At 35.5% G+C, this 57,671-nt stretch carries 58 protein-coding genes (2 of these 58 only partly in view); 24 read left to right on the top strand and 34 right to left on the bottom strand.

The annotated features are described in order from the left end of the window. The 9 genes from ACM6F9_RS08430 to ACM6F9_RS08390 form a co-directional block, all read left to right on the top strand. Positions 1 to 21, top strand: partial view of a DinB family protein gene (locus tag ACM6F9_RS08430; protein WP_414845298.1) — the 3' end only. Its footprint begins 477 nt before the window's first position; only the last 21 of its 498 coding nucleotides appear in the window; its start codon lies beyond the left edge, outside the window; the stop codon is at positions 19 to 21. Between the two features lie 204 nt (positions 22 to 225). Continuing rightward, a complete protein-coding gene (locus ACM6F9_RS08425) occupies positions 226 to 3,156 on the top strand; it encodes a reprolysin-like metallopeptidase (RefSeq protein ID WP_414845297.1) in 2,931 nt (976 codons plus the stop codon). Positions 3,157 to 3,345: 189 nt separating this feature from the next. Continuing rightward, positions 3,346 to 5,574, top strand: a complete 2,229-nt coding sequence (locus tag ACM6F9_RS08420) for a reprolysin-like metallopeptidase (protein ID WP_414845296.1) — start codon at positions 3,346 to 3,348, stop codon at positions 5,572 to 5,574. 465 nt (positions 5,575 to 6,039) lie between these two features. Beyond that, a complete protein-coding gene (locus ACM6F9_RS08415; protein ID WP_414845295.1) occupies positions 6,040 to 6,753 on the top strand; it encodes a hypothetical protein in 714 nt (237 codons plus the stop codon). Between the two features lie 10 nt (positions 6,754 to 6,763). Next, the gene (locus ACM6F9_RS08410) at positions 6,764 to 7,174 is read left to right on the top strand and encodes a hypothetical protein (protein WP_414845294.1); all 411 of its coding nucleotides are present in this window, start codon (positions 6,764 to 6,766) and stop codon (positions 7,172 to 7,174) included. Positions 7,175 to 7,364: 190 nt separating this feature from the next. Beyond that, positions 7,365 to 7,832 (top strand): nucleoside triphosphate pyrophosphohydrolase family protein, encoded by a 468-nt coding sequence (locus ACM6F9_RS08405; RefSeq protein ID WP_047374946.1) that lies wholly within the window; start codon positions 7,365 to 7,367, stop codon positions 7,830 to 7,832. A gap of 3 nt (positions 7,833 to 7,835) precedes the next feature. Further along, positions 7,836 to 8,399 (top strand): TlpA family protein disulfide reductase, encoded by a 564-nt coding sequence (locus ACM6F9_RS08400; RefSeq protein WP_414845293.1) that lies wholly within the window; start codon positions 7,836 to 7,838, stop codon positions 8,397 to 8,399. Positions 8,400 to 8,402: 3 nt separating this feature from the next. Beyond that, positions 8,403 to 9,008, top strand: coding sequence for a DUF4230 domain-containing protein (locus ACM6F9_RS08395; protein ID WP_414845292.1), 606 nt, complete (start codon positions 8,403 to 8,405; stop codon positions 9,006 to 9,008). 80 nt (positions 9,009 to 9,088) lie between these two features. After that, positions 9,089 to 9,274 (top strand): hypothetical protein, encoded by a 186-nt coding sequence (locus tag ACM6F9_RS08390; RefSeq protein WP_414845291.1) that lies wholly within the window; start codon positions 9,089 to 9,091, stop codon positions 9,272 to 9,274. Positions 9,275 to 9,369: 95 nt separating this feature from the next. On the opposite strand, the gene leuB is transcribed toward ACM6F9_RS08390, so the two are convergent. Genes leuB through ACM6F9_RS08370 form a run of 4 tightly spaced genes read right to left on the bottom strand, consistent with a single transcriptional unit; the run spans position 9,370 to position 13,679 of the window. Beyond that, positions 9,370 to 10,494, bottom strand: a complete 1,125-nt coding sequence (leuB, locus tag ACM6F9_RS08385) for a 3-isopropylmalate dehydrogenase (protein ID WP_414845290.1) — start codon at positions 10,492 to 10,494, stop codon at positions 9,370 to 9,372. Beyond that, a complete protein-coding gene (gene leuD, locus ACM6F9_RS08380; RefSeq protein WP_414845289.1) occupies positions 10,475 to 11,083 on the bottom strand; it encodes a 3-isopropylmalate dehydratase small subunit in 609 nt (202 codons plus the stop codon). Before leuD ends, leuB begins: the two co-directional genes overlap by 20 nt. Positions 11,084 to 11,097: 14 nt before the next feature. Continuing rightward, entirely contained in the window at positions 11,098 to 12,486 is a 1,389-nt protein-coding gene (gene leuC / locus ACM6F9_RS08375) for a 3-isopropylmalate dehydratase large subunit (RefSeq protein WP_414845288.1), read from the bottom strand. Between the two features lie 29 nt (positions 12,487 to 12,515). After that, positions 12,516 to 13,679: a 2-isopropylmalate synthase gene (locus tag ACM6F9_RS08370; protein ID WP_414845287.1), complete on the bottom strand. Its 1,164-nt coding sequence runs from the start codon at positions 13,677 to 13,679 to the stop codon at positions 12,516 to 12,518. 148 nt (positions 13,680 to 13,827) lie between these two features. Between ACM6F9_RS08370 and ACM6F9_RS08365 the strand changes: the two genes are divergently transcribed. Continuing rightward, a complete protein-coding gene (locus ACM6F9_RS08365) occupies positions 13,828 to 15,372 on the top strand; it encodes a hypothetical protein (protein ID WP_414845286.1) in 1,545 nt (514 codons plus the stop codon). Positions 15,373 to 15,673: 301 nt separating this feature from the next. Here the strand turns inward: ACM6F9_RS08365 and ACM6F9_RS08360 are convergent, their stop codons facing one another. Together ACM6F9_RS08360 and ACM6F9_RS08355 are read right to left on the bottom strand one after the other, a co-directional pair. Next, complete coding sequence (locus ACM6F9_RS08360; RefSeq protein WP_414845285.1) at positions 15,674 to 16,648, bottom strand: dipeptidase; 975 nt, start codon at positions 16,646 to 16,648, stop codon at positions 15,674 to 15,676. Further along, the gene (locus tag ACM6F9_RS08355) at positions 16,645 to 17,856 is read right to left on the bottom strand and encodes a DUF4932 domain-containing protein (protein ID WP_414845284.1); all 1,212 of its coding nucleotides are present in this window, start codon (positions 17,854 to 17,856) and stop codon (positions 16,645 to 16,647) included. Before ACM6F9_RS08355 ends, ACM6F9_RS08360 begins: the two co-directional genes overlap by 4 nt. Positions 17,857 to 17,947: 91 nt before the next feature. Between ACM6F9_RS08355 and thrS the strand changes: the two genes are divergently transcribed. Continuing rightward, on the top strand, positions 17,948 to 19,867 hold the full coding sequence (thrS, locus tag ACM6F9_RS08350) for a threonine--tRNA ligase (RefSeq protein ID WP_414845283.1): 1,920 nt from the start codon (positions 17,948 to 17,950) through the stop codon (positions 19,865 to 19,867). Between the two features lie 171 nt (positions 19,868 to 20,038). Beyond that, complete coding sequence (gene infC / locus ACM6F9_RS08345) at positions 20,039 to 20,539, top strand: translation initiation factor IF-3 (protein ID WP_185097810.1); 501 nt, start codon at positions 20,039 to 20,041, stop codon at positions 20,537 to 20,539. A 130-nt stretch (positions 20,540 to 20,669) separates the two neighbouring features. On the opposite strand, the gene ACM6F9_RS08340 is transcribed toward infC, so the two are convergent. Continuing rightward, the gene (locus ACM6F9_RS08340; RefSeq protein ID WP_414845282.1) at positions 20,670 to 21,323 is read right to left on the bottom strand and encodes a hypothetical protein; all 654 of its coding nucleotides are present in this window, start codon (positions 21,321 to 21,323) and stop codon (positions 20,670 to 20,672) included. Positions 21,324 to 21,394: 71 nt separating this feature from the next. On the opposite strand from ACM6F9_RS08340, the gene ACM6F9_RS08335 reads away from it, so the two are divergent. Next, positions 21,395 to 22,468 (top strand): resolvase, encoded by a 1,074-nt coding sequence (locus ACM6F9_RS08335; RefSeq protein WP_414845281.1) that lies wholly within the window; start codon positions 21,395 to 21,397, stop codon positions 22,466 to 22,468. Positions 22,469 to 22,558: 90 nt separating this feature from the next. Continuing rightward, positions 22,559 to 23,128, top strand: coding sequence for a hypothetical protein (locus ACM6F9_RS08330; protein WP_414845280.1), 570 nt, complete (start codon positions 22,559 to 22,561; stop codon positions 23,126 to 23,128). Between the two features lie 78 nt (positions 23,129 to 23,206). Here ACM6F9_RS08330 and ACM6F9_RS08325 read toward each other — a convergent pair whose 3' ends face one another. From ACM6F9_RS08325 to ACM6F9_RS08315, 3 genes are all read right to left on the bottom strand, one after another. Next, on the bottom strand, positions 23,207 to 23,836 hold the full coding sequence (locus ACM6F9_RS08325) for a response regulator (protein WP_414845279.1): 630 nt from the start codon (positions 23,834 to 23,836) through the stop codon (positions 23,207 to 23,209). 2 nt (positions 23,837 to 23,838) lie between these two features. After that, positions 23,839 to 26,046, bottom strand: coding sequence for an ATP-binding protein (locus ACM6F9_RS08320; protein ID WP_414845278.1), 2,208 nt, complete (start codon positions 26,044 to 26,046; stop codon positions 23,839 to 23,841). 429 nt (positions 26,047 to 26,475) lie between these two features. Further along, positions 26,476 to 26,694: a hypothetical protein gene (locus ACM6F9_RS08315; RefSeq protein WP_414845277.1), complete on the bottom strand. Its 219-nt coding sequence runs from the start codon at positions 26,692 to 26,694 to the stop codon at positions 26,476 to 26,478. Between the two features lie 390 nt (positions 26,695 to 27,084). Between ACM6F9_RS08315 and ACM6F9_RS08310 the strand changes: the two genes are divergently transcribed. From ACM6F9_RS08310 to ACM6F9_RS08280, 7 genes are all read left to right on the top strand, one after another. Continuing rightward, complete coding sequence (locus tag ACM6F9_RS08310; protein ID WP_414845276.1) at positions 27,085 to 27,906, top strand: alpha/beta fold hydrolase; 822 nt, start codon at positions 27,085 to 27,087, stop codon at positions 27,904 to 27,906. 187 nt (positions 27,907 to 28,093) lie between these two features. Further along, a complete protein-coding gene (locus ACM6F9_RS08305) occupies positions 28,094 to 28,663 on the top strand; it encodes a hypothetical protein (RefSeq protein ID WP_414845275.1) in 570 nt (189 codons plus the stop codon). 184 nt (positions 28,664 to 28,847) lie between these two features. Beyond that, positions 28,848 to 29,045, top strand: a complete 198-nt coding sequence (gene rpmI, locus ACM6F9_RS08300) for a 50S ribosomal protein L35 (protein WP_002979658.1) — start codon at positions 28,848 to 28,850, stop codon at positions 29,043 to 29,045. 119 nt (positions 29,046 to 29,164) lie between these two features. Next, positions 29,165 to 29,509 carry a 50S ribosomal protein L20 gene (gene rplT / locus ACM6F9_RS08295; RefSeq protein WP_034694451.1) on the top strand — a complete coding sequence of 115 codons (345 nt, stop codon included), beginning with the start codon at positions 29,165 to 29,167 and terminating at the stop codon, positions 29,507 to 29,509. Positions 29,510 to 29,883: 374 nt separating this feature from the next. After that, positions 29,884 to 31,062, top strand: coding sequence for a M28 family peptidase (locus ACM6F9_RS08290; protein ID WP_414845274.1), 1,179 nt, complete (start codon positions 29,884 to 29,886; stop codon positions 31,060 to 31,062). A 63-nt stretch (positions 31,063 to 31,125) separates the two neighbouring features. Further along, positions 31,126 to 32,301 carry a M28 family peptidase gene (locus ACM6F9_RS08285; RefSeq protein WP_414845273.1) on the top strand — a complete coding sequence of 392 codons (1,176 nt, stop codon included), beginning with the start codon at positions 31,126 to 31,128 and terminating at the stop codon, positions 32,299 to 32,301. Positions 32,302 to 32,507: 206 nt separating this feature from the next. After that, a complete protein-coding gene (locus tag ACM6F9_RS08280) occupies positions 32,508 to 33,677 on the top strand; it encodes a M28 family peptidase (RefSeq protein ID WP_414845272.1) in 1,170 nt (389 codons plus the stop codon). Between the two features lie 75 nt (positions 33,678 to 33,752). Here the strand turns inward: ACM6F9_RS08280 and ACM6F9_RS08275 are convergent, their stop codons facing one another. The 18 genes from ACM6F9_RS08275 to ACM6F9_RS08190 form a co-directional block, all read right to left on the bottom strand. After that, positions 33,753 to 35,876 (bottom strand): TonB-dependent receptor, encoded by a 2,124-nt coding sequence (locus ACM6F9_RS08275; RefSeq protein WP_414845271.1) that lies wholly within the window; start codon positions 35,874 to 35,876, stop codon positions 33,753 to 33,755. 399 nt (positions 35,877 to 36,275) lie between these two features. Further along, entirely contained in the window at positions 36,276 to 36,863 is a 588-nt protein-coding gene (gene hisIE, locus ACM6F9_RS08270; RefSeq protein WP_414845270.1) for a bifunctional phosphoribosyl-AMP cyclohydrolase/phosphoribosyl-ATP diphosphatase HisIE, read from the bottom strand. Then, complete coding sequence (gene hisF / locus ACM6F9_RS08265; protein ID WP_414845269.1) at positions 36,860 to 37,612, bottom strand: imidazole glycerol phosphate synthase subunit HisF; 753 nt, start codon at positions 37,610 to 37,612, stop codon at positions 36,860 to 36,862. The genes hisIE and hisF overlap by 4 nt, the downstream gene beginning before the upstream one ends. After that, positions 37,605 to 38,327 (bottom strand): 1-(5-phosphoribosyl)-5-[(5-phosphoribosylamino)methylideneamino]imidazole-4-carboxamide isomerase, encoded by a 723-nt coding sequence (hisA, locus tag ACM6F9_RS08260; protein WP_414845268.1) that lies wholly within the window; start codon positions 38,325 to 38,327, stop codon positions 37,605 to 37,607. Before hisA ends, hisF begins: the two co-directional genes overlap by 8 nt. Positions 38,328 to 38,329: 2 nt before the next feature. Then, the gene (gene hisH, locus ACM6F9_RS08255) at positions 38,330 to 38,908 is read right to left on the bottom strand and encodes an imidazole glycerol phosphate synthase subunit HisH (RefSeq protein ID WP_414845267.1); all 579 of its coding nucleotides are present in this window, start codon (positions 38,906 to 38,908) and stop codon (positions 38,330 to 38,332) included. A gap of 2 nt (positions 38,909 to 38,910) precedes the next feature. After that, complete coding sequence (gene hisB, locus ACM6F9_RS08250) at positions 38,911 to 40,005, bottom strand: bifunctional histidinol-phosphatase/imidazoleglycerol-phosphate dehydratase HisB (protein ID WP_414845266.1); 1,095 nt, start codon at positions 40,003 to 40,005, stop codon at positions 38,911 to 38,913. A 54-nt stretch (positions 40,006 to 40,059) separates the two neighbouring features. Beyond that, the gene (gene hisC, locus ACM6F9_RS08245; protein WP_414845265.1) at positions 40,060 to 41,085 is read right to left on the bottom strand and encodes a histidinol-phosphate transaminase; all 1,026 of its coding nucleotides are present in this window, start codon (positions 41,083 to 41,085) and stop codon (positions 40,060 to 40,062) included. Between the two features lie 383 nt (positions 41,086 to 41,468). Then, positions 41,469 to 42,743, bottom strand: coding sequence for a histidinol dehydrogenase (gene hisD, locus ACM6F9_RS08240; RefSeq protein WP_414845264.1), 1,275 nt, complete (start codon positions 42,741 to 42,743; stop codon positions 41,469 to 41,471). A gap of 258 nt (positions 42,744 to 43,001) precedes the next feature. Then, positions 43,002 to 43,859 carry an ATP phosphoribosyltransferase gene (gene hisG / locus ACM6F9_RS08235; protein ID WP_414845263.1) on the bottom strand — a complete coding sequence of 286 codons (858 nt, stop codon included), beginning with the start codon at positions 43,857 to 43,859 and terminating at the stop codon, positions 43,002 to 43,004. Between the two features lie 247 nt (positions 43,860 to 44,106). Then, on the bottom strand, positions 44,107 to 45,204 hold the full coding sequence (locus ACM6F9_RS08230) for a glycosyltransferase family 4 protein (protein WP_414845262.1): 1,098 nt from the start codon (positions 45,202 to 45,204) through the stop codon (positions 44,107 to 44,109). Beyond that, positions 45,201 to 45,977, bottom strand: coding sequence for a polysaccharide deacetylase family protein (locus ACM6F9_RS08225; RefSeq protein ID WP_414845261.1), 777 nt, complete (start codon positions 45,975 to 45,977; stop codon positions 45,201 to 45,203). The genes ACM6F9_RS08230 and ACM6F9_RS08225 overlap by 4 nt, the downstream gene beginning before the upstream one ends. 1 nt (position 45,978) lies before the next feature. Beyond that, positions 45,979 to 46,908: a glycosyltransferase family 2 protein gene (locus tag ACM6F9_RS08220; protein ID WP_414845260.1), complete on the bottom strand. Its 930-nt coding sequence runs from the start codon at positions 46,906 to 46,908 to the stop codon at positions 45,979 to 45,981. Between the two features lie 5 nt (positions 46,909 to 46,913). Beyond that, a complete protein-coding gene (locus ACM6F9_RS08215; protein WP_414845259.1) occupies positions 46,914 to 48,083 on the bottom strand; it encodes a glycosyltransferase family 87 protein in 1,170 nt (389 codons plus the stop codon). A 29-nt stretch (positions 48,084 to 48,112) separates the two neighbouring features. After that, complete coding sequence (locus tag ACM6F9_RS08210) at positions 48,113 to 48,925, bottom strand: 2,3,4,5-tetrahydropyridine-2,6-dicarboxylate N-succinyltransferase (RefSeq protein WP_034694413.1); 813 nt, start codon at positions 48,923 to 48,925, stop codon at positions 48,113 to 48,115. A gap of 84 nt (positions 48,926 to 49,009) precedes the next feature. Next, positions 49,010 to 49,621, bottom strand: a complete 612-nt coding sequence (locus tag ACM6F9_RS08205; RefSeq protein ID WP_414845258.1) for a methyltransferase family protein — start codon at positions 49,619 to 49,621, stop codon at positions 49,010 to 49,012. Positions 49,622 to 49,910: 289 nt separating this feature from the next. Further along, entirely contained in the window at positions 49,911 to 50,282 is a 372-nt protein-coding gene (locus ACM6F9_RS08200; RefSeq protein ID WP_414845257.1) for a DUF2255 family protein, read from the bottom strand. Positions 50,283 to 50,391: 109 nt separating this feature from the next. Further along, positions 50,392 to 50,721: a LytR/AlgR family response regulator transcription factor gene (locus tag ACM6F9_RS08195; RefSeq protein WP_414845256.1), complete on the bottom strand. Its 330-nt coding sequence runs from the start codon at positions 50,719 to 50,721 to the stop codon at positions 50,392 to 50,394. 16 nt (positions 50,722 to 50,737) lie between these two features. Further along, positions 50,738 to 51,310, bottom strand: coding sequence for a C40 family peptidase (locus tag ACM6F9_RS08190; protein ID WP_414845255.1), 573 nt, complete (start codon positions 51,308 to 51,310; stop codon positions 50,738 to 50,740). Between the two features lie 154 nt (positions 51,311 to 51,464). On the opposite strand from ACM6F9_RS08190, the gene ACM6F9_RS08185 reads away from it, so the two are divergent. After that, positions 51,465 to 52,103, top strand: coding sequence for a hypothetical protein (locus ACM6F9_RS08185; protein ID WP_414845254.1), 639 nt, complete (start codon positions 51,465 to 51,467; stop codon positions 52,101 to 52,103). 38 nt (positions 52,104 to 52,141) lie between these two features. Here the strand turns inward: ACM6F9_RS08185 and ACM6F9_RS08180 are convergent, their stop codons facing one another. Continuing rightward, positions 52,142 to 52,513 carry a hypothetical protein gene (locus ACM6F9_RS08180; RefSeq protein ID WP_414845253.1) on the bottom strand — a complete coding sequence of 124 codons (372 nt, stop codon included), beginning with the start codon at positions 52,511 to 52,513 and terminating at the stop codon, positions 52,142 to 52,144. 384 nt (positions 52,514 to 52,897) lie between these two features. On the opposite strand from ACM6F9_RS08180, the gene ACM6F9_RS08175 reads away from it, so the two are divergent. After that, entirely contained in the window at positions 52,898 to 53,581 is a 684-nt protein-coding gene (locus ACM6F9_RS08175; protein ID WP_414845252.1) for a hypothetical protein, read from the top strand. A gap of 97 nt (positions 53,582 to 53,678) precedes the next feature. Here the strand turns inward: ACM6F9_RS08175 and ACM6F9_RS08170 are convergent, their stop codons facing one another. Next, positions 53,679 to 53,852, bottom strand: coding sequence for a bacteriocin-like protein (locus tag ACM6F9_RS08170; RefSeq protein WP_414845251.1), 174 nt, complete (start codon positions 53,850 to 53,852; stop codon positions 53,679 to 53,681). 148 nt (positions 53,853 to 54,000) lie between these two features. On the opposite strand from ACM6F9_RS08170, the gene ACM6F9_RS08165 reads away from it, so the two are divergent. After that, on the top strand, positions 54,001 to 54,258 hold the full coding sequence (locus ACM6F9_RS08165; protein WP_414845250.1) for a hypothetical protein: 258 nt from the start codon (positions 54,001 to 54,003) through the stop codon (positions 54,256 to 54,258). A 43-nt stretch (positions 54,259 to 54,301) separates the two neighbouring features. On the opposite strand, the gene ACM6F9_RS08160 is transcribed toward ACM6F9_RS08165, so the two are convergent. The 4 genes in view from ACM6F9_RS08160 to ACM6F9_RS08145 are tightly spaced (at most 60 nt apart) and all read right to left on the bottom strand, a layout consistent with a single transcriptional unit that may run on beyond the window. Then, positions 54,302 to 55,693, bottom strand: coding sequence for an MFS transporter (locus tag ACM6F9_RS08160; RefSeq protein WP_414845249.1), 1,392 nt, complete (start codon positions 55,691 to 55,693; stop codon positions 54,302 to 54,304). Then, positions 55,690 to 56,334 carry a uridine kinase family protein gene (locus ACM6F9_RS08155; RefSeq protein ID WP_414845248.1) on the bottom strand — a complete coding sequence of 215 codons (645 nt, stop codon included), beginning with the start codon at positions 56,332 to 56,334 and terminating at the stop codon, positions 55,690 to 55,692. The genes ACM6F9_RS08160 and ACM6F9_RS08155 overlap by 4 nt, the downstream gene beginning before the upstream one ends. A gap of 50 nt (positions 56,335 to 56,384) precedes the next feature. Further along, positions 56,385 to 57,506 (bottom strand): glycoside hydrolase 100 family protein, encoded by a 1,122-nt coding sequence (locus ACM6F9_RS08150; protein ID WP_414845247.1) that lies wholly within the window; start codon positions 57,504 to 57,506, stop codon positions 56,385 to 56,387. A gap of 60 nt (positions 57,507 to 57,566) precedes the next feature. After that, positions 57,567 to 57,671, bottom strand: the 3' portion of a protein-coding gene (locus ACM6F9_RS08145) for a TonB-dependent receptor (RefSeq protein WP_414845246.1). Its footprint extends 2,313 nt past the window's final position; 105 of the gene's 2,418 nt are visible here — the last part of the coding sequence; its start codon lies off the right edge, out of view; its stop codon occupies positions 57,567 to 57,569.

Here is a 57,671-nt window from a genome sequence, read left to right as displayed (position 1 = left end):
ACTGCTGATGATAATATGTAATAGAATAAATATTATATCAAACCATAAGAATGACATATACTTCGGTATGTGTCATTTTTCTTTTAATAAAAGGCTTTTTCAATTATATTTAATGCATCGCATAATACACTGAACACATATTCTAAAATAATCTTAAAAAATTTTGTTTTTCGTAACATATTTTTTATTAGCTTTGATATTCCACAATCAAATTTAATATTTAATATGAAAAAACAATTAACGCTGATTGGAATGCTCCTGATTTCGGGTATTTCTTTCGCACAGACTGACCGTCTTTGGTCTGAAGGTTCCAGAAAAACTTCATCAGAGATTTTTGAAAACAAAACCGGCATCAGCAATCCAAAGGTATACAACCTGGATATCAACGGATTGAAAAATGTCCTGGCAAAAGCTCCCAAAAGACTGGCTGCAGGCGAAAAATCAGAACTCATCATTTCTTTTCCGAATTCTGAAGGCAGAATGGAAAATTTTAAAGTGAGGGAGAATTCCAATTTTGCCCCTGAGTTGGCAGCAAAATATCCGGATATCAAATCCTATGTAGGACAAGGTCTGGATGATCCTAATTCCACAGTCTACTTCAGTGTTTCTCCACTAGGACTGTCATCTATGGAAATTTACGGTGATAAATCTGCAGTTTTCATCGAGCCCTACGCTAAAGATCTTTCTTCTTATGTAGTGTACAGAAAATCCGACAAAAAAGATGATCTTAACAAGTTTGAATGTACAGTAGTAGACGCTGCACAGAAAGGAGTTTCCAACTCTGCTCTTGCTGCAAGACCTAACGCTGATGACGCTAAATTAAGAACATTCAGACTGGCATTATCTTGTACCGGAGAATACACCACTTATTTCGGAGGTACAAAAGCTCAGGCTTTAGCTGCAATGAATACCACAATGACTCGTGTAAACGGTGTTTTTGAAAAAGATTTCGCAGCAAGAATGGTTTTGATCGCCAACAATGATGCTGTTATCTACACCAATGCTTCTACAGACCCTTATTCCGCAGCTTCAGGAATGAGCAGCTGGAATTCTCAATTACAAAGTACTTTAACTTCTGTAATTGGTGAAGCTAATTATGACATCGGACACCTGTTCGGAGCTTCAGGAGGTGGCGGAAATGCAGGATGTATAGGCTGTATCTGTACCAACGGATCCAAAGGAAGCGGATATACTTCTCCGGCAGACGCTATTCCATCAGGAGATAATTTCGACATCGACTATGTGGCTCACGAAATGGGACACCAGTTCGGTGGAAATCACACTTTCTCTATGAACAATGAAGGAACCGGCGCCAATATGGAACCTGGATCAGGATCAACCATTATGGGATACGCAGGAATTACCAGCCAGGACATCCAGCCTCACTCTGATGCATTCTTCCACGCGATTAGCATTCAGCAGATCACAAATAATATTAAAGCTAAAACCTGCTCTGTAAACACCAACACAGGAAATTCAATTCCTACAGCCAGTGCAGGCTTAGACTACACCATTCCAAAAGGAACTCCATTTGTTCTGACTGGTACCGGAACAGACGCTGACGGAGATTCTTTAACCTACATCTGGGAGCAAATGGACAACGCTTCTTCTTCTCAGACAGGAGCAAGCTCAGCAGCTAGCGCAACTAAAGCTTCTGGACCTAACTTCAGATCATGGACTCCTACCACTGCTCCTGTAAGATATTTCCCAAGAATGGCTTCTGTTTTAACAGGTGCAACCACTACAGCTGGTTCTGAAATTACAGTAGAAGCGCTTTCTTCAGTGGCAAGAACATTAAACTTCAGATTTACCGTTCGTGATAACAAAGCAGGAGGCTCAGGAAACAATTCCGACGATGCAGTAATTACCGTTAATGGAACTGCCGGGCCATTCAATATAACTTCTCAGAATTCAACAACAACATACGCAGGAGGAAGCTCTCAAACCGTTACATGGAACGTAGCAGGAACTACTGCAAATGGTGTAAACGCTGCAAATGTAGACATCCTTTGGTCAACAGACAGCGGAAATACATGGACTACTCTATTAGCAGGAACTCCAAATGACGGTTCACAAGCTGTTACCATTCCAAATTCTACTACCACCACAGGAAGAATTATGGTAAAAGGATCGAATCACATTTTCTTTGATGTTAACAATGCCAACATCTCTGTAAATGCTGGTTCAGGAACTCCTGATACAGTGGCCCCAACAGCTCCTACCCTTGCTGCTTCAGGAACTACTGCTACAACAACAAATCTTTCATGGTCTGGTGCTACAGACAATGTAGGAGTTACCGGATACGATGTATATCAGGGAGCTTCATTAATTGGTTCTACAGCTTCTACTACTTATACTGTAACCGGACTTTCTCCAGCAACTACGTATACTTTCTCTGTTAAAGCAAAAGATGCGGCAGGAAATGCTTCTGTTTCCAGCAATACAGTAAGTGTTACTACTCTTTCAGGAGGAACTGTTTCCTACTGTTCTTCTTCAGCATCCAATACCGCTGATGAAAGAATAGGAAACGTAACATTCGGTTCTATTAATAATACCTCTACAGGAACTGCAGGTTATGAAAACTTCACTTCAGTTTCTACTAATGTTACAAGAGGAAGCGCTTACACAATTTCCATTACTCCGGTTTGGACTTCTACAAAATACAGCGAAGCATATGCTGTTTATATTGATTACAACGGAGACGGAGACTTTACAGACAGCGGAGAGCTAGCATGGACAAAAGCGGGTTCTACAACCAGCCCGGTTACCGGATCTATCACAATCCCATCTACAGCAACTGTTGGGTCTACAAGAATGAGAGTAATGATGAAGTATAGTTCAATCCCTACTTCTTCATGTGAAGCATTTACTTACGGACAGGTCGAAGATTATACCCTTAACATTGTTTCTTCAGGAAAAGGAGATCTTCAGAATACGAAAGACCTGATCACAGATGTGAAGCTTTATCCAAACCCAGTGAGAGATCAACTTTTCATTTCAAATACGACATCAGAAGATTATAAGATCTTCGATATGGGTGGAAAACTAATTGACTCAGGAAAACTTCAAAGAGGTTCTGTGAACGTAAGCAATCTTGTAAAAGGGGCTTATATGATTCAAATCGGAGAATCAGCTAAGAGGTTCATTAAAAATTAGTAACTAATAGACTTTTTAAAATTAAACGATGTGAAAACCTGTTCTACATAGAACAGGTTTTTTGTTTTATGTAATTTTATGAAATATTTTTCATCAAATTCAATATTTAAGGGGAGTACTGACAAAAAACATGTAAATAACATCTCTATTCAGGGATTTTTTTATTATTTTTGACGAAAATACATTTGCGTGAAAAAACAATTATTGATGACGGGAATGCTCGCATTGTCGGGTATTCTATTCGCACAGACAGATCGTTTATGGACCTCCGGTTCTTCAAAAATATCCTCTCCGATTTTAGAAAACATGTCACGTTTTGAAAATCCACAGCTTTATCACCTGAATATAAGCGGATTAAAAAATGTATTGATGAAAGCTCCTAAAAGGTCAACAGGGAAATCTGAAACAATTATCTCTTTCCCCAATTCAGCCGGGAAAATGGAAAATTTCAAGATAACAGAAAATTCTAATTTTGAACCTGAGCTGGATGCTAAATATCCAGATATCAAGTCTTATATTGGTGTAGGCGTGGAAGATCCTGCATCAAAGGTTTATTTCAGCATTTCTTCCCTGGGACTTTCTTCTATGGAAATTTATGGCGACAAATCTGCCGTTTTTATCCAACCATATACTAAAGATCTTTCCACCTATATCATCTACAAAAAATCCGACAGCAAAGACAATCTGAATAAACTCGAATGTAAAGTTTTAGATATAGCCCCAAAAGGAAATCTCAACGACATATCGAATAAAAATGCAGATGATGCTATATTAAGAACGTTCAAACTTGCTCTTTCATGTACAGGAGAATACACCTCTTATTTTGGAGGGACAAAAGCTCAAGCTTTGGCAGCTATGAACAATACAATGACCCGCGTAAACGGCATTTTTGAAAATGATTTTGCAGCAAGAATGATACTGATCGCCAATAATGACGATCTTATATATACCGATGCATCCACAGATCCTTACTCTCCATCTTCACAAATGAAGAATTGGAATCTGGAGCTCATGAACAATTTAAACACTTCTATCGGAAATAATAATTTTGATATAGGCCACCTTTTCGGAAGAGATGGCGGCGGCGGTAATGCAGGTTGTATCGGATGTATTTGTGACAATAATATGTCTACTTATCAAGATCAGGGCATAACCTATCCAAGCAGCTATAAAGGAAGCGGATACACTTCACCAGCAAACGGTATTCCTTCCGGAGATACTTTTGATATTGATTTTGTAGCTCATGAAATGGGACATCAGTTCGGCGGAAATCACACATCTTCTTATCGCGTTGAAGCGGGGCTAAAACCTGTAGAACCAGGTTCAGGATCAACCATTATGGGATATGCCGGTGTTACCAATTATGATGTTCAAACTAACTCTGATCCGTTTTTTCATGCTCTAAATATTGAACAAATTACTGATAATATCAAAACAAAAACCTGTTCCCTTAATACTCTTACAGGAAATTCTATTCCTACAGCAAATGCAGGCCTAGATTATATTATTCCCAAAAGCACTCCTTTCATGCTTACCGGATCCGGAACTGATGCAGACGGAGATCCACTCACCTATATCTGGGAACAAATGGACAAAGGAACTTCTTCTGAAACAGGAGCTGATTCTGCAGCAAAAGAAACAAAAATTCCAGGACCTACATTCAGATCATGGACTCCTTCAAGTTCTCCTGTAAGATATTTTCCAATAATGTCTTCTATTTTAGCAGGCTCTCTTAAGACAACAGGAAAGGAAATAGATGTTGAAGCTCTTCCCGCTGTTGCCAGAACTTTAAATTTCAGACTCACTGTTCGCGACAATAAAGCCGGAGGTGGTGGAAATAATTCGGATGACACCAAGATCACTGTTAATTCAGCAGCAGGGCCATTTGTCATAACATCGCAAAACACAGCCGTTTCCTACGTAAAAGGGAGCTCACAAATAGTGACATGGGATGTAGCAGGCACCACAGCCAACGGAGTGAATACTGCTAACGTAGATATCCTATGGTCAACAGATAATGGAATTACATGGACCACGTTATTAACAGCAACTCCTAATGATGGGTCGGAAACCATTACAATCCCTGATACTTTAACCAATTCTGGTAGAATAATGATTAAAGGAAGCAATCATATTTTCTTTGATATCAATAATGCCAATATTTCTGTAAAAACTTCTGACGATAAATCTACAGACAGCAATTCATCATCCACAGAAATCAAGCTATATCCGAATCCTGTAAAAGACATCCTTACCCTTACCAACACCAGCAATGAAGAATATAAAATCTATGACATGGCCGGAAGACTTGCCAGTGCAGGAAATCTGGAAAGCGGAACAGTGAATGTCAATAAACTAACCAATGGCACCTATGTAATCCAGGTTGGAGGATTTGCAAAACAATTCATTAAAAAGTAACAAGAATATAATTCAATCAGAAAGCTGCTCATTAGGGCAGCTTTTTTTATTCAAAAAAAAATAAAAAATATAAATTCAAACACGTTTATTATTTGATTAAATTTTACAATAATGTTTTATTTAAAACAAAATAACTAATATTCAAGTTTTTTAATTTAAATTTATCACATAGCAATATTTCATTGTGCCGTTTACCCAGATTGTATTTAAGGGAGCTCCAAGCCGTTTTTTGACGTCTGATGAAGCTGCTTCTTTTGCCCTTATCTTGACATGAATTGATAATTTCAGCAATTTACTGTCAGAAAAGTGCATGATTACACCTGATTCCAATCCTGAAAACGCTCTTTTTTAGCCTGGAAAACGGTAAAAATATTTCACTTAAGAATTTTGTAAAGAAAATGATGTTTCAAAAAAGGTAACCCCTCTAATACCTCAATAATTTTAAAATAATTTAAAATTTTTTATATGAAACATTTATTTAAGTACTTCTTTTTTTTAACAATTACTACGCTCTCGGTAGCCTGTAGCTCAGACAATGAGGATGTAATAGACATTAATCCCGACGTTACCTCTGTATTCTACAAAACGGCAGATGAATTGGCTGCAACTTATGACAGTAACAATTCGGTAAGCCAGGCCATCAGAAATCAAGCTTACGATCTGTACAGAAGAGGTAAATGGAGTGAACTGGAATCGCTTTTTAAGGCTAATAATTTAAATGGTGGATGGCCGCCTGCAAACGGAGGCTACAATATTGTTGACGATGTTCCATTACAGGTTGGACAGAAGTTTGACCGATATAGCGGAGCTGTTGGCAGCTATAACGGAACGGGCGTTCCTACTTTGGGCGGAAGCTTTACAAGTCCGATCATCAACGGATATGTGTATACTTTCACACAAAGAGCTCTAAACCAAGCAGAAGACAAATATGATTTCTATTACGAAATTGATGTATTGAATAATTCCATGCAGTTTAAAACCCAGACAGCAGATATTATTCCTTGGTTTAGCCAGGCAGGAAAAGGGAAACAAACCATGTGGAAAATCCCTCTCGATATCAACACTGGATATCAGAAAACATGGAATAAGCTGGCAGAAGAAGGTTATATAAAAATCACCATTAAGAAAAGTCCAAGCGGAAAATATCCTAACTTAGTAGGCACAGTTATTCAGCCATAAATTAACCCAGATGCATTCAATATCAGAAAAAATAAAAATTACAGGAAAAGCTTCTGTTGAAAAAAGTACTTTTATCAATGATGAAGCTCTTCCATCTGCAACAACAACTTTCACTTGCTGTGATTGCGGTCACAAAAACACATTTGAAATAGCTCCCTATTCATCTGGATTCCCTATCCTTCAACTGTATCATGAAGATAAAGTGATATCCAAAGATGAATTGTTACAACACAGAATCGCCAACGGAACCTCTCAGAGCATGTTTCATTTCGGAGAATTGACCGTTAATAATATGCCCACTTTGTATTTTGGAACAGATTGTTCTTCTTGTCATTCAAAATATCTTTGTGTATTCAGCTACGGTGAAAAACAACCAGGGTTGATGATATTGAGTATTTCAGGGATCTGGAAATATGAGTAGTTACAATAATTGAATAGAATTAAAATATTTCAAACTAAAACCACAATTTTTATAGTTGTGGTTTTATTGATTTTTGCAGATTAAATTTTGTTTTGAAAAATTTTCCATCAATTCTTTATTCACACATTTAGTCTTGTACATTTCACATTTTACAAATCCTTTTCTATCTTTGTGGGAAATAAAAAAATTCATGGATAAAATTGATAGTTTGAACCAAGTAGCAGAATTCCATACTACTTTCAAAGCCCCTATTTTAGATACACCACAAATTCCTTCTCCTGAAAGATGTAACCTGAGAGTGGAACTTTTACAGGAAGAATTAAACGAACTGAAACAAGCCATTGCAGATAACAATATTGTAGAAATTGCTGACGCATTGTGTGATCTTCAGTATGTTTTGAGTGGTGCTGTTCTGGAATTCGGACTTGGCAGCAAATTTGTAGAGCTATTCAACGAAGTTCAACGCTCCAATATGTCGAAAGCATGTGATAATGAAGAACAGGCAAAGGAAACTGTTGAATTCTACAAAGAGAAGGAAGTAGAATCTTTTTATGAAAAGTCTGGAGAAAAATTCAATGTTTACAGACAGGCGGATCATAAAGTATTAAAAAACAAATACTACTCTCCTGCTGATTTAAAATCAATTATCGAAAAATAAAATATGAAAAAATTTATTACCAATATTGTTGCATTTTCAAGCTTATTTTTAGCTACACAACAGCTTAGCGCTCAAAAAGTAGTGGTTAACCGTGAGGTTGATACTCAGAAAGATGGGAAAATGCTTCTAGGAAACCAACTGAAAGAGCAGTTTTTGAAAGCTCCTTATGCAGATTGGTATGTAAAAGAACATGATGAATATGCTATTGACGAAAAAGCAGTCAGCGAATTAAGAAAAGGTAAAATAGGCACTTATGAAGTTGTTGTTTTCTTGGGAACATGGTGTGAGGACAGCCACAGAGATTTTCCAAGGCTGATGAAAATACTGGAAGCTGCCAACTATCCTGAAAACAAATTAAATATTATAGCGGTAAACCGTAAGAAAGAATCTCCTACAGGAGACGAAAGTCTTTATAATATTCAGAAAGTTCCTACCATTATCCTGAAAAGATACGGAAAAGAGGTTGGCAGAATCATAGAAATGCCCACTACAGGATATATTGAAAGAGATTTAGTTCAAATTCTTAAAAAGAACGATTCATCTGTCATCAAAGAAATTTTTAAATAGATTTTGAGAAATTATAGAACCATATTATCCTTTGCTGCAGGTGCCGGAGCCATGGTGCTTCTGTTTTTTGGCCTGAAATCCTGTCTTAACCTTGGAAATAAAACTGAAAAGTCGGATTATTACATTCTGACCAATCAGATTTCCAAGATGAATAAGATGGTGGTCATGGAGCAGAATACTTCCAGTATGCAGAAAACCAAAATGGGTTATGAAGTTTTTGGGAAAGAAATTTCCAGCAACAGCATTATTACCTATACCAAGACTAATGCGCAGGTTTCTTATGACCTTAACAAAATGAAGATTGAAGTAGATTCCATCAATAAAAAATTGATCATTACTGAGCTTCCTGATGCTGAAATAAGAATTACACCGAGTGTTGAAATTCAATCTTTGGATGATTCTTTTATTAACAGAATTTCGGAAAAAGATATTAAAAATGTCACTCAGAAAGCTAAAGAAACAGCAGAAAAATCAATTGATCAGAATCAATTGAGAACAGAAGGTCGTAAACAGCTGATGGAAAATCTGAATAATGTTTTCGTTTTGGCCAAGGCTTTAAATTATGAAATAGAGGATAAAACCGGAAAAATTGGTATCTTAGGTCTTTAAGAAGAATAAAGCTTTACCCGTTTCCCATTTTGGCAAACACTTTGAATGATATTATGATATAATATTGAAAATTTAAAGTCATGGATAAAAAAGGAAACACCCACAAGAAAGAATCTGCTAATGCAGCAGAGACCCAAAAGCAGAATCAGGATTTCCAGAACATTCCTGCAGCGTCAAAAAAGACAAACCCACCTGATATTGATAAGGAAGACATTCAAAAAGCTTCAAAAAACAAATCGGGAAAAACAGATAATACAAAAAAATAAATGAGCTCTCAAGGCTTTATTTGATAACAAAAAACGAAAAGTTCCGTCTCATACGAGGCGGAACTTTTCTTTCTAACTATCTAAATGAACTTTTTTTATACGATGGTTGATTTTCCGATCTTAATATTTTCAAAATTGTAATATGATTTTTCGGAATATCTGATATGGTCAGCAATAAAGCTTCCCACTTCACTTGTTGAGTAATATTGTTTGGTATTAAGATCAATGGTAACATACTTGTTTTCAATAGCATGTTCCACAGATTGTCTCAATTTATCAGCTGCAACCTTTAAATTAAGATGATCCAGCATCATCGCCACACTTAAAATAGAAGCAATGGGATTAGCAATTCCTTTTCCTTTTGCCTGTGGATAAGACCCATGAATAGGCTCAAATAAAGCATTCTTCTCTCCCACCGACGCAGATGGCAGCAATCCGATAGAACCTCCGATCACACTTGCTTCATCTGAAATAATATCTCCAAACATATTTTCAGTCAAAATAACATCAAAATGCTTAGGATTAAGAATAAGCTGCATGGCCGCATTGTCTACAAACATATAATCAAGCTGTACATCAGGATATTCAGGAGCTATTTCCTGACACGTTTTTCTCCACAATCTTGAGGTATCCAAAACATTGGCTTTATCGATAAGCGTAAGTTTTTTCTTTCTTTTCTGAGCTTCCTGAAATGCCATATGAGCAATCGGAATAATATCTTCACGACTGTATTTGCAGACATCATAAGCATAAGCTCCTTCGGGATCTGTAAATTTTTCACCAAAATAAATTCCACTTACCAGTTCTCTGAAAATCTGGATATCTGCTCCTTCAATAATTTCTCTTTTCAAAGGACTTTTATCAATCAGAGATGCATATGTTTTCAAAGGACGGATATTGGCAAACAGTCCCAGTTCTTTACGAAGTTTCAATAAACCCTGTTCAGGTCTTACTTTTGCTTCCGGATTGTTATCAAAAACCGGATCACCAATAGCTCCGAAAAGCACAGCATCAGATTCTTTACAGATCTTTAAAGTTTCTTCAGGCAAAGGATTTCCTGTTTTAAAAATAGCTTCTGCACCAATTAATCCATAATCAAAATGGAATTTGCATTGAAAAGCTTCAGCAATAACATCTAATATTTTAATGCTTTCACTGATGATTTCCGGGCCAATCCCATCTCCGGGAAGAACCGCGATTTTAAAATAACTGTCGCTCATTTGCTTTTTGTGTTTTTAATTCAAATTCTGTGATCGTCTGCTTTCTGCTTATTAAAAAATCAATATCGTCATAGCCGTTTAGCAGGCATATTTTTTTGTAAGAATCAATTTCAAAGGTTTCCGTGGTATCTTTGAAGCTGATTGATTGTAATTCTACATCAATGGCAATTTCATTGTCAGGATTTTCGTTGATTCCTTCTAAAATTTCTTTTAAAAATTCTTCGGAAACCTTTACAGGAAGAAGTCCATTATTCAGGGCATTTCCTTTGAAAATATCAGCGAAATAGCTGGAAACAATCACTTTAAAACCATAATCTGTCAAAGACCAGGCTGCATGTTCACGACTGCTACCACAACCGAAGTTATTTCCTGCCACCAGAATCTCACCATCAAATTTAGGATTGTTTAAAACAAAGTCAGGATTTGGCTCTCCTGTATGCATATTGAATCTCCAGTCTCTAAACAGATTTTCTCCAAAACCTTTTCGGTCTATACTTTTCAGGAATCTTGCCGGAATAATCTGGTCTGTATCTATATTTTCTGCCGGCAATGGAACTGCGCGGGATTTTAAAACAACTAATTTTTGCATGTACTTTTATCTGTTTAGTTTACACTTTCAAAAGCTGAGATTTTACCTTCTATTGCTGCTTTTGCTGCGGTAAGCGGGCTGGCAAGAATCGTTCTTGAACCTTGTCCCTGTCTGCCTTCAAAGTTTCTGTTGGAAGTGGAAACACAATATTCTCCTTCCGGAATTTTATCATCATTCATCGCCAGACATGCTGAACATCCCGGCTGGCGAATCTGAAATCCTGCATCACTGAATATTTTATCCAAACCTTCTTCATAAATCTGTTTCACCACTTGCTGAGATCCCGGAACAATCAGTGCTTTTACAGCTTCTGACTTGCTTTTCCCTTTAATATACTGGGCTGCAGAACGGAAATCTTCTATTCTGGCATTGGTACAGCTTCCTATGAAAACATAATTAACTTTGATGCTGTTAACAGCCTGGCCAGCTGCCAGTCCCATATATTTCAAAGCTTTCTCTTCAGATTCATTTTGTGGTGCCGGAATAACTTCGCGGATTGAAATCCCCATTCCCGGGTTGGTTCCATAAGTAATCATTGGATAAATATCTGAAGCATCAAAGCTTAATTCTTCATCAAAAATGGCTCCTTCATCGGTTTTCAAAGTTTTCCAATAAGCTACTTTTTCAGTCCATTCATCTCCTTCCGGAGCGAATTTTCTTCCCTGTACGTATTCAAAAGTGGTTTCATCAGGGGCAATCATTCCGCCTCTGGCACCCATTTCAATACTCATGTTGCAGACCGTCATTCTTCCTTCCATTGACATTTCCTCAAATACATTACCTGCATATTCACAGAAATATCCTGTTCCTCCGTCCGTTCCTATTTTTGAAATGATATAAAGAATAACATCTTTAGGCTGAACATTTTCGTTCAGTTTTCCATTAACTGTAATTCTCATTGATTTTGGTTTGTTCAGCAGCAAACATTGGCTTGCAAATACCTGAGCAACCTGGCTGGTTCCAATTCCGAAAGCTATAGATCCAAATGCTCCATGGGTAGAAGTATGGCTGTCACCACACACAATACTCATTCCCGGCTGGGTAATCCCTAATTCCGGAGCGATGATATGAACAATTCCCTGATATTGATGTCCTAATCCGAAAAGCTCAATATTGTTTTTCTGACAGTTTTCTGTAAGCTGCTCTACCTGATTTCTTGAAAGTTCATCTCTGATAGGCTGTTCCTGATTCAAAGTAGGAACATTGTGATCCGCAGTGGCTACAATCTGTTCCGGTCTGAATATTTCCAGGTTTCTGGATTCAAGTTCTGCAAAGGCCTGAGGACTGGTTACCTCATGAATAAGATGTTTGTCTATATAAATGATCTGAGGTCCGTCAGGAATAGTTTCTACCACATGAGCGTCCCAAACTTTATCAAAAAGTGTCTTTTTATTGTTGTTCATTGTTTACTTTATCTTGATTTAAATCAAACCTATCCAATTTTTCTGTTGAAAGAATCCATCATCAGGCTCAGATCATCATTACATATTTCTTTTTTAAGGTCAGCGATTTTCAAAAACTCCTGATATAGATAATCAAGTTCATTTTTGGTCACTTCATAACCGATATGCTTGAAGCGGTAAGCCAATGCTGAACGTCCGCTTCTGGCAGTAAGAATAATCGAAGAAGCATTCACACCTACTTCTGCAGGATCAATAATCTCATAAGTTTCTCTGTTTTTAATCACACCATCCTGATGAATTCCTGAGCTGTGAGCAAAGGCGTTCGCACCTACAATAGCTTTGTTAGGCTGTACAGACATTCCCATAAGATCAGACACCATTGTACTCATTTCATTCAACATTCTGGAATTCACATCGGTATGCAGATTCAAATCTCTATGCTGCTTCAAAATCATGACAACTTCCTCCAAAGCCGTATTCCCTGCTCTTTCTCCCAATCCATTGATGGTACATTCAATCTGACGCGCACCATTGATCGCTCCGGCAATAGAATTGGCAGTAGCCAACCCAAGGTCATTATGACAATGGCATGAAAGCACCGCTTTTTCGATTCCTTTTACATTTTCTCTCAGGTATTTTATTTTCTGACCATATTCTTCCGGAAGGCAATATCCTGTGGTATCAGGAATATTCAGTACAGTTGCTCCCGCTTTGATAACGGCTTCGCAAACCCTTGCCAGATATTCATTATCCGTTCTCCCGGCATCTTCAGCATAAAATTCTACGTCTTCCACATATGTTTTAGCATACCTTACAGCATCTGCTGCCCTTTCAATAATATCTTCTCTTGTTGAGTTGAATTTATATTTAATATGAGAATCAGAAGTTCCGATTCCAGTGTGAATTCTTGGTTTCTTTGCAAACTTCAGAGCTTCAGCTGCTACATCAATATCTTTTTTGTTTGCTCTCGTCAGTCCGCATACCTTTGCATTTTTTACCAGTTTTGAGATTTCTGAAACAGATTCAAAATCTCCGGGACTCGAAATTGGAAATCCCGCTTCAATGATATCAATTCCCAACTCGTCAAGCCTTTCAGCAATAATCAGCTTCTGTTCCGTGTTCAGTTTACATCCCGGAACCTGTTCCCCATCTCTCAGTGTCGTATCAAAAATTTCGATTTTTTCGGAATTCATAAGTGAAGTTTTTTACTTAATTTTGGCTCAAAACTACAGCATGCAATATTTTTTCATTTTCATTTTTTCTGAAAATTACAATATTCAACAGCTGAAAAAACAATCGTATTCATTTGTTAATCAATAATTTAATTTATAAAAATTTACAATGGCAGAATTGCAGAAAGATTTTTTGTTTGTATTGGTAAAGTCATTGACCACCTCTGAAAAAAGACAGTTTAAGTTATATGTAAACCGTCTCGGAATTAACGTAGATGCCAAATTTCTATTGTTATTTTCCGAAATGGATAAGATGAAAGAATATGATGAAAGCATTATTATTGAGAAAAAAATTTCCACCAAACAACAGCTTTCCAATCTGAAAGCCCATCTTTACAAACAGGTTTTGGTGAGCCTCCGTATGAACCCAAGTCACCAGAACTACAGAATCCAGCTTCGTGAACAGTTAGATTTCGCCAATATTCTGTATCAAAAAGGGCTTTACAAACAGGCTTTAAAGATATTAGACAAAACCAAGCAAACTGCATTGGAACTGGATGAGAAAAGTATCGCTTCGGAAATCATAGATCTGGAAAAAGTAATTGAATCCCAATTTATTACACGAAGCATTGAAGGTCGTGCCGAAGAGCTTATCAAGCAATCTCAGGAGATCAGTAAACAGAATCGTTACACCACAAAATTATCTAATCTTTCACTAAAATTATACAGTGAAATGCTTACCCACGGCTATGTAAAAAATGATACAGACCGCCAGGAGGTGATGGATGTTTTCAATGCTCAGATTAAAAACATAAACCCCGAAAAGCTGAATTTCACGGAAAAGCTTTGGTATTATAAAGCCCATGTCTGGAAAAACCAGCTTTTACAGGATTACAAATACACTTTGAAATATGCCTATCAATGGGTAGATCTTTTTCATAAGAAGCCAGAAATGATCTATAGCCACCCGGTTTGGTACATTAAGGGGAATACTTACCTGCTAAAAATTCTGTTTTTGTATGGAAATATTGATATTCTGGAAGAACATTTTGAGAATTTCAATACAATGGTACATGCGGAGAATTTTGTTCAGAATGAGAACCTTCAGTCCCTTATTTTCCTTACCCAATACAATACATTGATGAATATTCATTTTGTAAAAGGAGAGTTTTTTACAGGAACCAAGCTTATTCCTGAAGTAGAATTAAAAATGGAAAGACTTAGAGAAAGAATTGATGAGCATCATTTCATGATTCTTTACCTTAAAATGGCGGCCATGTTCTTTGGCAGTAAAATGTTTGATAAGTCCATTGAGTATTCTATGAGAGTCATAGAATCTAAAGGAAATGTACAGGAAGATTTATTATTTCATACTCGAATTTTGATCTTAATGGCAAAATATGAGTCTGGAAATGATGAAGATTATGATGAATTCATTACTTCTACATTGAAGTTTGCCAAGAAAATGAAGAAACCGGAAGAATTCCATTTTGAAAGCATTCAGTTTTTTAAGAATCTTAATAATCAGGTTTTGGATCAGAGACAGAAAGCATTTGAAAGTTTTGATAAAAAGCTGGAAGAGTATTCCAACAACGAATATTACAGACGATCATTATTTTATATTGATATTCATGGATGGATCAAATCTAAAGTCCAGAATGTGGATGTGGTTGAAATTATCAAGCAGAAAGTAAAGTATAAAAGAAAGCATTAAATAAAATTACATAAAAATTCATTTTACAGTATCTTATCATACTTTACTTCATGTAAAATAAAACAAGAAAAATTATTTTCTTGTTAATATAATTTCACAGATTTAGGTATTAACAGATCGCTCCTCCGGAGCTTTATTTTTAAAGGCACTTCATTTTTTCTACTAACAGTAGATCCCGTTGAGATCAAATCCATCTTCAATAAGAGCTAACTATTAATAGGAAATATTTAGTTTTAAAATTAGAGATCCGGAGGAGCGACCTGTTATAATTATGCATTGATTTGATCCGATAAGAATGATTTTATTTATACATATTCTCTATGAAATCCAATGCATTTTTATGACTGATCTTTTCTAACAATTCGGAAGAGAAACGTTTTTCAATTTCTTTATTGATTGCATTAAAAGCGGATGCATCATCGTATCCTTCAAAGAAAAAAGGATGACGGGATTTATCAGGATGGTTTTTGCAAAAGAAAAAATCGGCACCGTACGCAATAGCATCTTCCGCACCCAGATCAAGACCGTACTGAATATGTTCGTATAACATCTCAGGATTTTTATCATCGACACAATTGCGGATAAAATTGAGTCCTATCAATCCTTTTCTTTTAATGACTTCTTTTGCCAGTTCATCAGGAAGGTTTCTTTTTTTGTCATGTACTGGTCTATAGTTAGAATGACTTGCCAAGATAGGAATCTTATAGTTTCTTTGATCTATATAATTAAGAATTCCGTAGGCAAGCTGATCGCTGGTATGGGCAAGATCAATAGCAATGTTTTTTTCTGAAAAATAGTCAAGCAAAACTTTCCCGTCATCTTTAAGTCCTACATCAGAATAGTTCCCTCCTCCAAAGCGGTTTTCAGTATGATGGGTTATTCCAAGATAAAGAATTCGCTGTGTTTTTTCAATGATTGCTTCCAGATTTTTAAAACCAGTTTCTAAAGTATCATCTTCGCCACAGAAACCGGATGCATTTTCAATAGAAGCGATAACTCCTACTTTGTCTTTGTTCTCAGAATTTTTATAGTTTTCTCCTTCGAACAAGAAAAAATTTTCATTTTGAAGGAAATTTGAAAATATTTCGCTCTGTTTTGCTCCATAAGCAGTACTATTGGCCCCTGTTGCTGAGTATATGGCCATAACCTGAAGCTTTACATTTCCTTCTTTTAAATAAGGAAGTGAACAGCCAAGTTCTTTGTCATCAATTAATGCGCCCGGCTCAAGTAAATAGCATAATAAGTCGCAGTGCAAATCTACATTTATAGTATTCATTGTATTGTAATATTGGAATTTTTATTTTCTATTTTGTTAAGTTCACCATTGATAAATTCCACAGAACTGTTTTCAAAAATTTCAAGCAGTTTTGGTACGAAAGCTCCGAATGTTTTATATTTTTTCCTGTCAGAATGATATTCTTTTAATTTCTCTTCTAATAATGGAATAAAAATGAAATTATTTTTCAGATGATATTCCTGAAGTCTTTTTACCCTTTCCTTATCTTTTTGAATTCTGGCGGTTTCAATTTCGCCTAATCTTACCAAATGTTCAGCTACACAGGTCTGATAATCTCCATAACCTCCTGTTCTGATCATGGTTTCCTTTAATTTTGATTTTTCGAATAGGTCTTTAAATTTTGTACGCTTATCTGTGTTTTGATAAACTTCTTTATTGACAAAGGAATGTCCAAATTCGTGAACACTTAAAAACCGGGCCTGAAACTGATTGTCATACCCAAATTCTCCTGGTTTCTGTACCCTTACAAACGGGCTGGCAATCTCGTAAATATTCTGTTGCCCGGATGGTAATATGACATTGGTACCAATTCCTCTTCCTTCATTATCTTCAATAGGCCACATCATCATAGGGGAAATAATAATAGTATAACTATTAAAACTTTCACCATAAAATTGTTCCATGGCTCTCGTAAATCCGTCAGGAATCTGTTTTCTGTATTCTGCTATTCCCCCCTTATAAAAGGTTTCATTCTCTTTAAAAAACTGTCCGATATTCTCCTTAATGTAGAATTTTGAAAGCTCTGAAAGATAATTTTTAATTAAATCTGTTGCTTCTTTATTCTGTTCTTTTGTAAGATTATTGTTTTCAAAGTGATATTCATTAATCCATTCCACATCCGGAAATTCCTTATGATACATTAGAGGTTTCATCATTGCATCATTTCCACTCCCATATTTTTTCAATAAAATATCATTGAGTCTGGCGGTTGAAACAGCAATATCTGAGTCTTTCAAATGGCCGTATTTCTGTAAGGCATTTTTAACAACCGGCTGATAAACAGAACACTCTTTTATCTTATAAAGTTCAAAATCCTTATTATTCTTTCGGTGCTCTGCAGACAGTATTTCTACAAGAAAATAAGTCTCAATATTTCTATTGTAAGTAACAGAAAATGTGGATGTACTTTTCTGCGAAAAACAGAATGTGGCACTCAATGAGACAAAAACCACGAATAACTTTTTCATTTTAATATTAATTCTCATTCTAAATATAGGCTAATATAGTATTTTATCTAAAAATTCCGTATTTTTGCATCTTAAAATTTCTTAGTAAACAATGATAAAAATTACACTTCCAGACAATAGCGTCAAAGAATTCGAAGGAGCAGTGACTCCTCTAGATGTGGCAAAATCTATAAGCGAGGGATTGGCAAGAAACACCATCTCCGCAATTGTTAATGATCAACAAGTAGAAATAACCACACCTATAACCACGGATTCTACGGTACAGCTTTTGACGTGGAATGATGATCTTGGAAAGAAGGCTTTCTGGCATTCTTCTGCCCACCTTTTGGCGCAGGCTATCCTTGAGTTTTATCCTAATGCTAAGTTGACAATCGGTCCGGCTATTGAAAGCGGATTCTACTATGATGTAGATTTCGGGGATGAAAGCTTATCTGAAAAAGATTTTGAAAAGATTGAGAAAAAGATCTTAGAAAACGCGAAGAAAGGGTCTACATTCTCTCTATATCCGGTTTCTAAAGAAGATGCTTTAAAAACATATGCAGACAACCCTTACAAAGTAGAATTGATCTCTAATCTTAATGACGGAGAAATCACTTTTGTAACGCACGATAACTTCACAGACTTATGTCGTGGTGGTCACATTCCAAATACAGGAATTGTGAAGGCAGTTAAGATTTTAAATGCAGCAGGAGCTTACTGGAGAGGAAATGAAAAAAATCCTCAATTAACAAGAGTATACGGTATTTCTTTCCCTAAACAGAAAGATCTTACTGAATATCTTGAAAGATTAGAAGAAGCTAAAAGAAGAGACCACAGAAAATTAGGGAAAGAACTTGGAATTTTTGCATTCTCTGAAAAAGTAGGTGCTGGTTTACCACTTTGGTTACCAAAAGGTACTGCTTTAAGAAGAAAATTGGAGAATTTCCTTTCTGACGCTCAGAAAAAAGGAGGTTATGAATTCGTAATGTCTCCACACATCGGGGCAAAAGAATTATATGTAACTTCAGGACACTGGGATAAATACGGGGAAGACAGCTTCCAGCCGATTAAAACTCCGAACGAAGGAGAAGAATTCTTATTGAAGCCAATGAACTGTCCTCACCACTGTGAAATTTACAAAACTTCACAATGGAGCTACAGAGATTTACCAAAAAGATATGCAGAATTCGGTACGGTATACAGATATGAGCAAAGTGGAGAGCTTCACGGATTGACAAGAGTTCGTGGATTTACTCAGGATGATGCTCACCTTTTCTGTACTCCGGATCAGCTTTCTGAAGAATTTGAAAAAGTAATTGACCTTACACTTTATGTATTCAAATCTTTAGGGTTTGAAGATTTTGTAACCCAGGTATCATTAAGAGATCCTGAAAACAAACAAAAGTACATTGGTTCTGATGAGAATTGGGAGAAAGCAGAAAGTGCAATCATCAATGCAGCTCAGAAGAAAGGTTTAAAAACGGTAGTTGAATACGGAGAAGCGGCATTCTACGGTCCTAAGCTTGACTTCATGGTGAAAGATGCTTTAGGAAGAAAATGGCAGCTGGGAACTATCCAGGTAGATTACAACTTACCAGAAAGGTTTGACCTTCATTATATCGGAAATGATAATGAAAAACACAGACCGGTAATGATCCACAGAGCACCATTTGGTTCTATGGAGCGCTTCATTGCTATCTTACTGGAAAACACAGCTGGTGATTTCCCATTATGGCTAAGCCCGGATCAGTTTATTATTCTACCGATCAGTGAAAAATATGTAGATTATTCAAAAAAAGTTTCACAATTTTTGGAAAATCACGATATTAGCGGTCAGATTGATGATAGAAACGAGAAGACAGGTAAAAAGATCCGTGATGCAGAATTAAATAAGATTCCTTTCATGCTTGTAGTAGGAGAAAATGAAGAAAAAGAAGGCACGATTTCTGTAAGAAGACGTGGAGAAGGAGATCTTGGAGTAATGAAGATGGAGGATTTCGTTGCTTACTTCAAAAAAGAAGCAGCAATATAAATTTAAAATTAAAAGATTGAAGGATTCAAAGATTAATGAATTAATGAATCTTTCAATTTTAGATATTTAAATCAATTAAAATAAGTAGTTAACCAATAAAATTATAATACAATAGCACAAAGATTTAACAACAGGGGCCCACAAAGACGTCCGGTACAAGAGGACTTACACTTGATCAACGATAAAATTCGTGTGAGAGAGCTTCGTTTGGTGGGCGATAACGTAGAGCCAGGAATTTATCCAATTGACAAAGCAAGACAGATTGCTGCGGATCAGGAATTGGATTTAGTAGTAATTTCTGATAAAGCAGAACCTTTTATTGCAAGAATATTAGAATATAAGAAATTCTTATATGAGCAAAAGAAAAAACAAAAGGAACTTAAAGCTAAGCAGGTAAAAGTGGTAGTAAAAGAGATCCGTTTCGGACCTCAGACAGATGACCACGATTATGAATTCAAAAAGAAGCATGCTGAGAAATTCCTTGAAGAAGGTTCTAAATTAAAAACCTACGTATTTTTTAAAGGACGTTCGATTATCTTTAAAGATCAGGGAGAAATTTTGCTTTTAAAGCTTGCTCAGGAATTGGAGCACGTAGGTAAAGTAGACCAGCTTCCTAAACTTGAAGGAAAAAGAATGATTATGATGATGAGTCCTAAAAAACCAGCAAAATAATTAAGTCATTATTTCACATATAAAACCTCAAATTGCTTTGAGGTTTTTTTGTTGCAAAAATTCAGTAAAACACAGGAATCGCTGACCCAGACTACTCTAACTGAATCAACGATTAATATTCTTTTATAATTTATCCTTCGAAATTACCGCAATCATGCTCTGTAAAAAGCTCAAAAGCTTTTTCGGTTGTGAAATAGGTGGATATTCTTTTGCCTTTCATTTCCAGTTTCTGACCTTCTATAACAAGTTCGTAAACGGGAGCTTTATCTATTTGAGTTAAAATATAAGTTCTTTCCGGTGTTTTAAAAATAGTTTTATTTCCTTCTATAGAATATGAAAAATCACTGATCTCAAAGGTATCTTTTTCATCGCAGACATTGGTCCATCTTATTTTCTTCTTTGTGATGGACAAACTTGTTAAGTCACAGGAATAACAGTTACCCGAGAACTCTATACCATATTTCTCATACACATTTGTACTTTTACTATTCAATACATCAATAGGGACCAGCGAAGCAAAATCACCAGGTATTTCTAATTTTGATATAGCCTTCTTTTCCATATCGGTTTTAGAAACTGAAACAGGTGCTGTTTTTACATCTGGAGAAGCATTTTTTTCCACTTTTTTTTCTGTAGCAGGCGAACAGGAAGTTAACAATACTATCGCAATTGAAAGGCTGGTTATTACGTTTTTCATCTTTTTAAAATAATCTATAATACTTGGTTTATCATTTTGTAAAATTGTCCAAATTCTATCGTTCAATATATCCCTGTTTTCAGCCATTTATCCCCTATATTAGGTAGTTTTGTTGGCCACAGGTGTGAATACTGATACATTTGCCCAAAATAGAGAAAATGAAAATATTCAATCAAATCGTTATATCATCTATGGTGGTTTTTCTGGGATGCAATCAACAAAACAAAACGTCAGAAACAAGCAAGGCAGAAACTGAAGTTAAGCAAAAACTGATAACACTTGCCGATTTTAAAAAAATAAAAGGAGTGGATAATGTTCAGGAGGTACCATTTCAATTATTTACCAAGCTTGACTCTGTCCAGTTTTTTGTAACTCCCAGCAAAGATGCCGCTCATCTGAAAGTAGCTTATAATAAGTTCGATAATTATTATGGATTTGAAGAGTTTGAAGACTTCTACTCTATTCACTACAGCATTAATAACAATATTTCGAACAGCATTGAAGCTTTTGTTTTGAAGTCAGAATTCACTCCGTCATTTGAATTAACTTTAAATGGTGTGGATCTTTATGAAATCAGAAGCAGCACATTTAAACAATCTGATGATTTTAAAAATAAATCTTTTAAGAAATTTGGAACTATTACTGAGATTTCAGAACAGGAATTTAAAACCAGTTCAAAAAATACAATCAATGAACCATTAGTAAAAAATCCGAATATGAAACTACAGGATGATAACTGGGTATACATTGAAAATGGCAGAAAAGAGGTTATTACACAGCATGAAAGTATATCCACAGAAACGGGTCCACTTGCGAATGAATACGTGGGAAGATCACCTTTCCTGAATCTTGAGGTTTTTAAAGAAAATTCCGATGAAGTCGCAGAATCTTACTATTCATTTTACAATATAAAAAATGCAGTGATGTTTGAGTTAAGTACTGATGGCTATCCACAAATTCTTCCAACCAAGAGCTGGGTTACCTCTGTTTCCTCTAATAATGATGTGGGGAGTAATTTTATTATCGCTAAATATTTACCGCAAACCAAGAAACAGGACAATCTTTTATATGTGAATTTCACCAACTTCAAAATAGCTGATGATAAAAAGGCATTCTGGACAGATAACAATACCTTTTATGCAGAAGTTTTTCCACTTAATTCTGCTGCGGTAAATGGTAAAAAGCAGAAAACAGCTTATATAAAGATCCAGTTAAAGGCGGATTTGTTTTAACCTATTAATAAGATAAAAAACCCCTGAAATCAGCCAGTGTGTAAGGGAATAAAGTCTAATATCTTTGCTGCAATTATTTAAAGAGATACAATGAAAAAATTAAGTTTGACGATTCTTTTCTGTTTACTAAGTTTTATGACTTTCGCACAATCGTTAAAAGTAGTGATAAAACAGGATGGAAAAGTAATTCAACCTGTGAATGATGTTTACGAATTGAAGAAATCCACTTTCCAGTTCGAAATCACTTCTACCAATCTGGAAGGATTTCTAGTGGGAGCCACTACAAATAAGGATATTTATGCAGGAGCTTTGGGACTTTTAAGCACACAAGAGGTTCCATGGTTTCAGAATACGGGTATGGCGGAGGAACTCTACAATAAGGACAAAGAAATGTTTCTGATGGATTCTGCTCCTTCTTATTGGTATTATACAGATGCGAAAGATCACAGATTTGATAAAAACCCTAAAGGTAATGCTAAACAATGGACTGCTACACGTACTATCACAAGGTTTTATGATATTATGGTAGACCAGCCTATCAATTTAAAGGATTTTGATGGCAGAGTTTTCATCCTGATGTATCAGCCTGAATATAATGACGAATATGATTTAATAGGAAAGAAAAACCTGTTTCAGGCAGCGTTGGAATTCAAAGATTAAAACACACCAATTATTTGATTATATAAGAAAAAGGTCTGCTTTTACGATGTAAGCAGGCCTTTTTTGTAGATAAATATTTTATTCAATAATCAATCCATATTCTATCGCTAATTTGATGGCTGAACTAAGATTGGATGTCTGGAATTTCTCAATAAGGTTCTTTCTGTGGCTTTCTACGGTATGCGGACTGATAAACAGTTTTTCTGCCATTTGATTGGTGGTAAGTCCTTTCGCAGCTTCCCCAAGAATTTCCTTTTCTCTTCGGGTCAGCTTCGGAACCTGATTGAGCCCATCAGCTGATTTTTTCTCCAAAACAGACTTAGTTTGCGAGCATAAGAATTGTTTGCCATCATATACTGAGCTAATTCCTTCCAGAATTTCAGAAACTGAAGCATTTTTTTGAATATACCCCGAAGCACCTTCTGCCAGAGAACTATTAATGACAGGCAGTTCATTGTGAACGCTGAGTATAATAATCTGAAGATTGTTATACTTTTTCTTTAAAGGTTTTATGAGTTCGATACTGTTGGTATCTACCAGATTGATATCCAGCAATAAAATATCGATTGTTTGTTTTGCGAGACCTGCATTCATTTCTGAAACATTTTTGAAACAATCTACTACATCTATGGTATCACTGTTTCCTAAAATATTCTTCAATCCTTCTAAGAGAAGTGGGTGATCATCTGTTATGGCTACTTTTATCATGTTTAATGAATAGGAATTTGAAGTTCTATACTGGTACCAATATTCCGTTCGGAAGTAATATTCATTGTTCCTTTTAAAAATTGGATTCTTAATTCTATATTATGAAAACCTGCTGTTTTTCTAACGTCTAAGCTTTTAGGATCAAAACCTTGACCGTTATCTTCTACCGTAATGTTTAATACATTTTCTTCTTCGCTTATCTGAATAATAATCTCGGAAGTGTTGGCATGTTTTATGGCATTATTGACCAATTCCTGAATGATTCTGTATATGATCAATTGTTTTTCCTGATATACAGAATTGCTGTAATTGATAAATTCTGTGTGAATTTCTAAAGCATTATTGGAAATACGGGAAGCAAACTCCTGAATAGCTACTTCCAGACCATATTTCATTAACAGATCCGGCATTAAATTGTGAGCAACACGCCTTAACTCTTCTACCGCTCCATCAATCTGATTAATTGATTTGGAAATTCCTTCTTCCATATTTTCAGACTGATGAGGGTTTAAATAAGACAACTGATGCTTCGTTCCGGAAAGTAGACCTCCCAATCCGTCATGAAGATCACGGGCAAGCCGGCCACGCTCCTGTTCCTGCCCTTCCAACAATGCAGTAAGCGTAGATATTTTCGAGTTTTGTTTCTCCTGTTCCATTGCTAAGGCATGCAATTCATCTCTTCGCTTAAGAGACTTGGCGCGTTGTTTATAAGCATACAACAATAACAGGATCAGAATAATGAAGAATATGATAAAGAAAATATAGTAGGTATTGATCTTTTCTTTAAATGCCAGCAGCTTTTTATAGTTGTTAATATCATCACTCTTCTGTTGGGTTTCTAATTTTGCCAAACGAAGCTGCTGTTCCTTTTTCTCCGATTCAAGTTCTGAGAATTTCAATCGTTCCCGTTGATTTTCTTCTACCAGCTTTAAGTTGTTGTACACCTGCTCACGTTGTGCCCGAAGAATGTTGATTAATTTAATTTCCTGCACTTTTTTATCACTTTCCAGCTGAAGCTTTATGTATTTCTGCTCCTGCCGTTCTTTATCAAATTGGGATTCCAGCCTTTTGGTAATATCCAGTTTTTCCTGATCGTAAACGCTTTTATATTGATCAACATAACCTTTATAATAAGTGAGCGCTTCTTTATAATTGCCCTGTTCTTCGCTAATTCTGGATAAAGATTCAAGGACAGACAATTCTATCATATGATTTCTTACCGGGCTTTTCCCAATTTCCATAGAAGCTTTCAGAAAATAAGACTTAGCTAAATCATAATTTTTATCCTGTAATGCCAATTCTGCTAAAATCCCAAATGAAGAAGCAATGTGAATAGCATCACCGATTTCCAGACTCACCTTATTAGCGAGTTGGGCATATTGCATTGCCTTACTGCTATCAAACCCAGTATATAAATTCGCTAAATTGATGGCCGCATATGAAAGGCTATTTCCGCTAAGCATAGCATCTTTCTTTTTATTGAAAGTAGCGATAGCCTGTAAATAATACTGTTCTGTTTTATTTCGAAACACTGTATTGGATGGATCCTGTGTATATTTTTGTTCATATACGTACCCCATCCGCATATAAGCATCAAAGATAAGATTGGGATCATTTTGTTTAGAAGCTAACAATAGAAATTGTTTGCTGTATTTTTCTTCCAGCTGATATTCATTCAGGTCAGAATAAATGGCAGATAACTCCTTGGCTGTATTACCCAATCTTCCATATAGTGTGGAAGTGATTGGTGAGTCTTCATAATATTCGATAGCTTTCAGGTAAGCGGCAACAGCATCAGTCGTTTTATTATTACGGATCAAAATCCAGCCTTTTGCATATTGCAGATAACCCTTGGCTTCGTTGCTGGTTGTTTTCAAGCTGTACGCTTTTGCCATTTCCAGGCTTTTTGAAGATTCAGATTCTTTATTATCCAGCCGGTAATTCATGGCTTGCACGGCATATAAAATAGTGGCATACTTCCCATCAGGCTGTTTTCTAGCAATGGAAATATTGGTTTCTAAAATCTGATAAGACTGAGGTTTACGATTATGAAAAAATAAGGCTGTAGCGTATCTGGGAGCAAGATTCAATTGTTCTGCAGTATTGTTTGAAGCATGTTTGAACTCCCTTTCTAATTTGCTTAAAACATCTTGTGCCTGAACAAAAAACGGACAAATAATTAAAGTAAATACAAATAGCAACCTGTGCATCAGCCCCTTATCTTTATTAAGTTTTAGTATAGTAAAGAATGTAAATATAGGTAAATACCGCTAATTGATTTTGAGGCTGTTTTGTTCGGTAAAATAACTTTTTATTCCGTAAAGCAAAACGGCAATCCTATCCAGATCAATTATTACTTTTACAGCTTCTTCTCCACCCAATTTTATTTTGTTATTGCTTTTACCCATGCTTATATTGTAGTGTTTGTTCGAAATAAGAATTTATCCTTTCATTATGGGTGAAAAAGAAAGCTATAGAAGTTATTGAATTAATATTGGTGTTTCGCCACTTTACTTCTTAATCAATTTTCGATTTCAAAGATAATAACAGCTGTTACACGAAAATATCCCTGATAACAGTGGTTTTTTACATCACATGAATATTTTCTAAAATACTTTTAATATATAATTTTCAACCTGTTAAGACAGTATTACACTCAAATAAAATGCAGCTAATATGAGTCCCATAACTCCGGAAAGCAGGAATGAAAGAAAATAATAACGTGCCGTTTTATTCTTCTTCTGTAAAGAATGAATGATCAAAATAATGAGTGTGCATAAAATTCCTGCTCCAAAAAATATAATCAGCACAGCAAGGAATAATGCTCTCTCAAGGTGTAAATCTGCGGATGAAAGCATAGATCAATTAAATTTATAAGTTAGAAAAGTTTTTAAAAGAAGAAAGTTATAGAAATCATCAGATATTTCTGAATTTCACATCATATTACCCCTCAATATTAGAGAGAATCAAACAATAAGACAATCCCGATTATCAGCTATTTTTCACGGTATCTACAGTCTTTCATAGACAATCTAAAAGTTGTTTTGAGTTTTTTATTGATCTATTTCTATAATATAAAGACTTATAGCTCATATATTTTAAAATAATACTACCTGTATATTATTATTGTTTAACAATTATTAATCAATTATTATCTTACATCAAGATATAGTGAAGATTTTCTATCTACATTTGTGAATATAAAAAAGTCAAATACACTCTATTATTAATCATTAAAAAAAGAAACAATGAGCACACTTACATTAAAAGACGGAACAGAAATTTACTACAAAGACTGGGGAAAAGGACAACCTATTTACTTCCACCACGGATGGCCATTATCAAGTGATGACTGGGATGCACAAATGTTTTTCTTCCTTGAACAGGGATACAGAGTAATTGCTCATGACAGAAGAGGACACGGAAGGTCAGAGCAAACTCCTTATGGTCACGATATGGATACCTATGCTTCTGATGTAGCAGAAATAGTAGAAGCCTTAAATTTAAAAGATGTCATCCATGTAGGACATTCTACAGGAGGTGGTGAAGTGATCAGATATGTTGCAAAACATGGTAACGGAAGAGTTTCAAAAGCTGTTTTGGTAAGCGCAGTTACTCCTATTATGGTTCAGAATGACAACAACCCAAATGGAGTTCCAATTTCTGTTTTTGATGATATCCGAAATAATACAGCTAAGCACAGACAGCAATTCTTCATTGATCTTACCTTCCCTTTTTATGGGTACAACAGAGAAGGAGCCAATGTTTCTGAAGGAATCCAGAGAAACTGGTGGAGACAAGGTATGAGCGGTTCTATCAAAGCTCATTACGACTGTGTAAAAGCTTTCTCTGAAACAGATTTTACAGAAGATCTTAAAAGTGTAGATGTTCCTGTATTGGTAATGCACGGTGAAGATGATCAGATTGTTCCTTTCGAAACAACAGGTAAAGTGGCTGCTACCCTGCTTAAAAACGGAAAACTAATTTCTTATCCTGGTTTTCCACACGGTATGCCGACAACAGAAGCAGAAACTATCAATAAAGACTTATTATCTTTTTTTCAATCATAATTAATTTGTATTAAAATATCCCAAAAGCATCATTTTAATAAATGATGCTTTTTTAATACAATACACTAATAAGTGTTTTAAATATAATTAAAAAATACTTTAAATAAAGGGATTAAGTGTATTTTTTTAATCTCAAACTTGTGATTTAAGAGTATTATTATTAAATTCGTGTCGTTAAATAATAATTATGAAAACCAAATTACTGACTTTATTAAGTCTTCCGATGCTTCTTGCATCTTGCGCTCAGGACAATGATCTTGACAATGTGAATGCGAATACACAAATTGAGAAAACTACTACTGCAGATGGAAAGAGTGCATCCCGTCTTATAGACCTTACACGTTACACTCTTTTAAAAGAATCTACCAACCACCCTCAAACTTTAAGTGCAGGACAATCTATCAGCATGGAATACAACGGAAGTACTTACCGATTCATCATGCAAACGGATAACAACCTTGTTCTATACAGAGAAAGACCAGGACTTAATACTGTATTATGGCATTCCAATACCTACAGAAGTACAGGTACTCCATCTCTTATTGTACAAAATGATGGAAACATGGTGATCTACAGAGACGGAAGCCCGCTTTGGAGCTCTAATACTGCTGTTAATTATTATGTGGCTAACCCACATGTGAAACTTCAGCTTTATTCAAGAGCGGGAGCAGCTATTCCTACAGGTTTCAGAATTAAAGTTGTTTTAGGAGGAAATAATGAAGAAAGAAACGACATTATTGTTGAAGACTTCTTATAAAAAATAATTTTTTGATGGATAGCCGCTTCTGCACAGAGGTGGTTTTTTTATATAAAGAGGATAAAACCAAAGATTATGGAAGCTCGAATTGATTTTTTTCGTATCTTTGCACACTATTATTCCTAATGTCTTTAGGGGTAACCAAAACAGATATTGATAACAAAAACAATAAAAAAGCAAAACAATGCCAAAATTAAAAACGAAATCAGGTGCTAAAAAGCGTTTTGCTCTTACTGGTTCTGGTAAGATCAAAAGAAAAAATGCTTACAAAAGCCACATCTTAACTAAGAAAGAAACTAAGCAGAAGAGAAATCTTACTACTACTTCTTACGTAGCTAAAGTGGACGAAAAAAGCGTTCAACGTCAATTAGCAATTAAGTAGTTTTTATAAATCTATATTCGGTTTATAAGAATTCAAAACAAATTCAACAATTTAACCCTGGAACGGAGCAAATAAGAGTAACATCAGTTGCCGCCCTTTTCAAAAAAACAATTTAAATTATGCCAAGATCAGTAAATGCCGTAGCTTCAAGAGCTCGCAGAAAGAAAATTTTTAAGCAAGCTAAAGGTTTCTTCGGAAGAAGAAAGAACGTTTGGACTGTAGCTAAAAACGCGGTAGAAAAAGCAATGCAATATGCTTACCGTGGTAGAAAAGAGAAGAAGAGAAATTTCAGAGCACTTTGGATCACTCGTATCAACGCGGGAACTAGAGAGCACGGAATGTCTTACTCTCAATTTATGGGAGCTCTTAAAAAGAACAACATCGAACTTAACAGAAAAGTTTTAGCAGATTTAGCAATGAATCACCCTGAAGCTTTCAAAGCTGTTGTAGATCAAGTAAAATAATGTAGAATAGATTTTGTTATCAATATAGATCCCGGGTTTTTCCCGGGATTTTTTTGTTGTATAGTTTTCAATCTTATTATGGCTTCGTACAAAATACAATTCCCTGTAGATTTTATAATAATTTGAGACATCAATACTGAAATACATTGCTCACATGAATCAAATACTAAATATTTAACATTAAATATCTAAAATAATAGAAAAATATAAATCAATACAACCAATTAAAAGAATACAAAACCAACATAATAACAAATTAAATAAAAAGACATATTATTATTGAAAAAAGAAGCAATACAGTCAATATATCCATAATTATTGACAATAAATAATGATTTATTGCTATATTAGCAATCTCTAAAGAAAGTATTACAATGAAAAAAGCTGCAGTTTTTTTACTGACGTCTATTGCCCTACAAACTATTGGTGCACAGAGTTTTATTCAAGCTTATAAAGACAGAGCTGATATGGTTACCCAAACCAATATCAACACCAATCTTCAGGAATTTGCAGGATTGGGTGTAAAAAAAACGGGAACAACGGCTAATAACAATGCTTTTGACTGGCTTAAAAATAAATATCTGTCTTACGGATATACAGCCAGTGACTTTTCTGAAGATGCTTTTACCTACGGAGGTAATGCCTCAAAAAATTTCATTATTACCAAAACCGGAACTTTATACCCCAACAAATATGTCATTATCTGTGGGCACTATGATACCATTGTAGGAGCTGGCGTAAGTGACAATGGCAGCGGAACTTCCATTATTCTTGAAGCAGCAAGAATTCTGAAAGATGTTCCTACAGAATATTCAATCAAGTTTATTCATTTTTCCGGTGAAGAGCAAGGTCTTGTGGGAAGTAATCATTATGTAAATAATGTTGCTTACCAGGGAGGTACACGTGTTCTGGATATAAAACTGGTTCTAAATATTGATCAGGTAGGAGGTCTTATAGGAAATAACAACAATACAATCAACTGTGAAAGAGATGAAGGCGGAATATCTTCCAACAACGCAATCTCTAATACGATGACTCAGGAACTGATGACCTGCACTACCCTTTACTCTCCTCTTCAGACTAATCTTTCTCATGCTTACAGCTCAGATTACATGCCTTTTGAGGGCAAAGGATATACCATTACAGGATATTATGAAACGATCCAAAGTAGTAATGAGCATACTGTAAATGATACTTACGCCAATCTTGATCCTGTCTATGTTTTCAATGTAGGGAAAGCCGCTGTGGGAGCTTTGCAGCATTTTGCCGTAGCTACTACAACCAGCAATCTTCTAGGCACCAAAGAAACTACACAAAATTCAACAGAAGCAGTAAGAGTGTATCCTAACCCAGCGAAAGATCTTCTGACGATAGAATTTCAACAGAAGGTAAAACAATTTAAAGTTGAAATTAATGATATGGTAGGAAATTCAGTTCTCAATGTTGAAAACGAGGAAAAAATAAATACTTCAGCCCTTAAAAACGGAATTTATATGGTTACCGTAAAGACAGAAAAAGGAAATACTACAAAAAAAATAATCATTAATAAATAATATCATCCTGAATATTGATGTAAGCTTAAATTTCATCAATATTTCATGGATTAGAATCATACAATGAAGAAAATCTCTACTTTTTTACTGGCCTCTATTGCTATGTATAGTATGAATGCTCAAAGTTTCATTCAGGCTTATCAGGACAGAGCAAATATGGTAAATCAAACCAATATCACCACATCTCTTCAGGAATTTGCAGGATTAGGTGTAAAAAAAACAGGGACGACAGCCAATAACAACGCTCTGGAATGGATTAAAACCAAATACCTTTCCTACGGATATACTGTCAGCCAAATGGCAGAAGACCCTTTTACCTCAGGAAGTTACAGCTCCAAAAACCTTGTCATTACTAAAACAGGAACCGTATATCCTAATAAATACGTGATCATCTGTGGACATTTCGACAGTATTACCGGCACGGGAGTTAATGATAACGGAAGCGGAACGTCTATTATCCTTGAAGCAGCAAGGATTCTGAAAGATGTACCAACCGAATATTCTATAAAATTCATCCATTTTTCTGGTGAAGAGCAAGGACTTTTAGGAAGTACACATTATGCTAACACAGTTGCCTACCAGGGAAGTAACCGCGTTTTGGATATTAAGCTTGTTTTCAACTTGGATCAAGTAGGCGGTGTGATGGGAAATAATAACAATACTGTTTACTGTGATGAAGATCAGGGTGGATTATCAACAAATAACGCAGCTTCCGCTGCTGTAACGCAGGAACTAAGAAACTGTACTGCATTGTACTCTCCTCTTCTTACGGCCGTAGACCCTGCTGAAGATACAGATTATATTCCTTTTGAACAGAAAGGTGAGGTAATTACAGGTTTCTTTGAAAGAATCAGAAGTACCTATCCACATACAGTGAATGATACGTTTGCCAATACGGATCCTGTATATATTTATAAAATAGGAAAAGCATCAGTAGGAGCATTACAGCATTTCGCGGTTGCTACAGGAACACTGGGCACTCATGAAACTGTAGTAAAGAATACCCTTGAAAATATAAAGATCTATCCAAATCCTGCAAAGAATGTCATCAATATTGAACTTCCGGATTCCGGAATTAAGAATTTCACTTTTGAAATTACCGACTTCCAGGGAAGATCAATTTTCAAGAGAACCAATGAAACAAAAATCAATTCCTCCGGATTGGAAAATGGTGCTTACCTTGGGATTTTAAAAACGGGAGATCAAACTGTAGTAAGAAAAGTGATGATCGAAAGATAATTTATAATACAACTTTATTACATAAAAAACCTTTGAAGCCATTCAGAGGTTTTTATTTTTTTACTACCGGTTACAATTCAATCATTTACAATGAAAATCAGAAAACAAGTATGATATTCATATTAAATTTCATTTTATTTTGATACATTAAACACTTTGTTGTGATTTATTTACTACATTCGTGTCACCAAAATAATATTATTTATATGAAAAAATTCACAACACTTTTGTGCACTGCATTTGTGATGCAGTTCATCGGGGCTCAAAGCTTTATCCAGGTTTACAAAGACAGAGCGGATATGGTTACCCAGGCCAACATTACTGCCAATCTTCAGGAGTTTAGTAATTTAGGCGTAAAAACTACTGGTTCTGTGGCCAATACCAACACTTTGAACTGGATCAAAAACAAGTATACTTCTTATGGCTATACTGCCAGCCAAATCGTAGAAAGTCCGTTTACTTTCGGAAGTACGAGCTCCAAAAACTTAATTATTACCAAAACCGGAACGCTTTATCCTAACAAGTATGTTATTATCTGCGGCCATTTCGATACTATTTATGGTCCGGGAGTGAATGACAATGGCAGCGGAACGTCCATCATTCTGGAAGCAGCAAGAATTTTAAGAAATGTTCCTACTGAATATTCAATCAAGTTTATCCATTTTTCCGGCGAAGAGCAAGGATTAAAAGGAAGCAGTCACTATGTGAACAATGTGGTCTATCAGGGAGGTGTCCGCAAATTGGATATCAAACTGGTCATCAATCTGGATCAGGTAGGCGGTGTGAAAGGAAATAATAATAACACGGTCTACTGTGATGAAGATCAGGGAGGTGTTTCCAGTAACAATGCAGCTTCTGCAGCAGTGACTCAGCAGTTGAGAAACTGTACAGCGCTCTACTCTCCTCTTCAGACAGCTGTAGATCCTGCAGCAGATACAGATTATATTCCTTTTGAGCAGAAAGGTGAAGTAATTACAGGATATTTTGAAAGAATCAGAAGCACCTATCCACACTCTTCAAAAGATACCTTTACCAATATGGATCCTGTGTATGTTTATAATATCGGGAAGGCTACTGTAGGCGCTTTACAGCATTTTGCAACAGCAACTACTACAATGAGCAAAGCAGCTGCTAAAAACTCATTAGAGGCGGTAAAAATCTATCCTAATCCTGCCAACAATATCCTTAATATTGACTTACCGGATTCTAAAGAAGCCAACTTCAGTTTTGAAATCAGTAATTCTCTGGGGAGATCTCTTCTGAAAGTAAATAACGAAAGAAAGATTGATGTTTCAAGTTTACAAAACGGAGTGTATATTGGAGTTTTGAAAGTAGGTGAAGAAACACTTGTTAAGAATATTATGATCGAAAGATAGTATATCATTTCACTTAAAAAAATATAGCCCTTTTCTATTTCGAAAAGGGCTGTTTTTTTATAAAGAGGATTCAGATTAGTAATTAAAATTAAGAGAAACCGTATAATATCTTCCATTTCCGCGGACGTATTCTGCGTCACGAGCGGTATACATCGAGGTTGGTGTGAAATAAGAAGTGTTGAATACATTCTCTATCCCAAGACCTACTGTCAGGAGTTTATTCAATTTATAGCTTCCCTGAACATTGAAAAGGTTAAAGCTTTTCACAGGTCCTTCTCCTTCATCATACTTTCCTGAAGCATCAGGTTCAAATTGATCTCTTTTAAATGAGTACATGTGATAAACTCCGAGCTGTAATTTTTGAGCTTTATCATTCCATTTTACGAAAGAGTTCAACCTTGCAGGTGCAATTCTTAAACCGCTTAAATATTTTTCATAGCTGTTGTCATTTCTCACATCTACTTTTCCTTCCTGATACGTATAATTGGTTCCGATCGTTAATCCCTGTGTCGGATAGATATTCACTGCCAATTCTACCCCGTTGATGTACTGAGGAGCACGAAGCGGAGTCCAGAAACCATTCACAGAGACAAGATCAGCTCCCAGTTTGGAATAATTGTAAAAATAGCTGGCTGAAAAATCTACATACTGCCCTATTTTACTGTTGAAACCAATTTCGTAATTGTCAATAACTACGGGATCTGTATTAATTTCGCTTAAGACATTGCTTTTAGCATCTCTAAGTACACGTCCCAGATCATAGATATTAAATCCTCTGGAATAAGAAGTGAAAGGCTGGAAGAAATCAAATGCTACATAGCTCACACCTACATTATAAGACAGATTTGAATAATTCAATCTTCCTCCTTCTACGTTGAACGGAACATCTTTGTTGGAAGGCAACGTAGTATAATCCGGAACTTTTACAGACATTTTATCCCATCGAACACCTGCCTTTACTGTCAAATCATCTGTAAGGAATAATTTTCCCTGTACGAAAGGTGCTGCTGCCAGCATATTCATTTCCGGAACCCACATTCTTCCATCAACCAACGGCTGACTTGTTTTTTCATTTAAGAGGTCCAGACCATATGTCAATGAACCTTTTAATCCTTTGTCTTTTCCAAATTCTGTATTAAAATCTGCTCTGAGACCGTATTTTTTTTCTAAAATAGCCGATTGTCCTCCTGTTTTCCATCTCGGAGCGTTCCTGTAATCATAAATAGTATAAAAGTCCTGGAAATACAAGGTTGTATTAAGGGTGGTGTTATGGAAAATATTCTTATTGATATATTTAAGATATCCATTGTGGTTATATCTTGTTCCTTCTTTCACTCCTTCTCTATCTCCTAATTTACCGGTAGAAGGCAGTTCGCCGTATTTTCCCTGATCCAGAATATATTTGGAATCCTGCAGACTCGAATAGTAATTATACATCGCTTCCAATCTGTTATTCTCATTCAGGTCATATCCTATCTTCGCAAAAATATTGTTGACAGCAGTCTCGCCCAATCCGTATCTTGGATTCTGGACTAATCCTTCACCGTCTATTTTTACTCCGTTTTGAGTAAGAGTTCCATTCACCAGATAATCGAACTTACCTGCTTTACCAAAGAAGCTTTGTGAAATTCTGTACCCTGCGCCACCATCTGATTTAAACATTTTGTTATTAAACAAATCATGGCTGGTAAATCCTAATACAGTTCTTCCTGAAAAAGCTTTGCTGGAAGTACTTTTTTGAGTAATATAATTAATGATTCCTCCTTCTGCGCCATTTCCGTAAATTGAAGTCGCTCCTTTCACCACTTCAATCTGTTCTAAGACCGAAGGATCAATACTTCTGATTTCTCTGTCATTATTACGTAAAGGACTGGATTGTGGAATTCCATCAATCATAATCAGAACATTTCTCCCTCTTAATGTCTGCCCTCTATTGCTCACCAGGTTATTCCCAAATGCTAATCCGGGAACTTTGTAAGCCAAAATATTACTGAGATCAGCTGAAATCAATGATTGTTCTGCAATTTCTTTTTTGTTGATGATATTAACTGTAGAAGCTGTTTTCTTTACAATTTCCGGAGATCTTGATGCGGTAACAATCACTTCATCAAGTCTGTTTTGCTCTAATGAATCTTTTTTCTGGGCAGCGACTTGAGAAAATGTCACAAGGCTTCCGATTAAGAAAATAGATTTAGTCATACTTAAGTGTTATTTAGAATAATTAAAAACAAAAGTACGATTTTTAACAAGCTTTGAATTTTGGATCTTTTAACAACCTTTCTCTTGATATAGTTTTAATTGCTTTTATTAACCATTTTTAAATAAAATAATCAACCTGTCTAATCATTATAGTTTATTTCATTAACAGCAACTGATAATCATCATGTATAAAAACGTGCACCAATCTATTTGATTTTGGATGTCTTCTTTGTGTTAATGAGAAAGTTGCTGCATTAAAAATTGAATTATGTGGTTTTTGTCATTGACTGCGTCGAATCTTCGATTTCTGACGAAGGAAGAATCTTATTGATAACCAAACATATGAGATTCTTCACTACATTTCATTTCATTCAGAATGACACTTTTAAAACCATCTCTTTATTTATCTCTGTTTTTAAGAATTTCTTCAATATCTTCCATTGAAAATCCTTTGGCTTTCAATAAAATCAGGAAATGATACAGCAGATCTGCAGCTTCATTTTTAAAGAGCTCTTCGTTATTATCTTTCGCTTCTATAACGAGTTCTACGGCTTCCTCTCCTACTTTTTGAGCCATTTTATTGATTCCTCTCTGGTAAAGCGAATAGGTATATGAGCCTTCAGCTTTGGTATCTATTCGCTGAGAAATTTTTTCTTCCAGTTCATATAGAAATCCTTTCGTATTCTTTTCTCCGAAACAGCTGAAACTTCCCGTATGACAAACTACATTTTTCGGAACGGCTTTAATTAAAATGGTATCCTGATCACAGTCAATATCAATACTTTTTACGGTTAAAAAATTACCGGATTCTTCTCCTTTTGTCCAGAGTCTGTTTTTGGAACGGCTGAAAAAAGTAACTATTCCTTCCACTTTTGTTTTTTCGAAAGCTTCTTCATTCATGTAGCCCAACATCAAAACCTGTAGTGTTCTGTTGTCCTGAATGACTACCGGAACAAGCCCGTTATCTTTATTAAAATCTATTTTCATCGTACTTCTATTTGTTGAGTTTTTAATTGCTGTTTTAAATCCTGAATGCTTATTTCATTAAAATGGAAAATACTGGCTGCCAATCCTCCTGTAGCCTTTGTTTCATTGAATACTTTAACAAAGTCATCGACGGCACCAGCACCGCCTGAAGCAATCACCGGAATGCCTACCGCTTCAGAAACCAGCTTTGTAATGCGAAGATCAAAGCCATTTTTTGTGCCATCGCCATCCATCGAAGTTAGCAAAATTTCTCCTGCACCAAGAGATTCAGCTTGTTTTGCCCATTCTACTGTAGAAAGTTCAGTGGCTTCTCTTCCTCCTTTGATATGAACCAGATCTTTACCGCCCACTTGTCTTGTATCAATAGCCACCACAACGCACTGGCTTCCAAATTCTTTGGCTAAATCAGAAATAAGTGCCGGATTTTTTACCGCTGAGGAATTGATACTGATTTTGTCTGCCCCGGCTTCCAAAAGTTTTCTTACATCTTCTACAGAGGAAATTCCGCCGCCCACGGTAAAAGGGATGCTGAGCTCTTTTGCAATATCTTTTACCAGATCTACAAAGGTTTTTCTGTTTTCAATAGTTGCTGTAATATCAAGAAAAACAAGTTCATCTGCTCCTTCCTGTTCATATTTTTTGGCAAGCTCTACGGGATCTCCTGCATTTTTAAGGTCTTCAAAATTGATTCCTTTCACAGTAGCTCCATCTTTAATATCCAGACATGGAATAATTCTTTTCTTAAGCATTTTCAATAAAATTTTGAAGTTGTTGTAAGCTTATTTTTCCTTCATAAATTGCTTTTCCTATGATTGTGCCTGCACAACCGATATCTTTCATTTTATACACATCAGCAATCCCGGAAATACCTCCGCTCGCTACAAGCTGAACCGATGTTTTATATAAAATCTCAATATAAAGTCCTGTTGATGGACCTTCCAGCATTCCATCTTTTGCAATATCGGTACAGATTGCAGATTGAATTCCTTTTTCCTGATACTGAAGGATGAAATCAATAATATCATTATCACTTTCTTCAAGCCATCCGGAGGTTTTAATCTTTCTGTTGTCACAGTCTGCCCCGAGAATAATTTTCCCAGCACCGTATTTTTGGATCATTTCATAGCAGAATTCAGGATTTTGAACGGCAATACTTCCTAAAGTAATCTGTTTTGCCCCAGAATTAAAAGCTGTTTCAATATCTTCCTGAGTTTTTAAGCCTCCTCCAAAATCAATATGTAATGAAGTGGAATGAGCAATATTTTCCAGAACTTTCTGATTGACAATATGTTTTGATTTTGCTCCATCAAGATCCACCAGGTGAAGAAACTGAATGCCAAAACTTTCAAATTCTTTCGCCACTTCTACAGGGTCTTCATTGTATATTTTCTTTGTGTTATAATCTCCTTTTGACAAACGAACACATTTGCCGTCAATAATATCAATAGCCGGAATTATTTTCATCATTATAAATTTATAAAGTTCTTAACGATCTGATTTCCTACGATTCCCGATTTTTCAGGGTGAAACTGTACAGCATAGAAATTATCTTTCTGTAATGAAGCACTGAATGGCAGGATATAATCACAGACAGAAGTGGTAAAGTCTGAAAGCTCACAATAATAGCTGTGAACGAAATAAACATCATTATTCTTGTCAATTCCTGAAAACAATGGTGATCTCTGCTCTGAAAGTGTATTCCAACCCATATGCGGAACGATATCTTTTGCCGGAAATTTTCTGACATTGATATCAAAAATCCCCATTCCTTCGGTATCACCTTCTTCATTTCCTTTACACATCAGCTGCATTCCCAGACATATTCCTAAAACGGGTTGTTTAAGGCTCGGAATCAAAAGATCAAGTTCTTTTTCCTTTAGAAGTTTCATGGTGGATGAAGCTTCTCCAACGCCCGGAAAGATGACTTTATCGGCTTTTAAAATCTGTTCCGGATCATCAGTGATCACAGAATCTATTTTCAATCTATTGAGGGCATTCTGGACAGAGTTTACATTTCCTCCGTTGTATTTTATTATGGCAATCATATTTATAAACTTCCTTTTGTAGAAGGTAAACTGTAATTACTATCCGATTGATTCACTGCCATTTTCACGGCTTTTGCAAATGCTTTAAAGATGGATTCAATTTTGTGGTGTTCATTATCTCCTTCAGCTTTAATGTTCAAATTAGATTTTGAGGCATCTGTAAAGGATTTAAAGAAGTGAAAAAACATTTCCGTAGGCACATCTCCAATCTTTTCTCTTTTAAATGGAGCATCCCAAACCAACCATGGTCTGCCACCAAAATCAATAGCCACCTGGGAAAGGCAGTCATCCATCGGAAGCAGGAATCCATATCTCTCAATCCCTTTTTTCTTTCCTAATGCTTTTAAAATAGCTTCTCCCAGCACAATTCCTGTATCTTCAATCGTGTGGTGCTCATCTACAGCAAGATCTCCGTTTACTTTGATGGTTAAATCCATATTTCCGTGTCTTGCAATCTGATCCAGCATATGATCAAAAAAGTGAAGTCCGGTTGAGATATCTGACTTTCCGTTTCCATCAAGATTGACTTCAATTTCAATATCTGTTTCATTGGTTTTTCGGGAGACTTTCGCTTTCCTCATTCCGGATTTTAAAAACTGATAAATCTCTGACCACTGGGTGGTAGACAGCTCAGCTTCACTATTTAAGTTTTGATTAAGATAAATAGCTTTAGATTTCAGATTTTTAGCGAGTTGAACATCCGTACTTCGATCACCAATTACATAGGAATTTTCCAAATCATAATTCCCATAAATGTATTTCTCCAGCATTCCGATTCCTGGTTTTCTGGTAGGAAGGTTTTCTGATTCAAAGCTTTTATCAATTAAAATATCACTAAAAATGATTCCTTCATTTTCAAATGCCTGCAGCATTTTTGCATGGGGTTTTATGAAATCTTCTTCAGGAAAACTTTCCGTTCCCAACCCATCCTGATTGGTTACCATTACCAGTTCGTAATCCAATTCACTGACAATTTTTGCCAGGTTTTGAAAGACTCCGGGATAAAACTCCAATTTTTCCAGAGAGTCTACCTGAAAATCTGCAGGCGGTTCAATGATCAGTGTTCCGTCACGGTCTATAAATAGTACTTTTTTCATATGTTTTTTTATTTTTTTTAACCATTAAGATGAGACTTCATTTTTCTTAACGATTTATATTCCTTTTAAAAGGTTAATTAATTTTTCATTTTCCGAACGGTTCCCCACATTAATCCTGATACATCCAGGAATAGCAGGGTCTCTTCTGCTGGTTAAAATTTCTTCATCCAGCATTTTTGTATAGACATTATCAACATTTTCCATTCTGATCAGAAAGAAGTTGGCATCCGTTGAAAAAACTGTCTTAATGCAAGTAATTCCATCAAACTGCTGCTTCAGCCATGTTCTCTCTTCCAGAATACGGTTTACGTTCTCCTGAAGTCTGTTTTCCTCGTCCAACGTCTTTAAAATGAGTTCCTGACTCAAAACATTTACATTATATGGTGCTTTTACGGTATTGATCAGGCTGATAATCTCTTCAGATGCATAAGCCATGCCTACTCTTGCTCCGGCAAATCCCCATGCTTTAGAAAATGTTTGCAGTACAATCAGATTAGAATATTGATCCAAAAGCTCCAGACTTGATTTTTTTCCAGAGAATTCAATATATGCTTCATCCACAACTACAATTCCGTTGAAATTCTGAAGATAAAACTCAATATCATCTACACTGTTTCCTGTAGGATTATTAGGTGAACATAAAAAGAAAATCTTCAATGAAGGATCTTCGGCCGCCTTTAAGAAATTATCTTTTACGATTTCAAAGTTCTCATCCAGGTTCAGCTTTGAAACTTTATTCTCATTGATTGCTGCATAGAAACCATACATCGCAAATGACGGATTCATCATCAGAATAGCATCTTTTTTAGGCTCACAGAATATTTTAATGATAAGGTCTATCAGCTCGTCACTTCCGTTTCCTATGGCAATCTGTGAGGGTGAAACTTTTTTAAGCCCTGCAAGCTTGCTTTTAAGCTTTTTCTGGGTAGAATCCGGATAGCGGTTGCATTCTCCAAAAGGACTTTCATTCGCATCCAGCATTACCGGAGCATTGAATTCATTATGATCCCTGAAACTGATGTAGGGCTGTAATTGTAATATATTTTCTCTTACGATTGTTTTGATACTGCTATTTTTCATTGTATTGATTTTCTTTAAAAAAAATTAATATAAAACCGTTTTTAAACCATTAAGCTGAATTAAGTTATTAAGAATAATGAATAAAATATCTTCCAATCTTTTTAAGCAGTGAGCTGAATTCGAATGTATTTGAATCTTAACTTTACTTAAAAGCTTCATTTTCTTAATGGTTCAAATTGTTTTGTTGGATGAACGCAAGGGCGCAAAGTCTTTTATTTTTTTAATTTTTTTAAGGCGCAAGAAAATCGAAGATTTTCAGCAAAGGATATGGGCTTTGTTTTGTGTTTTTATATACATTAATCATTTTATCTCCGATAAAATTCTTGCGTCCTAAAAAATATATTTTACCATATTATTTTGCGTCTTTGCATTTTCCAATATTCTTACTTTAATCTTATGGATACTGCATTTTTGTGAGCAAACAGACCTTCTGCTTCAGCCATGAGTTCTATTGTTTTTCCTAAATTCTGAAGACCTTCTTTTGAAAGATGCTGAAATGTTATTTTTTTCACGAAACTATCCAGCGACACACCACTGTAATTCTTTGCATAAGCATTGGTAGGAAGCGTGTGATTGGTTCCACTGGCATAGTCTCCGGCACTTTCACAGGAATAATTTCCAAGGAAAACAGAACCTGCATTCTGAATCACCGGAATATATTTTTCAAAATCATTGATTGCCAGAATAAGGTGTTCCGGAGCATAAAGATTACTGAATTCAAGAGCTTCTTCCAAAGAATTGACTAAAATAAAAGAGCTGTTTTCCAAAGCCTGGCCTGCAAATTCATTTCTTGGTAAATTCTTGATTTGCTGTCCAACAGCCTCTACCGTCTCTTCAAACACTTTAAGGTCTGTCGTAATAAAAACCACCTGACTGTCACTTCCGTGTTCTGCCTGTGAAAGAAGATCTGCAGCACAAAAATCAGGTACTGCCTTTTCATCTGCTATAACAAGTACTTCACTCGGCCCGGCAGGCATATCGATAGCCACTCCGTAACGTTGTGCATATTCTTTTCCTGCAACTACAAACTGATTTCCAGGACCGAAAATTTTATTGACAGCAGGAATGCTTTCTGTTCCGAAAGTCATTGCTGCGATAGCCTGTGCTCCACCTGTTTTAAAGATTTCCGAAACTCCGCAAAGCTTTGCCGCATAAAGAATTGCAGGATTGACATTTCCATTCTTATCCGGTGGTGTGCACAGCACTATTTCTTTACATCCGGCCAGATTTGCAGGAACAGCAAGCATCAATACGGTGGAAAATAAGGGAGCCGTTCCTCCCGGAATATAAATCCCCACTCTTTCTACAGCACGGTTTTCACGCCAGCAAACAACTCCTTTTGTCGTTTCAACTTTCTGAATTGCCTGTTTTTGAGAGGCGTGAAATGTTGAAATATTTTCTTTAGCCTGTTGAATAGCCTGTTTTAAGTCATCATTAATCTGATTTTCTGCCTCTTGAATTTCAGCATCAGAAACTTTAATGCTTTTAGTTTCTGCTTTATCAAACTTTTTGTTGAACTCTATTAAAGCTTGATCACCGTTTTTCTCAACTTTCGTAAATATTTCCGCAATCAGACCGGAAATTTCTTTCTGCTCGAGAACAGGACGTTTTACCAGGTCTGTCCAGGTGTCTTTTGCAGGATATCTGTATATTTTCATTGTATTATTTTAAATTTTAACAAACTATTAAGTTGCTGGTTTTTAATTGTTTTTTACGCAAAGGCGCAATTTTTTTAATCCTAAGTATTTTTTAAGGCACAAGAACATTTCGACTTCGCTCAATATTAGATTTTCAGCAGGCATGTGAGGTAAGTCTTTGTGAGTTACCACAGCATTCAATTTTATAGCAGATAAAATCTTTGCGTCTTAAAACAGTTTTAATTTTTATTCTTCTGCGTCTTTGCGTTGACCAAAATTCTAAATAACCATTTTATCAATTGGAATGATTAAAATATCCTGAGCACCATTTTCTTTGAGTTCGTCAATAACATCCCAGAAACGTTCTTCATCAATAACAGAATGAATACTGCTCCAGCCTTCTTCTGCAAGCGGAATGACTGTTGGGCTTTTTAATACAGGAAGGACATCAGCAATCTTTTGGATTTTTTCGTTGGGAACATTCATCAGAATGTATTTTGAATTTTTTGCTTTTAAAACAGACTTGATTCTAAATACAAATTTTTCAAGAATGGCTTCTTTTTCAACCGATAATTGAGGCGTTTGAGCCAAAACAGCTTCCGATTTCAGTAAAGTGACCGTCTCTCTTAATCCATTTTTGAATAAGGTACTTCCAGAGCTGACAATATCACATATCCCGTCTGCCAAACCAATATTAGGAGCGATTTCTACAGAACCAGAAATAACGTGAATATCTGATATAATTCCTTCTTTTTCTAAAAAGTTTTTAAGGGTATTTGGGTAAGAAGTGGCAATTTTTTTGCCCTGAAAATAAGAAAGCTCATCGGTTTCTACTTCTTTGGGAACAGCCAATGAAACACGGCATTTTGAAAAGCCAAGATTCTGAACAGTCTTGATATTTTTACCTTTTTCAATCAGGAGATTTTCACCAAGAATGGCCACATCAACTACTCCATCTTCCAGGTATTGAGGGATGTCTGAGTTCCGAAGGTACATGATTTCCATCGGGAAGTTATCTACTGAAACTTTGAGTTGGTCTTTACCGTTGTTGACAAAGATTCCGCAGTCTTTGAGAAGCTGAAGAGATTCTTCGTAAAGCCGGCCGCTTTTTTGGATTGCAATTTTTAATTTACTCATTTTGCCTTTTTTGGGTCCGAGCAAATAAAAACTGATCTATTGAAATTTCTGAAGAGAATTCAGGAAACAAAAAAACCGCCTATTTACTCAGACGGTTTTAATTATTTTTGATTTTAGCACATACTTATATCAATCAATTCCGTCTAGCAGAGATGATGGTGATAATGATGTAATGCTAAAAATATTGGTTTCATTGTATTGAATTATGATACAAATGTAGGATTTATTTTTAAAATGCAAAGTTTTTTCAGATAATTTTTTGATAGAAGTTTATCAATTCCTTTGCAATAGGTTCGTCATTAAACTTCTGAACAAACTCGAAACCCTTTTCCTCACGGCGTTTTCTCTCAGATTCATTTTCCCAGAGAAATTTGATTTTTGCCCGGATATCAAGATCATTGTCAGGATTCACATACACAGAGTCTTTTCCTCCCGCTTCCGGCAGACAACTGGTATTGCTTGTAACTACTACAGTCTTGGAGAAAAGTGCCTCAATCACAGGAATTCCGAAGCCTTCAAAGAAGCTTGGATAGACAAAAATATCGGCCAGTTTGTAGAGACAAGCCAGTTCATCCATAGAAACTCCTTCGAGGAAGAGCACCTGTTTTTCCATTTTGTTTTTTTTCAGGAAACTTTCTATTTTCTGGTAATATTTGGTTTTTCTTCCCACTACAACCAGTGGAATTTCTGTCCCGCTGATTGCTTTTACAACATTCAAAAGATTCTTGCGGTCTTCGATGGTTCCAACATTCAGTATAAACCTTTCCAGAAGCTTAAATTTCTCTTGCACAGCATGCATCAGTTCCGGAGATTGCTGTTCTTTAAAGGCATGATGACATCCCTGATAAATAACTTCAATTTTAGTCTCAGGAACCTTTAAATACTGGATAATATCTCTTTTCGTCTGTTCTGAAATAGCAATGATTCTATCGGCGGTATCGGCTGCTTTTTTGAATTTCCAGAAATGGATTTTCCTGTCAAAAAAAGAATAATACTGTGGATATCTTACAAAGATCAGATCATGAATGGTAACGATCTTTTTAATAGGCTTTGGATCCCATTTCAAAGGAAGTTCTCCGGATAAGCCATGGAAAATATCTGCTCCCTGTTTTTGGGCATCTTTACCCATTTTCAGTTGACGTGATAAATTCCCTTTTGAGGTTTCAATAAATTGAACATTAGGACGTTCCAGAATCTCTTTTCCCCTCTCCGATTTGTTTTTGTTCAGCAATAGATACTTATTATCCGGTTCGTACTCTGAAAGGATTCTTACAAGATCTCTCGAGTAGTTTCCCAGACCGGATGTATTGTGGAAAAACCGTTTTGCATCAAAGGCAATCTTCATCGTTCTATCTGTTTTTGAAATTCCTGAAATGTTCCGAATGTATGTCCTTCTTCTTTCAACCAGCCTACAAACGAATCAAATCTTTCTACCATTTCTTTTCCTGAGTTTTTTACGGTAAATCCAGGAAGTTTAAAAGCTTCGTCTTTGATTTCTGCAAATTCCCACGGATGAAAATAGATGTTCAGATATTTGTCTTTTTTCAAACTGTCCGAAGCCAGCTTTTTATAGAAGAACAATGGAAAATTGTGAAAGCTTAACCAAAATAAAGGAATTCTGAAATTAGGGGAAACCGAAGCCGGAACCTGAGTTACATTTCCTTCTTTGAAATACGTTCTGGATACTTTTAAATTATTATATCTCCCCGGTAAAAACGTGGGATTGATGGATGAATTGTAAGAATATCCTGCTTTTTCCACTTCTTTTTCGTCTACAGGCATCATTCTTGGCATTCTTAATCCGGTAACCTTTGTGGAGAATAATTCTTCCAGTTTTTCTCTTGATTCCTTCAGATGTTTCTCTTCAAATTCTGAATGAAACCATGTGTGAGAAGCCAGTTCATGGCCTTCATTTAATAACCTTTCAATAAGGTTTTTGCTATTTTCTGCAAAGACTACTGTGGAAAAAAAAGTAGCTTTAGCATTATGTTTTTTAAGGATATCGAGAATTCTCTCTAATCCTGTTTGCGAAATTGAAATCTGCTTTTCAAAGGGAATTTCACCCTTATATTCTAATGGCATATCAAATTCTTCAATATCAAAACTCAATAAAACCATTCTAAAAATTTTTGTTTTTAATAATATAATTAGGTCTGTCTTTCACCTGTTTAAATATTTTACCTAAATAAATCCCCATGATTCCGAGGATGATCAGTTGAAGTCCTCCAAAGAAAACAATCGTCATAATCAAAGACGCCCAACCTGAAATCTCAGTTTTTGCGATAAATGAATGAATCACATAGGTTCCATATCCGATTACGGAAAGTGCTGAGAACAAAAATCCCAGATAAGCCGCCAGATAAAGAGGTTTTACACTGAAAGCAGTGATTCCTGTAAAGGCAAAAGTAAACATCTTTTTAAGATTGTAACTGCTTTTTCCTGAGAGTCTTTCTGCTGCAGTAAAGTCGATTCCTGTTTGTTTGAAACCCATCCAACTTGTTAACCCTCTCAAGAATAAATCGTCTTCATTAAAATTCCTCATGACTTCAACAGCGCTTGCATCCAATAATCTGAAATCTGAGCCGCCTCCTTTCGTTAAATTAACGTCTGAAAGGCTTGATAAAAGTTTATAAAACAGATCTGATGTTTTTCTTTTAAAAAAAGAAATCTCTTTGGGATAGGTTCTAAAGGTAAAAACTACGTCATACCCTTCTTCCCATTTCTGAATCATTTCAGGGATAAGCTCCGGTGGATGCTGAAGGTCTCCGTCCATAGAAATGACTGCATTTCCAAGCGCATTATCCATTCCTGCCTTTACAGCGGGCTGGTGTCCAAAATTACGGGAAAATTCGATGAATTTCACTTCATCATATTGATTGGAAAGTTCTTCTAATTTTTGTTGTGTATTGTCTCGACTGCCATCATTTACAAATATGATTTCAAAGTCATAATTATGTAAGCCATCAAAAACTTCTTTAATTTTCTGATGGATCATGGCAACGTTTCCTTCTTCGTTATAGGCGGGAATTACAATTGAAATTTTCTTCATATTTATTAATTCAGGCTATAATTTTTCTCAAAATCTTTAGTCAGAAGCTCATAAGTCACTCTCAACCAGATCACAATACAAGGTACAGCTTTTAATGAATATTTAATAATATAATTCTCTTTTACAAATTTCGGAAACAGATCCGAAGTGGAGAAACATGTGAAAATAATGACAAAAACCAGCAATCCTATGATAAGTGGGGTTCTTTCTTTCTGAAGGAAAAACCATATCAATACTCCTACTACAGCAATAATATATGTTGGAGATTCTGAACTGGAGCTGAACAATACTAAAAACAGCAATGTTGAAGCCAAAATCATCAGTTGAAATGCATAATGCTTATATTGCTTAATTCTAATATAAGGTAAAGCAAAAAGTGGCAATCCTCCTGCTAAAAATACAAGGTTAGAAATAGATGCATCTCCTAAAACTCTTCTTACAAAGCCCATCAGCGAGATATCCTGCATATTTCCTAGCACCTGATTTTCACTATTCTTTTCTACAATAGACTTAAACCAGTCTGCATAGCATTGAATCACAAACTGCGGACTTGAATACGCCATCGGAAGTACGAAAAACAATATTGCAATGACAACTCCTGAAAGAATAAATTTAGTCTTATTTTTAATGAAGAAGAACTGTGTCAACCCAACAATACCGTAGATTTTCACAAATATTCCTATTAAAATGGCAGTTACAGATTTTACTTCTTTTCTTTCGTAAATATATACTGCAGATAACAGCAAAAGACCTGTCAGCGCTACATTGAATTGCAAGCTTAAAGCTGCAGTAATGTATTCCTGAAGGCAAAGCAGTCCGAAAATTGCTTTTTTACTGTCTGAAAACGGCAGTTTATAAATTCCGTAGATAAAGATGAAGGTATTGGCAATATTCCAAAGTGAAATTCCCAGCCAATCCGGCATCATGGCGAATGGTGCAATCAACACACTAAAAAACACACCATAATGGTTGAGATCAAAATAAAGATCAGGATAGTGGATAAATAAGTTTTTCTGATGAACAGTATTAAAGAATACGTTTTTAAAAATCAGATAATTATTGATCGCATAATCTCCTCTCAGATATTTGGAAATTGCTGTAACGACTGATATAATAAGATAAACCCCAAATATATATTTAGGGTTTAATAGTATTTTAAGAAATTTTTCTTTCAAGATTTTAGTATTAGTTTAAAATGTTAATCTTAAACAGCTACATTATTATCTCTCAATGCATCATTCAGAGATGTTTTCTTATCTGTAGATTCTTTTCTCTGACCAATGATCAGTGCGCATGGAACCTGATATTCTCCAGCTGGATATTGTTTTGTATAGCTTCCAGGGATTACTACTGAACGAGCAGGAACTCTTCCTTTAATTTCAATTGGAGTATCTCCTGTAACGTCAATAATTTTTGTAGAAGCGGTCAATACTACGTTTGCACCCAATACTGCTTCTTTTTCTACGTGAACACCTTCTACAACGATACATCTTGAACCGATAAAGCAATCGTCTTCAATGATTACCGGAGCAGCCTGTAATGGTTCCAATACACCACCGATACCTACACCACCACTCAGGTGAACGTTTTTACCGATTTGTGCACAGCTTCCTACTGTAGCCCAAGTATCTACCATGGTTCCAGAGTCTACATAAGCACCAATGTTTACGTAAGACGGCATCATAATCACACCCGGAGCAATGTAAGCTCCTTCTCTTGCCACTGCATGTGGTACAACTCTCACCCCTTTTTCAGCATAACCTCTCTTCAAAGGCATTTTATCATGAAATTCAAACGGACCTACTTCAATAGTTTCCATTTTCTGGATCGGAAAATACATTACTACAGCTTTTTTCACCCATTCATTTACCTGCCATCCGTTTTCTGTAGGTTCCGCAGTACGAAGTTCCCCTTTATCAACTAAAGAAATAACTTCTCTGATCGCCTTTTGGCTGTCTTCATTCTGCAATAATTCTCTGTTGTCCCAGATATTTTCAATAGTTTGTTGTAACGACATGTTTCTTATTTAAAATTAGTTTGAAAAATTATACTGCCCAAAGATACAAAAAAGTTCAGCAAAACGGTTTTTAACATGATGCTTTTAATAAAGGCTCAGCATGCGGTTGACCCTCTTTTTGTAACTCATGTATATTTGTCCATGTTCTTTTAGGAGATGCTCTTCTTCCAGCCGTATCTGAATCTGGATTAAAATAGATCCAATCAGGAGAAAAGAAAAAGCAATTACAGTGGGGAAAACAAGGAAAAATCCGACAAGACTGATGGTCATTCCCAGAAATATAGGATTTCTTGAAAATCTGAATAATCCATGAGTTACCAGTTCTGTTTTTGTTGCATTGTCGATCCCGATCCGCCATGAATTTTTCATTTGCAGCTGTGCTATAATCACCCAAATCAAGGCAAGAATCATTAAAGTAATTCCTATGTATTGAAGAAAATTATTTTCCAGAAAATTGATTTTAAAAGTTGTAAAAATATCTTCAGGAAAAAACAGCAAAAGTATTGTATATACAAATAATGCCAGTAAAATCAATTTAAAATACATTCCCACAAGTGCATACGCCGAACCGTCTTTGGGAAGCACATTAGGATTTTTACCAATTTGTCTGGCAACTTTATAACTAATGCCAACAAATGAAACGGTAAAGAAAATTATGAAATATAAAGGGATAAAGAATCTGATGAAATCTGCCATATGATAATAGTTTTGGGCAAATTTGCTAAGTTTTGTGATGCAATGCTATTGCAATGATAATTGGCAGAAAGATTACAAACGGAAATCTAAAAATTCCCCTCCTCCGGAGGGGTGGCGAAAATTCAAAGAATTTTTGACGGGGTGGTGAAAGAGTATGATAATATAAGTTTTGGCTAAAGCCAATTAATTGATTTCCATTTTATTGAACGGGCTAAAGCCCGTTCCTATTGAATATCTTACACATTATTATCTCGCAGATTGAGTAGATTACATAGATTTTCACATCTCTTTACTCCAAAATAATAAACTCCATCGTTTTCGCAACATGTTTCTCCTGAATTATTCCCTTTGAGTATTTAATATTATGTCCGGAATTATATTTTGTCAGATATGCCTGATTAATTTCTTCGGTAAGGCTTCTTATATCTTCTGGGATAAGAGTTTTTATAGGATAAATAGTTTCACCACATTGAATTTCTCCTTCTGAATTTTCTAAAAAAGCATTGTACCAGCTTCTTTCAGCGAGTCCCCAGGATCTTGCAAATATCCGGTTTTGGACTACAACCATCCATATTTCCAGAAATTCTGGTCTTTGATATCCTGCTTTTATTCCGATGATTGTATTGTTTTGAATGTAATCTAATGCTATTTCTTTATTCATTGTTTTAATTTTCCGTAAAACTAAAACATGAAAAGAAGAATGAAAACTTATTTATGTATACTGTCAGAAATAGGATGTAACCGAACGCTTTTCTGATATGATGAGTTTTCTAAAGCATCATTTTACCTAGAGCTGTCTGCAGACATTCTTTGTAGCTTTTAGCGACTGTAATTTTTAAATCACCGCTGATTAAGTGATTGTCTTCGAAAGATTCAATATTCGTCAGATTGACAATGTATGAATTATGAACACGCATAAATTCGTCCGGAAGGTTTTCGATAAGATCTTTAAGCGTTTTGTAATAAATATATCTTTTGTGGTCTATAGTATGAACTTCCACATAATTCCCTAGTCCCTTGATGACACTGATATCGTTAAAGAAAAGCTTGATCAGCTTTTTATCTGTTTTAATGAAGGCAAATGTCCGGTTCTCAATCATTATAAGAATATATATTTTACAGAACTCTTTGGGCATGAAGGTAGGCCTTATTCCAGTATTTTTCATTCAGGGACGAAATCATCACTCCTTTTGAGGTAGAAGCATGAATGAATTTCACTTCTCCATCCGGGCCAATATCATGAACGATTCCTACGTGAGAGACTCTGCTTCCGCCTGCTGTTGCAAAAAATAACAGATCACCAGGTTTCACTTCTTTGATATCAATGTTTTTCCCAGCCTCGGCCTGATCAGAAGACCTTCTTGGAAGACTAAAATCATTTTCCTCAAATACTTTTACCGTAAATCCTGAACAATCAAATCCTGAAGATGTATTTCCTCCGAATTTATAAGGTGTTCCGATATATTTTTCGGCATCTTTCAGAATATCATTAATAGATCTTGAAACGTTACCATCAAATTTTGAATCTAATTTTCTTAGATTTTCAGCTTTCGCGACAGTCTTCGTATTTGATTTTTTGTTACGGGATACACTTTTAGAGGATCCGCAGGAAACCACAAAAACAGAAGCTGTCAGTATAACAACCATCTGCTTGATTCTTATTTTTTGTTGAAATAATTCCGTTCCCATATTCTTCTGATTTATAATTAATTAACAAAACACATCACAAATATACATTTTATATTTTAATTATGGTATAACTATACTACAACTATATTATAAATATATGTTAAAATTTTGATTTCCATTATTTATTGGTATATTTGATTTCTATTTTAAAGATATGGCAACCTATGAAAGTGTAATCAAGATCACAGGAGCTGTGGGCGACCTGGTATTTTATAATCTGAACGGGAAAAATGTGGTTCGGAAGAAAAGCGGGTTCAATAAAACGGCTTTTAAAAAGAGCCCGTCATATGAGAAAGTACGCCAAAACAGTTCAGAATTCGGACACTGCTCAAAAATTGGGAAAGTTATCCGGAAGAGTCTGGATATCTATATTAAAGAATCAGGTGATCCCCTCCTCTACCAGAAGTTTGCAAAGGTGATGACGGCCATCAAAGATTTAGATAAGGTTTCTGAAAGAGGAAAAAGAACAGTTGAACTTGGTTTAAGAACTGAAGAAGGAAGAAACCTTCTGAGAGAATTTCAGATGGGTACAATCAATAAAGTTTCGGATTGCATAAGAATTCAGGATCAAGTACTCTGTAAGAATAAAGAGTGTATTTCAGATCAGGCAATAATCATTACCATAAAATTAGATTCAGAAAATTACTTTACAGAATCTGCAGAAGAAATTGTGGATTGGAACAAGGAACAGAAAAGGTCTTTTAAAAGATATTTTTCCGAAGATGACCTACTGCTCTATTTCATAGTATTGAAGAATGAGAAGAGTGAAATTACCCATATGGGATTTGTATAAATAAAAAAGTCTGCAGTAGATTCTGCAGACTTTCTATTTTATTTCTTTTGTCCTTTCCAGGTTCCTGATTTAGGAGGTGTCGGAAGTGAGTTCGCCCAGCTTCCATTTCCATTTTTATCTTTAGGAGATAATGTCCCTTTGAATTCTCCTTTTGAGGGAAGTCCTAATGTTGCGTTAAGATCTCCTGTTTCACTTAAATTCCCGGAAATATTATAATTTTCATCACTTATATCGGAATGCATTGTTCCTACCACTTTACCACTTTTATCTACCACAAAGTTCCAAACTCCCTTGTCACTTCCTTCATAAGAACCAGACCATGTTCCTACATAATCATAGATGGTATCATCATCAGAGCTGCAACCGATAAATAAAAATGCCGTAAATAAAAGTAAAAAAAGTTTCTTCATAGTTTCAGTAGTTTTATAACCTAAAATCCTGTTATTCTCTATATACTTTCCTTTAAAAGTTCTGTTACAGAGAATAGTGTTTAATATTTATTATTTTTTTGTTCCGTGCAAATCTACTAATTTTTTATTCAAATTATCTGAATTTTAATTAGTGACCAATATGTTTATTAAAAAACAACATATTTTGGCTAAAATACAAATATTTTTCAAACAAATACAAGGTGTTTAAATTTTGAGTTATTTTAAAAATAAACTTAAAAACTGATATTATTTTATTCAATATTCGTTTACAATTACTTTATATTAGATTTCAGGCTGTTTTTCTTTCTGTTTTGAAGATATTTCTTACCTTAGTGAAAAATTTAACCTTTTTCAAAAAATAACATGAAAACAAAAACATTCTTTTTGGCAGCACTTGCTATTGGTGGAAGCGTAACAGCACAGGTTGGGATTAACACCGCTACACCCACTCAAACTTTAGACGTTAATGGATTGGTAAGAGTAAGAGGACTTTCAAATGCTGAAAAAAAAATTGTTGCAGCGGATGCTCAAGGAGTTCTGACCTTAATTTCTCCTGAAGAAATTTTTGCTCCGAAAGCAGTATTAAACACATCTATGTCATCTGCAGAACAGAGATTGACCATTTATGAAGGAAAATGCTTTCAACCTGGTGATAATGCATCTTCCTGTACAGTATCTCTCAATCATTATACCTCTTGTTCAGGATTTACAAACCCTGTGGATACTCAGGTTGTAGTAGGACAAGAAATCAATACAGGTAATGGACAGTTTCTAGGTACCTGGACTGCCCGATTTGTTGATAATAAAGGATTTGCCGGTATCGCTCCGGCTGCCAATCAAATAGCCCCTGATTATCCAAGAATTTCTTATCCAAGCGCCAATACCGTTAACTATTTAGGAAGCGGAAATTTTGCCGGCCAGTGTAATACGGATATCGTAACAACCATTAACCAGACTACCGGAGATATAAAAGTAGAGTCTGTAAAGCGAAGCATGTATGCGCATCTTGTATACCTTATTAATATTGCCCGCTCCAGATCTTTATAATACTCGATATTTGATTTCAAAAAAGACAGCCACAATATGAATTGTGGCTGTTTTTGTTTTTACTCAATAAAACCCTCTTTTTCAGAGGGTAAATAATTTATTTTTTATTGGGAACACATTCGCATGAACAGTCGTGAAGATCTTGCATGTCATCGCAAACTCCTACTGATCTGCACTCATAATGAAATCCAATTTTACATTGAACAACCGGAGTTGCTCCACCCTTTACTGATTTTAATTGCTCTCTTGAAATTTTCTTTAAATTTTTCATGGTTTTAAGTATTTTAATTCGATGCTAAAATAACAATATTCTTTTTACAACAAGAAAAAAAGTAACCATTAGAGCCATTTTACTGAAATATTTAGAAATAAATTTAAAATGGCTTCTGTTTAACTATATTTGATTTAAAATATTAAATATGAAAGTAGTTTTTGTGTCGGATGATTTAAAGGAAATTGATATTGACATTCCTGCAGTCGAGTTTGAAACGATACCGATTGTTGGTGACTGGGTGAATATAGAATCATATGTAGACGAAATACAGTGGGAGCAAATTGAAAAATACTTGTATTCTATCAATAAGCTGGCTTTTGGTGTGATTAATGGCAGAACATGGACCAGAGAAGGGAATGAAAACATACTTTACGCTCATCTGGCATTCAGTTCTATCGATTAATAAATAGTTGAAGAATTCAATAATTACTTAAAAAAAATTGTTTCTATTTTTTTATTTTCATCATAATTACTGAAAAAGAGGCCAACAAAAACAAGACTCCCGCTACCACAATAGCTGTTGAAGGGTTACTGCCTAAAATATATTTGTAAACAGGTCCAAAAGTTAAGGTCTGAATCAACATGGGAATCACAATCATCATATTAATCACTCCCATATAAATACCTCTTTTATTGGAAGGAATTGATGGAGATACCATAGAATAAGGAAGTCCCATCATAGCAGCCCATCCGATACCAAAGAGAACCATAGGTAATAATATCAAATATTCATTCGTGATGAATGGCAACGCCAGCAATGAAATTCCTGTGCCCACCAGACAGAAAGCATACACATTTTTAGCGGAGTATTTTAGCGCAAATGGAATCAGAAGAAGTGCTGAGATCAATGTAATAAAATTATAAAATCCATTCATAAGACCTGTCTGTCCAACTGCTTTTTCAACTAGATTAAGTACATTTTTTGCCCAAAGCAGATCATCCTGAGATACAGCAAGTCTATTTTTTGAAAGTTCAATCAATAAATTGGCATTTTCCTCATCTGTTTCCGAAACATGATAAAGCGTCTGCTTGATCATTGGGGTGACAAATTGCCAGTAACAAAAAAGCGCGTACCATTGAAATAAGTACACCAATGCCAGCTGCCAAAGTATTTTTGGCATATTAACAATAGCTTTAAAAATATCGATAAATGGTGTAAAAAGCGTATCGTTTTCTTTTTCAGCTTTCAGTTGAATAAGTTCTTCGTCTGTCGGAGGGATTTCCGGTGTTTTGTACACAGACCATAACACGGAGGCGACAGACCAGAAAGAACCCAAAAAGAATGAATAATAAACCCATTCGGGAATACCTCCTGCTTCTGTATTTCCTCCAAAGTCTTTCTGAAAAATAAAAAGAGAAAGATTGGCCAGTGTAATTCCGCCTCCTACAAAGAGACTCTGCATCTGAAAGCCAAAAGTCTGCTGTTCTTCCGGGAGCTTATCTCCGATAAAAGCTCTGTAAGGCTCCATAGCTGTATTATTGGCCGCATCTAAAACCCAGAGAAGTCCAACTGCCATCCAGATTGAAGAGCTGAACGGAAAAAGAAATAATGCAAGACTGCACAGTATAGCCCCCATCAGAAAAAAAGGTTTCCGTCGTCCCCATTTTACACTCCATGTTTTATCACTTATTGCTCCTATCAGCGGCTGGATAAGCAATCCTGTAACAGGACCTGCCAGATTAAGAATAGGAAGCTGATCTGCATGGGCTCCTAAAAAAGAATATATTGGATTCACAGCAGTCTGCTGCAGCCCAAAGCTATACTGAATGCCGAAAAACCCCACATTCATATTCCATATCTGCCAGAAACTCAGTCTTGGTATTATTTTCTTATTCATAACTTAGACTCTATAATATGATACTTTTTATCCAGTAACAAATCTGCTTTTTCTTTGAACTGACGAATGATTTTATGTTCAATCTCTAATACTTTTTCAACAAAATCACTTTGTTCATCACGGTTTCTTTTCATACGGTTTTCATAAGTGTCTTTATAAGTGCGGTCAATAAAAATACTTACATCAAAATCATCGATATTCAATACATAAGTTCCTTCAATAATAAGAACCTGAATATCTTTTATGTTAAGAATTTCCTCTGTAACAGAATTTTCAGCATAATGAATCAGAGGTTTTGCAATGAAAGATTCTTTTTCTTTAAACTGCTTTATCGTTTCCTGGATTTTATCCAGATATACTTCATGCAACCCAACATTATTCAGGCTTTTTTGTCTGTTCTCATGATTGCTTTTTGGAGGAAGCTTAAAATAATCATCCATTTGTATCACAAGACCTGTTATCCCTTTTTCCTCCAAAACTTTTCTTAAAGCAAAGGCTGTGACCGATTTTCCACTGCCACTTTCCCCACAAATTCCAACAACCCATTTTTGAGACACCTGAAAGGTTTCCTTTATTTTTTCATAAATATTTTCAGCCGTATCTAAATGCTCTTGCTCCAGACTTATGATATCTCCAATCATCTTGTAATCCGTTTTTAAATATATAAATTGTATTGATAATGATCTTTACTCTAGATTTTCATCAGAAGATAACCGCAGGCTGAAAAGCAAAGAAATTCAGTTCCTGCAGGGATTAGCTGATCTGTAGAATAATATTCTCTGAAATTTGCCCCTTTCTCCCTGAGGAGTTTTTCGTATTGATTTAGAATTTCTAAAGGTATTTTATCATATCCTCTTTTTTTCAGTCCCAGACAAAGCCAACCAAGGTATATGGGCCATGATCCTCCGTTATGAAAATGATAAGGTTGATTTTTAAATTGATAGCTGTAATTGTTTTCCAGTAAATTCCAGTCGGCATCTTCAGGAAAAATGATAGGATAAAATACGGGCAGCATCCAATGGTCAAACTCAAGTTTTAATTTTTCCAAAAAAAGAGTGAAGGTATCTAAATTTAGGTTTAAACCTAAAAAAACAGCCAAAGCATTTCCTGCCAGATCAAATCTTTCATCGTATCCATTCGCATTCAGTGATGCCCATAAATAAGGAGTGTCATCTACTTTTTGATAAGCGACCTCATGATATCGTTTCGCATTATTATTATTCTTTCTGAAATTGTTTTCTATGAGCTCTTTTGTTGTTTCAGCGAGAGATTGCAGATGTGTATCTTCATATACCGTTGCGGCACTTTTGAATGCCCAATAGCGGAGTACATTATCATATAAAACATAACCTGATGTTACATATTCATCTGCCCAGTTCCCTCCCAGCGGGCTGTAGAGTAAACCTCTTTGATTGAACTCCCAGTTCTTCAAACACGAAAATGCTTTATTTATTTTTTCTTTTAAAGCCTGTTTCAAATCTTCATCTTCGGTATACATGATATATTCACAAGCTCCGATAATCCACCAAACCGTTGCATCTGTACGCCCTACAAGTGTTCCGTAACTGGCTTTTTCACCAACTACATTTGAGGGAATCTGACCATTTTCAGCCTGGTGCTTTACAAGTGTTTTTATTGATCTTTTCAAACCATCTGTAATTACCTTGTTTTTGATTAAAATTCCGGTAATTCCTGTCATCATAGAATCTCTGGACCATACTCTGGCATAGTTATCCTTTCTTTCACAAGAGGCAAGAATCCCCTCTTCTGAAATAGACTGTTCTATAACCTGTAAAGCTTTTTGTGTAAACATATTATGAATAAGTTATTTTTAATTATCGTAATGATTATCAGTGAGGTAATTATTATCAAATTAGAAATCAAATTTTATACTTGCCCCTATTGTTCTTCCTGGCAGTGTTCTCGCTCTGATAATTCCGTTGGTTCCCTGTAATGATCCTTCTTCTGCTTCAGTAAT

The sequence above is a fragment of the Chryseobacterium sp. IT-36CA2 genome, from assembly GCF_949767875.1.
Taxonomy (GTDB): Bacteria; Bacteroidota; Bacteroidia; order Flavobacteriales; family Weeksellaceae; genus Chryseobacterium.
The sequence above is the reverse complement of the archived record's forward strand: the minus strand, read 5'-3'. Positions and strand labels throughout refer to the sequence as shown.

What these genes read in the sequence shown, in the direction of transcription:
- ACM6F9_RS08425 (WP_414845297.1), top strand. Translation starts at nt 226, where the DNA reads ATGAAAAAACAATTAACGCTGATTGGAATGCTCCTGATTTCGGGTATT.
- ACM6F9_RS08415 (WP_414845295.1), top strand. Translation starts at nt 6,040, where the DNA reads ATGAAACATTTATTTAAGTACTTCTTTTTTTTAACAATTACTACGCTC.
- ACM6F9_RS08410 (WP_414845294.1), top strand. Translation starts at nt 6,764, where the DNA reads ATGCATTCAATATCAGAAAAAATAAAAATTACAGGAAAAGCTTCTGTT.
- ACM6F9_RS08405 (WP_047374946.1), top strand. Translation starts at nt 7,365, where the DNA reads ATGGATAAAATTGATAGTTTGAACCAAGTAGCAGAATTCCATACTACT.
- ACM6F9_RS08400 (WP_414845293.1), top strand. Translation starts at nt 7,836, where the DNA reads ATGAAAAAATTTATTACCAATATTGTTGCATTTTCAAGCTTATTTTTA.
- ACM6F9_RS08390 (WP_414845291.1), top strand. Translation starts at nt 9,089, where the DNA reads ATGGATAAAAAAGGAAACACCCACAAGAAAGAATCTGCTAATGCAGCA.
- leuB (WP_414845290.1), bottom strand. Translation starts at nt 10,494, where the DNA reads ATGAGCGACAGTTATTTTAAAATCGCGGTTCTTCCCGGAGATGGGATT.
- leuD (WP_414845289.1), bottom strand. Translation starts at nt 11,083, where the DNA reads ATGCAAAAATTAGTTGTTTTAAAATCCCGCGCAGTTCCATTGCCGGCA.
- leuC (WP_414845288.1), bottom strand. Translation starts at nt 12,486, where the DNA reads ATGAACAACAATAAAAAGACACTTTTTGATAAAGTTTGGGACGCTCAT.
- ACM6F9_RS08370 (WP_414845287.1), bottom strand. Translation starts at nt 13,679, where the DNA reads ATGAATTCCGAAAAAATCGAAATTTTTGATACGACACTGAGAGATGGG.
- ACM6F9_RS08365 (WP_414845286.1), top strand. Translation starts at nt 13,828, where the DNA reads ATGGCAGAATTGCAGAAAGATTTTTTGTTTGTATTGGTAAAGTCATTG.
- ACM6F9_RS08360 (WP_414845285.1), bottom strand. Translation starts at nt 16,648, where the DNA reads ATGAATACTATAAATGTAGATTTGCACTGCGACTTATTATGCTATTTA.
- ACM6F9_RS08355 (WP_414845284.1), bottom strand. Translation starts at nt 17,856, where the DNA reads ATGAAAAAGTTATTCGTGGTTTTTGTCTCATTGAGTGCCACATTCTGT.
- thrS (WP_414845283.1), top strand. Translation starts at nt 17,948, where the DNA reads ATGATAAAAATTACACTTCCAGACAATAGCGTCAAAGAATTCGAAGGA.
- ACM6F9_RS08340 (WP_414845282.1), bottom strand. Translation starts at nt 21,323, where the DNA reads ATGGCTGAAAACAGGGATATATTGAACGATAGAATTTGGACAATTTTA.
- ACM6F9_RS08335 (WP_414845281.1), top strand. Translation starts at nt 21,395, where the DNA reads ATGAAAATATTCAATCAAATCGTTATATCATCTATGGTGGTTTTTCTG.
- ACM6F9_RS08330 (WP_414845280.1), top strand. Translation starts at nt 22,559, where the DNA reads ATGAAAAAATTAAGTTTGACGATTCTTTTCTGTTTACTAAGTTTTATG.
- ACM6F9_RS08325 (WP_414845279.1), bottom strand. Translation starts at nt 23,836, where the DNA reads ATGATAAAAGTAGCCATAACAGATGATCACCCACTTCTCTTAGAAGGA.
- ACM6F9_RS08320 (WP_414845278.1), bottom strand. Translation starts at nt 26,046, where the DNA reads ATGCACAGGTTGCTATTTGTATTTACTTTAATTATTTGTCCGTTTTTT.
- ACM6F9_RS08315 (WP_414845277.1), bottom strand. Translation starts at nt 26,694, where the DNA reads ATGCTTTCATCCGCAGATTTACACCTTGAGAGAGCATTATTCCTTGCT.
- ACM6F9_RS08310 (WP_414845276.1), top strand. Translation starts at nt 27,085, where the DNA reads ATGAGCACACTTACATTAAAAGACGGAACAGAAATTTACTACAAAGAC.
- ACM6F9_RS08305 (WP_414845275.1), top strand. Translation starts at nt 28,094, where the DNA reads ATGAAAACCAAATTACTGACTTTATTAAGTCTTCCGATGCTTCTTGCA.
- rpmI (WP_002979658.1), top strand. Translation starts at nt 28,848, where the DNA reads ATGCCAAAATTAAAAACGAAATCAGGTGCTAAAAAGCGTTTTGCTCTT.
- rplT (WP_034694451.1), top strand. Translation starts at nt 29,165, where the DNA reads ATGCCAAGATCAGTAAATGCCGTAGCTTCAAGAGCTCGCAGAAAGAAA.
- ACM6F9_RS08290 (WP_414845274.1), top strand. Translation starts at nt 29,884, where the DNA reads ATGAAAAAAGCTGCAGTTTTTTTACTGACGTCTATTGCCCTACAAACT.
- ACM6F9_RS08285 (WP_414845273.1), top strand. Translation starts at nt 31,126, where the DNA reads ATGAAGAAAATCTCTACTTTTTTACTGGCCTCTATTGCTATGTATAGT.
- ACM6F9_RS08280 (WP_414845272.1), top strand. Translation starts at nt 32,508, where the DNA reads ATGAAAAAATTCACAACACTTTTGTGCACTGCATTTGTGATGCAGTTC.
- ACM6F9_RS08275 (WP_414845271.1), bottom strand. Translation starts at nt 35,876, where the DNA reads ATGACTAAATCTATTTTCTTAATCGGAAGCCTTGTGACATTTTCTCAA.
- hisIE (WP_414845270.1), bottom strand. Translation starts at nt 36,863, where the DNA reads ATGAAAATAGATTTTAATAAAGATAACGGGCTTGTTCCGGTAGTCATT.
- hisF (WP_414845269.1), bottom strand. Translation starts at nt 37,612, where the DNA reads ATGCTTAAGAAAAGAATTATTCCATGTCTGGATATTAAAGATGGAGCT.
- hisA (WP_414845268.1), bottom strand. Translation starts at nt 38,327, where the DNA reads ATGAAAATAATTCCGGCTATTGATATTATTGACGGCAAATGTGTTCGT.
- hisH (WP_414845267.1), bottom strand. Translation starts at nt 38,908, where the DNA reads ATGATTGCCATAATAAAATACAACGGAGGAAATGTAAACTCTGTCCAG.
- hisB (WP_414845266.1), bottom strand. Translation starts at nt 40,005, where the DNA reads ATGAAAAAAGTACTATTTATAGACCGTGACGGAACACTGATCATTGAA.
- hisC (WP_414845265.1), bottom strand. Translation starts at nt 41,085, where the DNA reads ATGAAAAATAGCAGTATCAAAACAATCGTAAGAGAAAATATATTACAA.
- hisD (WP_414845264.1), bottom strand. Translation starts at nt 42,743, where the DNA reads ATGAAAATATACAGATATCCTGCAAAAGACACCTGGACAGACCTGGTA.
- hisG (WP_414845263.1), bottom strand. Translation starts at nt 43,859, where the DNA reads ATGAGTAAATTAAAAATTGCAATCCAAAAAAGCGGCCGGCTTTACGAA.
- ACM6F9_RS08230 (WP_414845262.1), bottom strand. Translation starts at nt 45,204, where the DNA reads ATGAAGATTGCCTTTGATGCAAAACGGTTTTTCCACAATACATCCGGT.
- ACM6F9_RS08225 (WP_414845261.1), bottom strand. Translation starts at nt 45,977, where the DNA reads ATGGTTTTATTGAGTTTTGATATTGAAGAATTTGATATGCCATTAGAA.
- ACM6F9_RS08220 (WP_414845260.1), bottom strand. Translation starts at nt 46,908, where the DNA reads ATGAAGAAAATTTCAATTGTAATTCCCGCCTATAACGAAGAAGGAAAC.
- ACM6F9_RS08210 (WP_034694413.1), bottom strand. Translation starts at nt 48,925, where the DNA reads ATGTCGTTACAACAAACTATTGAAAATATCTGGGACAACAGAGAATTA.
- ACM6F9_RS08205 (WP_414845258.1), bottom strand. Translation starts at nt 49,621, where the DNA reads ATGGCAGATTTCATCAGATTCTTTATCCCTTTATATTTCATAATTTTC.
- ACM6F9_RS08200 (WP_414845257.1), bottom strand. Translation starts at nt 50,282, where the DNA reads ATGAATAAAGAAATAGCATTAGATTACATTCAAAACAATACAATCATC.
- ACM6F9_RS08195 (WP_414845256.1), bottom strand. Translation starts at nt 50,721, where the DNA reads ATGATTGAGAACCGGACATTTGCCTTCATTAAAACAGATAAAAAGCTG.
- ACM6F9_RS08190 (WP_414845255.1), bottom strand. Translation starts at nt 51,310, where the DNA reads ATGGGAACGGAATTATTTCAACAAAAAATAAGAATCAAGCAGATGGTT.
- ACM6F9_RS08185 (WP_414845254.1), top strand. Translation starts at nt 51,465, where the DNA reads ATGGCAACCTATGAAAGTGTAATCAAGATCACAGGAGCTGTGGGCGAC.
- ACM6F9_RS08180 (WP_414845253.1), bottom strand. Translation starts at nt 52,513, where the DNA reads ATGAAGAAACTTTTTTTACTTTTATTTACGGCATTTTTATTTATCGGT.
- ACM6F9_RS08175 (WP_414845252.1), top strand. Translation starts at nt 52,898, where the DNA reads ATGAAAACAAAAACATTCTTTTTGGCAGCACTTGCTATTGGTGGAAGC.
- ACM6F9_RS08170 (WP_414845251.1), bottom strand. Translation starts at nt 53,852, where the DNA reads ATGAAAAATTTAAAGAAAATTTCAAGAGAGCAATTAAAATCAGTAAAG.
- ACM6F9_RS08165 (WP_414845250.1), top strand. Translation starts at nt 54,001, where the DNA reads ATGAAAGTAGTTTTTGTGTCGGATGATTTAAAGGAAATTGATATTGAC.
- ACM6F9_RS08160 (WP_414845249.1), bottom strand. Translation starts at nt 55,693, where the DNA reads ATGAATAAGAAAATAATACCAAGACTGAGTTTCTGGCAGATATGGAAT.
- ACM6F9_RS08155 (WP_414845248.1), bottom strand. Translation starts at nt 56,334, where the DNA reads ATGATTGGAGATATCATAAGTCTGGAGCAAGAGCATTTAGATACGGCT.
- ACM6F9_RS08150 (WP_414845247.1), bottom strand. Translation starts at nt 57,506, where the DNA reads ATGTTTACACAAAAAGCTTTACAGGTTATAGAACAGTCTATTTCAGAA.